This is a genomic window from Acidovorax sp. 22279 (assembly GCF_052045435.1).
Classification (GTDB): domain Bacteria; phylum Pseudomonadota; class Gammaproteobacteria; order Burkholderiales; family Burkholderiaceae_C; genus Acidovorax; species Acidovorax delafieldii.
In genome coordinates, this window is record NZ_JBQEOV010000005.1 from 221,783 (window position 1) to 276,901 (window position 55,119).

General features: G+C 63.1%; 57 protein-coding genes (2 of these 57 only partly in view). 31 read left to right on the forward strand and 26 right to left on the reverse strand.

All coding sequences use genetic code 11. The features are described from left to right. On the forward strand, positions 1-1,103 hold the 3' portion of the coding sequence (locus tag ACTJKQ_RS09040; RefSeq protein WP_192422099.1) for an aminotransferase-like domain-containing protein. 394 nt of this gene lie to the left of the window's left edge; 1,103 of the gene's 1,497 nt are visible here — the last part of the coding sequence; its start codon lies beyond the left edge, outside the window; its stop codon occupies positions 1,101-1,103. Positions 1,104-1,171: 68 nt separating this feature from the next. Here the strand turns inward: ACTJKQ_RS09040 and ACTJKQ_RS09045 are convergent, their stop codons facing one another. From ACTJKQ_RS09045 to ACTJKQ_RS09100, 12 genes are all read right to left on the reverse strand, one after another. Further along, positions 1,172-2,416 carry an HDOD domain-containing protein gene (locus tag ACTJKQ_RS09045; RefSeq protein WP_440596641.1) on the reverse strand — a complete coding sequence of 415 codons (1,245 nt, stop codon included), beginning with the start codon at positions 2,414-2,416 and terminating at the stop codon, positions 1,172-1,174. Between the two features lie 136 nt (positions 2,417-2,552). Next, the gene (gene flgL, locus ACTJKQ_RS09050) at positions 2,553-3,806 is read right to left on the reverse strand and encodes a flagellar hook-associated protein FlgL (protein ID WP_056065641.1); all 1,254 of its coding nucleotides are present in this window, start codon (positions 3,804-3,806) and stop codon (positions 2,553-2,555) included. Between the two features lie 28 nt (positions 3,807-3,834). After that, positions 3,835-5,811 (reverse strand): flagellar hook-associated protein FlgK, encoded by a 1,977-nt coding sequence (gene flgK, locus ACTJKQ_RS09055; protein ID WP_056748003.1) that lies wholly within the window; start codon positions 5,809-5,811, stop codon positions 3,835-3,837. Between the two features lie 25 nt (positions 5,812-5,836). Continuing rightward, entirely contained in the window at positions 5,837-6,754 is a 918-nt protein-coding gene (flgJ, locus tag ACTJKQ_RS09060) for a flagellar assembly peptidoglycan hydrolase FlgJ (protein ID WP_056065645.1), read from the reverse strand. Positions 6,755-6,805: 51 nt separating this feature from the next. Further along, positions 6,806-7,957 carry a flagellar basal body P-ring protein FlgI gene (locus ACTJKQ_RS09065; protein WP_369804281.1) on the reverse strand — a complete coding sequence of 384 codons (1,152 nt, stop codon included), beginning with the start codon at positions 7,955-7,957 and terminating at the stop codon, positions 6,806-6,808. 265 nt (positions 7,958-8,222) lie between these two features. Then, complete coding sequence (locus ACTJKQ_RS09070) at positions 8,223-8,945, reverse strand: flagellar basal body L-ring protein FlgH (RefSeq protein ID WP_440596642.1); 723 nt, start codon at positions 8,943-8,945, stop codon at positions 8,223-8,225. Positions 8,946-8,983: 38 nt separating this feature from the next. Beyond that, on the reverse strand, positions 8,984-9,766 hold the full coding sequence (gene flgG, locus ACTJKQ_RS09075; RefSeq protein ID WP_056648212.1) for a flagellar basal-body rod protein FlgG: 783 nt from the start codon (positions 9,764-9,766) through the stop codon (positions 8,984-8,986). Positions 9,767-9,809: 43 nt separating this feature from the next. Continuing rightward, complete coding sequence (gene flgF / locus ACTJKQ_RS09080; RefSeq protein ID WP_056065654.1) at positions 9,810-10,550, reverse strand: flagellar basal-body rod protein FlgF; 741 nt, start codon at positions 10,548-10,550, stop codon at positions 9,810-9,812. Positions 10,551-10,596: 46 nt separating this feature from the next. Continuing rightward, entirely contained in the window at positions 10,597-11,877 is a 1,281-nt protein-coding gene (flgE, locus tag ACTJKQ_RS09085) for a flagellar hook protein FlgE (protein WP_056065656.1), read from the reverse strand. Between the two features lie 38 nt (positions 11,878-11,915). Next, positions 11,916-12,569: a flagellar hook assembly protein FlgD gene (locus ACTJKQ_RS09090; protein ID WP_440596643.1), complete on the reverse strand. Its 654-nt coding sequence runs from the start codon at positions 12,567-12,569 to the stop codon at positions 11,916-11,918. 31 nt (positions 12,570-12,600) lie between these two features. Continuing rightward, a complete protein-coding gene (gene flgC / locus ACTJKQ_RS09095) occupies positions 12,601-13,005 on the reverse strand; it encodes a flagellar basal body rod protein FlgC (protein ID WP_056065662.1) in 405 nt (134 codons plus the stop codon). Between the two features lie 36 nt (positions 13,006-13,041). Next, the gene (locus ACTJKQ_RS09100; RefSeq protein WP_056065666.1) at positions 13,042-13,512 is read right to left on the reverse strand and encodes a flagellar basal body rod protein FlgB; all 471 of its coding nucleotides are present in this window, start codon (positions 13,510-13,512) and stop codon (positions 13,042-13,044) included. Positions 13,513-13,743: 231 nt separating this feature from the next. Between ACTJKQ_RS09100 and flgA the strand changes: the two genes are divergently transcribed. The 3 genes from flgA to ACTJKQ_RS09115 all read left to right on the forward strand — a co-directional run bounded on the left by flgA (position 13,744) and on the right by ACTJKQ_RS09115 (position 15,385). Further along, positions 13,744-14,556 carry a flagellar basal body P-ring formation chaperone FlgA gene (gene flgA / locus ACTJKQ_RS09105; protein ID WP_440596644.1) on the forward strand — a complete coding sequence of 271 codons (813 nt, stop codon included), beginning with the start codon at positions 13,744-13,746 and terminating at the stop codon, positions 14,554-14,556. Positions 14,557-14,650: 94 nt separating this feature from the next. After that, the gene (gene flgM, locus ACTJKQ_RS09110; protein ID WP_056065669.1) at positions 14,651-14,971 is read left to right on the forward strand and encodes a flagellar biosynthesis anti-sigma factor FlgM; all 321 of its coding nucleotides are present in this window, start codon (positions 14,651-14,653) and stop codon (positions 14,969-14,971) included. A 42-nt stretch (positions 14,972-15,013) separates the two neighbouring features. Further along, positions 15,014-15,385: a hypothetical protein gene (locus tag ACTJKQ_RS09115; protein WP_108498214.1), complete on the forward strand. Its 372-nt coding sequence runs from the start codon at positions 15,014-15,016 to the stop codon at positions 15,383-15,385. Between the two features lie 115 nt (positions 15,386-15,500). Here ACTJKQ_RS09115 and ACTJKQ_RS09120 read toward each other — a convergent pair whose 3' ends face one another. The 9 genes from ACTJKQ_RS09120 to motA form a co-directional block, all read right to left on the reverse strand. Then, positions 15,501-16,217 carry an RNA polymerase sigma factor FliA gene (locus tag ACTJKQ_RS09120; RefSeq protein WP_056065675.1) on the reverse strand — a complete coding sequence of 239 codons (717 nt, stop codon included), beginning with the start codon at positions 16,215-16,217 and terminating at the stop codon, positions 15,501-15,503. A gap of 166 nt (positions 16,218-16,383) precedes the next feature. Next, positions 16,384-17,181, reverse strand: coding sequence for a hypothetical protein (locus tag ACTJKQ_RS09125; RefSeq protein ID WP_056065678.1), 798 nt, complete (start codon positions 17,179-17,181; stop codon positions 16,384-16,386). After that, entirely contained in the window at positions 17,174-18,670 is a 1,497-nt protein-coding gene (flhF, locus tag ACTJKQ_RS09130; protein WP_440596645.1) for a flagellar biosynthesis protein FlhF, read from the reverse strand. The genes ACTJKQ_RS09125 and flhF overlap by 8 nt, the downstream gene beginning before the upstream one ends. After that, positions 18,667-20,748: a flagellar biosynthesis protein FlhA gene (flhA, locus tag ACTJKQ_RS09135; protein ID WP_056065684.1), complete on the reverse strand. Its 2,082-nt coding sequence runs from the start codon at positions 20,746-20,748 to the stop codon at positions 18,667-18,669. Before flhA ends, flhF begins: the two co-directional genes overlap by 4 nt. Further along, the gene (locus ACTJKQ_RS09140) at positions 20,745-21,899 is read right to left on the reverse strand and encodes an EscU/YscU/HrcU family type III secretion system export apparatus switch protein (protein WP_440596646.1); all 1,155 of its coding nucleotides are present in this window, start codon (positions 21,897-21,899) and stop codon (positions 20,745-20,747) included. Before ACTJKQ_RS09140 ends, flhA begins: the two co-directional genes overlap by 4 nt. Before the next feature lie 223 nt (positions 21,900-22,122). After that, on the reverse strand, positions 22,123-22,740 hold the full coding sequence (locus ACTJKQ_RS09145) for a protein phosphatase CheZ (RefSeq protein WP_056065691.1): 618 nt from the start codon (positions 22,738-22,740) through the stop codon (positions 22,123-22,125). A gap of 4 nt (positions 22,741-22,744) precedes the next feature. Next, the gene (cheY, locus tag ACTJKQ_RS09150; RefSeq protein WP_010466076.1) at positions 22,745-23,131 is read right to left on the reverse strand and encodes a chemotaxis response regulator CheY; all 387 of its coding nucleotides are present in this window, start codon (positions 23,129-23,131) and stop codon (positions 22,745-22,747) included. A 72-nt stretch (positions 23,132-23,203) separates the two neighbouring features. Continuing rightward, on the reverse strand, positions 23,204-24,136 hold the full coding sequence (gene motB, locus ACTJKQ_RS09155; RefSeq protein WP_056065694.1) for a flagellar motor protein MotB: 933 nt from the start codon (positions 24,134-24,136) through the stop codon (positions 23,204-23,206). A 44-nt stretch (positions 24,137-24,180) separates the two neighbouring features. Continuing rightward, on the reverse strand, positions 24,181-25,041 hold the full coding sequence (gene motA, locus ACTJKQ_RS09160; protein ID WP_056065696.1) for a flagellar motor stator protein MotA: 861 nt from the start codon (positions 25,039-25,041) through the stop codon (positions 24,181-24,183). A 467-nt stretch (positions 25,042-25,508) separates the two neighbouring features. On the opposite strand from motA, the gene rfbF reads away from it, so the two are divergent. The 7 genes from rfbF to ACTJKQ_RS09195 are packed head-to-tail and all read left to right on the forward strand — an operon-like array spanning position 25,509 to position 31,668. Then, positions 25,509-26,279, forward strand: coding sequence for a glucose-1-phosphate cytidylyltransferase (rfbF, locus tag ACTJKQ_RS09165; protein WP_440596647.1), 771 nt, complete (start codon positions 25,509-25,511; stop codon positions 26,277-26,279). A 6-nt stretch (positions 26,280-26,285) separates the two neighbouring features. Then, positions 26,286-27,353, forward strand: coding sequence for a CDP-glucose 4,6-dehydratase (rfbG, locus tag ACTJKQ_RS09170; protein WP_440596648.1), 1,068 nt, complete (start codon positions 26,286-26,288; stop codon positions 27,351-27,353). Beyond that, a complete protein-coding gene (locus ACTJKQ_RS09175) occupies positions 27,350-27,910 on the forward strand; it encodes a dTDP-4-dehydrorhamnose 3,5-epimerase family protein (protein ID WP_440596649.1) in 561 nt (186 codons plus the stop codon). Before rfbG ends, ACTJKQ_RS09175 begins: the two co-directional genes overlap by 4 nt. Then, positions 27,907-29,148 (forward strand): methyltransferase domain-containing protein, encoded by a 1,242-nt coding sequence (locus ACTJKQ_RS09180; protein WP_440596650.1) that lies wholly within the window; start codon positions 27,907-27,909, stop codon positions 29,146-29,148. Before ACTJKQ_RS09175 ends, ACTJKQ_RS09180 begins: the two co-directional genes overlap by 4 nt. A gap of 54 nt (positions 29,149-29,202) precedes the next feature. Further along, the gene (locus tag ACTJKQ_RS09185; protein WP_056748031.1) at positions 29,203-30,327 is read left to right on the forward strand and encodes a DegT/DnrJ/EryC1/StrS family aminotransferase; all 1,125 of its coding nucleotides are present in this window, start codon (positions 29,203-29,205) and stop codon (positions 30,325-30,327) included. A gap of 10 nt (positions 30,328-30,337) precedes the next feature. Beyond that, positions 30,338-30,988: a GNAT family N-acetyltransferase gene (locus tag ACTJKQ_RS09190; RefSeq protein ID WP_440596651.1), complete on the forward strand. Its 651-nt coding sequence runs from the start codon at positions 30,338-30,340 to the stop codon at positions 30,986-30,988. A gap of 32 nt (positions 30,989-31,020) precedes the next feature. Further along, positions 31,021-31,668 carry a hypothetical protein gene (locus ACTJKQ_RS09195; RefSeq protein WP_440596652.1) on the forward strand — a complete coding sequence of 216 codons (648 nt, stop codon included), beginning with the start codon at positions 31,021-31,023 and terminating at the stop codon, positions 31,666-31,668. Between the two features lie 9 nt (positions 31,669-31,677). On the opposite strand, the gene ACTJKQ_RS09200 is transcribed toward ACTJKQ_RS09195, so the two are convergent. Both ACTJKQ_RS09200 and ACTJKQ_RS09205 read right to left on the reverse strand, forming a co-directional pair. Continuing rightward, positions 31,678-33,876 (reverse strand): O-linked N-acetylglucosamine transferase, SPINDLY family protein, encoded by a 2,199-nt coding sequence (locus ACTJKQ_RS09200; RefSeq protein ID WP_440596653.1) that lies wholly within the window; start codon positions 33,874-33,876, stop codon positions 31,678-31,680. Positions 33,877-34,000: 124 nt separating this feature from the next. Then, entirely contained in the window at positions 34,001-35,485 is a 1,485-nt protein-coding gene (locus tag ACTJKQ_RS09205; protein WP_056065719.1) for a flagellin N-terminal helical domain-containing protein, read from the reverse strand. Between the two features lie 321 nt (positions 35,486-35,806). On the opposite strand from ACTJKQ_RS09205, the gene ACTJKQ_RS09210 reads away from it, so the two are divergent. The 4 genes from ACTJKQ_RS09210 (at position 35,807) to ACTJKQ_RS09225 (ending at position 39,759) form a co-directional block, all read left to right on the forward strand. Then, positions 35,807-37,303: a flagellin N-terminal helical domain-containing protein gene (locus tag ACTJKQ_RS09210; protein ID WP_056065722.1), complete on the forward strand. Its 1,497-nt coding sequence runs from the start codon at positions 35,807-35,809 to the stop codon at positions 37,301-37,303. 201 nt (positions 37,304-37,504) lie between these two features. Then, positions 37,505-38,938 carry a flagellar filament capping protein FliD gene (gene fliD / locus ACTJKQ_RS09215; protein ID WP_056065723.1) on the forward strand — a complete coding sequence of 478 codons (1,434 nt, stop codon included), beginning with the start codon at positions 37,505-37,507 and terminating at the stop codon, positions 38,936-38,938. Between the two features lie 69 nt (positions 38,939-39,007). After that, positions 39,008-39,457: a flagellar export chaperone FliS gene (gene fliS, locus ACTJKQ_RS09220; protein WP_056065726.1), complete on the forward strand. Its 450-nt coding sequence runs from the start codon at positions 39,008-39,010 to the stop codon at positions 39,455-39,457. Between the two features lie 2 nt (positions 39,458-39,459). Beyond that, entirely contained in the window at positions 39,460-39,759 is a 300-nt protein-coding gene (locus ACTJKQ_RS09225) for a flagellar protein FliT (protein WP_007860919.1), read from the forward strand. Between the two features lie 329 nt (positions 39,760-40,088). On the opposite strand, the gene fliE is transcribed toward ACTJKQ_RS09225, so the two are convergent. Beyond that, positions 40,089-40,400 carry a flagellar hook-basal body complex protein FliE gene (fliE, locus tag ACTJKQ_RS09230; RefSeq protein WP_056065729.1) on the reverse strand — a complete coding sequence of 104 codons (312 nt, stop codon included), beginning with the start codon at positions 40,398-40,400 and terminating at the stop codon, positions 40,089-40,091. 175 nt (positions 40,401-40,575) lie between these two features. Between fliE and fliF the strand changes: the two genes are divergently transcribed. The 13 genes from fliF to fliR all read left to right on the forward strand — a co-directional run bounded on the left by fliF (position 40,576) and on the right by fliR (position 51,786). Continuing rightward, positions 40,576-42,270: a flagellar basal-body MS-ring/collar protein FliF gene (gene fliF / locus ACTJKQ_RS09235; protein WP_440596654.1), complete on the forward strand. Its 1,695-nt coding sequence runs from the start codon at positions 40,576-40,578 to the stop codon at positions 42,268-42,270. Positions 42,271-42,300: 30 nt separating this feature from the next. Next, positions 42,301-43,296 (forward strand): flagellar motor switch protein FliG, encoded by a 996-nt coding sequence (fliG, locus tag ACTJKQ_RS09240; RefSeq protein ID WP_056065732.1) that lies wholly within the window; start codon positions 42,301-42,303, stop codon positions 43,294-43,296. After that, entirely contained in the window at positions 43,283-44,023 is a 741-nt protein-coding gene (locus ACTJKQ_RS09245; protein WP_146872149.1) for a flagellar assembly protein FliH, read from the forward strand. Before fliG ends, ACTJKQ_RS09245 begins: the two co-directional genes overlap by 14 nt. Next, the gene (fliI, locus tag ACTJKQ_RS09250) at positions 44,007-45,401 is read left to right on the forward strand and encodes a flagellar protein export ATPase FliI (RefSeq protein ID WP_440596655.1); all 1,395 of its coding nucleotides are present in this window, start codon (positions 44,007-44,009) and stop codon (positions 45,399-45,401) included. Before ACTJKQ_RS09245 ends, fliI begins: the two co-directional genes overlap by 17 nt. A gap of 21 nt (positions 45,402-45,422) precedes the next feature. Beyond that, positions 45,423-45,872, forward strand: coding sequence for a flagellar export protein FliJ (locus ACTJKQ_RS09255; RefSeq protein ID WP_121941106.1), 450 nt, complete (start codon positions 45,423-45,425; stop codon positions 45,870-45,872). Positions 45,873-46,729: 857 nt separating this feature from the next. After that, positions 46,730-47,203, forward strand: coding sequence for a flagellar hook-length control protein FliK (locus tag ACTJKQ_RS09260; protein WP_288852200.1), 474 nt, complete (start codon positions 46,730-46,732; stop codon positions 47,201-47,203). 195 nt (positions 47,204-47,398) lie between these two features. After that, a complete protein-coding gene (locus tag ACTJKQ_RS09265) occupies positions 47,399-47,995 on the forward strand; it encodes a flagellar basal body-associated FliL family protein (protein ID WP_440596656.1) in 597 nt (198 codons plus the stop codon). Between the two features lie 22 nt (positions 47,996-48,017). Beyond that, on the forward strand, positions 48,018-49,022 hold the full coding sequence (gene fliM / locus ACTJKQ_RS09270) for a flagellar motor switch protein FliM (RefSeq protein WP_056065744.1): 1,005 nt from the start codon (positions 48,018-48,020) through the stop codon (positions 49,020-49,022). Next, positions 49,012-49,452, forward strand: coding sequence for a flagellar motor switch protein FliN (gene fliN, locus ACTJKQ_RS09275; RefSeq protein ID WP_015015804.1), 441 nt, complete (start codon positions 49,012-49,014; stop codon positions 49,450-49,452). The genes fliM and fliN overlap by 11 nt, the downstream gene beginning before the upstream one ends. A gap of 7 nt (positions 49,453-49,459) precedes the next feature. Further along, entirely contained in the window at positions 49,460-49,825 is a 366-nt protein-coding gene (locus ACTJKQ_RS09280; RefSeq protein WP_440596657.1) for a FliO/MopB family protein, read from the forward strand. Further along, positions 49,818-50,609 (forward strand): flagellar type III secretion system pore protein FliP, encoded by a 792-nt coding sequence (gene fliP, locus ACTJKQ_RS09285; protein ID WP_440596658.1) that lies wholly within the window; start codon positions 49,818-49,820, stop codon positions 50,607-50,609. The genes ACTJKQ_RS09280 and fliP overlap by 8 nt, the downstream gene beginning before the upstream one ends. Before the next feature lie 11 nt (positions 50,610-50,620). Further along, entirely contained in the window at positions 50,621-50,890 is a 270-nt protein-coding gene (gene fliQ / locus ACTJKQ_RS09290) for a flagellar biosynthesis protein FliQ (RefSeq protein WP_015015801.1), read from the forward strand. 125 nt (positions 50,891-51,015) lie between these two features. Then, positions 51,016-51,786 carry a flagellar biosynthetic protein FliR gene (gene fliR / locus ACTJKQ_RS09295; RefSeq protein WP_056065753.1) on the forward strand — a complete coding sequence of 257 codons (771 nt, stop codon included), beginning with the start codon at positions 51,016-51,018 and terminating at the stop codon, positions 51,784-51,786. A 9-nt stretch (positions 51,787-51,795) separates the two neighbouring features. Here the strand turns inward: fliR and ACTJKQ_RS09300 are convergent, their stop codons facing one another. Together ACTJKQ_RS09300 and ACTJKQ_RS09305 are read right to left on the reverse strand one after the other, a co-directional pair. Continuing rightward, positions 51,796-52,425 carry a response regulator gene (locus ACTJKQ_RS09300; protein WP_056065755.1) on the reverse strand — a complete coding sequence of 210 codons (630 nt, stop codon included), beginning with the start codon at positions 52,423-52,425 and terminating at the stop codon, positions 51,796-51,798. Next, entirely contained in the window at positions 52,422-53,531 is a 1,110-nt protein-coding gene (locus tag ACTJKQ_RS09305; protein WP_440596659.1) for an ATP-binding protein, read from the reverse strand. The genes ACTJKQ_RS09300 and ACTJKQ_RS09305 overlap by 4 nt, the downstream gene beginning before the upstream one ends. Before the next feature lie 188 nt (positions 53,532-53,719). Between ACTJKQ_RS09305 and ACTJKQ_RS09310 the strand changes: the two genes are divergently transcribed. The 3 genes in view from ACTJKQ_RS09310 to ACTJKQ_RS09320 are tightly spaced (at most 49 nt apart) and all read left to right on the forward strand, a layout consistent with a single transcriptional unit that may run on beyond the window. Further along, complete coding sequence (locus tag ACTJKQ_RS09310) at positions 53,720-54,166, forward strand: hypothetical protein (RefSeq protein ID WP_056065760.1); 447 nt, start codon at positions 53,720-53,722, stop codon at positions 54,164-54,166. 49 nt (positions 54,167-54,215) lie between these two features. After that, positions 54,216-54,578 carry a response regulator gene (locus tag ACTJKQ_RS09315; RefSeq protein ID WP_015015796.1) on the forward strand — a complete coding sequence of 121 codons (363 nt, stop codon included), beginning with the start codon at positions 54,216-54,218 and terminating at the stop codon, positions 54,576-54,578. Positions 54,579-54,618: 40 nt separating this feature from the next. Further along, positions 54,619-55,119 carry the 5' portion of a chemotaxis protein CheA gene (locus tag ACTJKQ_RS09320; protein WP_440596660.1) on the forward strand. 1,644 nt of this gene lie beyond the right edge of the window, so only the first 501 of its 2,145 coding nucleotides appear in the window; its start codon is at positions 54,619-54,621; the stop codon falls past the right edge of the window.

Below are 55,119 nucleotides of genomic sequence, written 5' to 3' on the forward strand. Positions count from 1 at the left end.
TCCGGGGCATGTTCCACAAGATCAGCGACAAGCCCCAGCCCGGCATGGGGGTCTTTCCGCCCGACTGGCTGGAGTCCACCTTCATGCCCGCCGCCGTGCGCAAGGTCACCAACTCGCGCGCCCTGCAGGAGTTTTCGCTGCAGTATGGCGAGCCGTTGGGCGATGCAGGCCTACGGCGCGTGCTGGCCAAAAAGCTGTCCACGCTCAACGTGCACACGGTGCCTGAGAACATCATCACCACCGTGGGGGCCACGCATGCGCTGGACATCGTGAGCCGCACCCTGCTGCGCCCGGGCGACCCGGTCATGGTGGAGGAGCCCGGCTGGGCGGTGGAGTTTGCGCGGCTGGCCGCCTTGGGCATGCACATCCTGCCCGTGCCGCGCCGCGCCGATGGCCCGGATCTGGAAGTCATGGCGCGCTACTGCGAGGTGCACAAGCCCAAGCTCTACGTGAGCGTGAGCGTGTTTCACAACCCCACGGGCTACTGCCTTACGCCGGGCAGTGCCCACCGCGTGTTGCAGTTGGCCAACCAGCACAACTTCCATGTGGTGGAAGACGACACCTACAGCCACATAGCGCCGGAGCACGCCACGCGCCTCACGGCGCTGGATGGCCTGCAGCGCACCATCTATGTGAGCGGCTTTGCCAAGATCCTGGCGCCCAACTGGCGTATTGGCTTCATGGCCGCGCCGCCTGCGCTGGTGGAGCAATTGCTGGACACCAAGCTGCTGGCCACGCTGACCACACCGGCGCTGCTGGAGAAGGCCCTGGCACTGTGCATCGAGCAGGGCCAGCTGCGCCGCCACGCCGAACGCATCCGCACCCGGCTGGATGCCGCACGCGCGCGCAGCGTCAAGCTCGCCCTGGGGGCGGGCTGCACCTTTGCGGCCGAGCCGGTGGGCCTGTTTGGCTGGGTGGAGACCGGGGTGGACACCGATGCGCTGTCGCAGCGCATGCTGGACGAAGGCTATCTGCTGGCGCCCGGTGCGTTGTTCCATGCCGAGCGCAAACCCAGCACGCTCATGCGCATCAACTTTGCGACGACGCAGGACGCGGCGTTCTGGCGCATCTTTGAGCGTGTGCGGGCTGAGCAGGGGCGGTAAGCCGCAGACATTGCCCTGGGGTCGCGCAATCGCATGGTGGTGTCGCCCACACGAACCGGCGCAGGGGCCTACTTTCTTTCCACTTCCAGGTCAGACAACACCCGCAGCAGCGCGCGGTTGACCTCTTCCAGGTCCATCTCGAAGGTCTCGCACAGCTGGCGGATGGCGCTGGCGTCATCTGTCTCCAGTGCGCAGGCCATCTGCAGACCGCCGGTGTAGGGGCCAGTGCGCAACACGGTGGCGTCGTAGATGCGTTCGGACAGGGGCAGGCGCTTGAGGATGGTGCCCAGGGGCTCGCCCAGCAGCTCATCGAGCTGGGAGAGCAGGCCACACAGGTAGATCTCGCGGCGCAGGTCGTTCTCGATGCCCGCGTCCAGCAGCCGCGCGGTGAGCTGTGCGCGGATCACCATGGCTTCGCGCACCGGCTGCATGTTGGCCTCGGTGCTCGCATGGGGCAGCTGGTCGGACAGCCAGCGCTTGATGGAGCTGTAGCCCATCATCACCAGGCCCCGGCGCAGCGAATCAATTCCGGTGCGCAGGCCCAGGGCGGCCGAGTTGGTATAGACCATGAAGCGGTACGCGAGCAGCGGGTCCTCGCCCATGATGTCTTCAAAGGTTTCCAGCGACTGCTCGTCGTCGATGGCCTTCATGAGTTTGAAGATCACCGCGTGCGAGGGCTGCTGCGGGTGGTGGCGCAGGCTGTAGAGCACATCCTCCGTCGGCCACCCAGCCAGCGCCATCGCGCTGCCCTGGTCCAGACAGTGCTCCATCAGTGCCCGGCTGGCGATGTTTTCATACATCTGGCCAGCCAGCACCGGGCTGGGGGTGCGTTTGGCAACAGGTGCTGCTGCGGCGGCGGCACTGCCTGGGCGTGGGGGCGTGGCCTGCAGCGCAGCCACGGCGTCTTCCGGGCGCAAGGTCAGCAGGCTGTTGTCGAAGCAGCGGGCAATCTCGGGCTCGGGCAGCTTGTCCATGTCGCCCCGCCACACCATGCGCAGCCCGCGCTGGTGCGCGGCCTTCACGCGGTCATAGATGGCAGAGTCCGACAGCCACTCGCCGCGCACCTCGATCCACGGTGCAGCCCGTGGCGCGTTTTCGAGCAGGTCGCACAGCAGCTGGCGGGTCTGTGCCGAGATCAGCAGTGGCGGCGAGCTGGCCGACCACAGCTCCTGCAGCGTGCGCAGCAGGTGCCCGCCATCGACGGTTGCCGAGGCCTCGTTGTGGGCATACAGCTGGATGCCTGCAAGTTTGCGGGTGCGGTTCCACAAAGGGCGGTAGCCCAGGATCAGGCTACCTAGGACGGATTGGACCATGGGCTCTCAGGCAAAAAAACAGGGCCAGCCAGCGCTCGCGGGATGGGTGTCGCCACGGTGCACCAGCCGGTGCTGAAGCCTGCTGGCACAGGGTGCGATGGGCTCTGCGCCCGAACACCCTCTGCCGCACAGGCTCCTAGCCAATAAAGTTGAACAGCGACAACTTCTGAACCTGCGCATAGGACTTGAGTGCAGCCTCATAACCCACCTGCTGGTTCTGGAAGTCGGAAATGCCCTTGATCATATCGAGATCCTCTGCCCGCGAACGGTCGCCTTCCAGCTGGATGGAGCGCTTTTCCTGGTCGCCGGTGATGCGGTCTGCGCGATTGAGCAGCTCGCCGGCGTAACTGCGCATGTTGTGTACGCGCTCCAGTCCAATATCGATGTTGGCCAGTGCCTGCCCCACGGCCTGGATGGCGCCGTTGTTGTTGGGAGCGTTGCGGATGCCATTGATGGCACTGTCCATGGTGCTGAACATGCTCGCGCTGGGCTGCAGGGTGACGGTATCCCCGTTGGCCGGGTTGCCCTTGATGTCGAAGGAAAGCCCCGGAATGCCTGGAACGGAGATGGTGACCGGCTTGTCGGTCGGGTAGTCCGGCACCACCACCGGGGCGGAGACGGCGCCCGTGGTGGTATTGGTGATGGTGTACGTGGCTGTGCTGGTGCCCGTGGTGGCGCCTGGACCTACTGCGCTGAAGGTGACGGTGTAGTTGTCACCCGTCACCAAAGCTTTGTTGGTGGGCGTGATGGCCGTGGTGGTGAGCTGTCGGCCGACCGGGATGTTGCTGACTCCGGCGGTGTAGACACTGTCGCGGGTGGGGTCGAACATGAAGGCAGAGTCGCCGTCGAGGGCCCCCGGTACCGTCACGCCGTTGCTCGCCGTCTGACCCGGCAAGCCCTGGAAGCTGTAGTCGGGGGAGCTGCTCAAGGGGCCCAGGAACGGCGCCAGCGCGCTGCCCAATGCACTCAGCAAGGGGATGCCGTTGGTGTCTTTCCGGTTGGCGACTTCCAGCAGTTGCTCGCGCAGGCCTTGCAGCTGGTTGGCGACCGTGGCGCGGTCGTTCGGGGTCATGCTGGCATCGCCCGCACTGACCACTAGCTCCCGAAAGTTCTGGATCAGATTCACCGCGTCGCCCAGTGAGGATTCCCCCTGTGCAATCGCATTGCGCTGGGTCTCCAGCGCACGTTGTTCGGTCTGGATGCGCGACAGGCGGTTGAGGGCTCGCTCAGCCTGGGCTGCTGACACCGGGTCGTCGCTGGCGCGCACCACCCGTTTGCCTGACGTCAGGTTCTCTTGCAGCGTGGTCAGGCTGGTCTGGCGCGCGCCCAGGTTGCGCAGCGCGTTGTCATACATGTTGGCCGTGCCGACGCGGTAGATGTTTGTGCTCATGTCGAACTCCTCACGCCAGGGGCGGCATTCATCGGCCCAGGCCCTGGATCAGCGAATCAAAAATGTTCTGCGCAATCTGGATCATCTTGGCGGAGGCCTGGTACGCCTGCTGGTATTGGATCAGCTTGGCGGCCTCTTCGTCCAGGTTCACCCCCGACACTGCCGTGCGGTCGCGCTCCAGGTTGGCTGCGATGGTGGACGACAGCTGTTCCGCAAACTTGGCGCTCTGGGTGCGTGTGCCCACCTGGGCAATGGCGCCAGCGTAGCCGTCGGAGAGGGTGGACTCGTCAAACATTTTCACGTCACGCAGTCCCATCAGGGCATTCGCGTTGCCTGCGTTGCGGGTGTAGGCGTCTCCGTACTGCGGGTCCAGCGCATTGCCGATCACCACGGTGTCGCCCGTCTTGGGGGTGCCTTGCAGCGTGATCTGCCAGCCGTTGATCGAGATGGGCTGGCCCGAGGTGTAGGGCTGCGCAGTCGCCAGCGAGGTGGGTGGCGCGGTCCCGCGGTCGAGCACGTCGTAGGTCGTGGGCGGCCCGGCGGTGAACTGCAACTGGATACCCCCCAGGATGGGCGGAATGGCTGCTGGGTTGGCATTTGCCGGCAGCACCAGCCCCGGCGGGTTGGGCAGGCCCGTGGCCTTGAGGCTGCCCAGCTGCATGGTGCCGCCGTTGGCCGTGCCCATGGCGGCGTTGATGGGGTTGGCGGCTGCCAGGTCGCGCGGCGAATACACCAGCGCCTGGATGTTGTTGGCAGCCGTGCTGAACGGCTTGAACAGCATGCGCTCGCCAGGGTTGCCGGGCGTGGTCAGGTTGAAGTTGAGCCCATCGATCTGCAGCGTGGCCAGGTTGGCAGCGCTGGTAAACGGGGTTGATTGGCCGTCGGACAGGCGCACCACCTGCCCGGCCGTGCCCGTGGTGAAGCGAATCTCATAGTCGGACGCAGCAAACTGTGTGGGGCCGGTGAACGACACCGTGCCCACCCCTGCGCCGTTGGTGTGGCCCGGCATGCTGGCGGGCAGCGCGAACAGATCCTTGCCTGGCACGCCATCGAGCGTCAGGCCCAGGTTCTGCTGGTCGTTCATCGTCATGCCGATGGCCAGCGCCATGCGGCCCAGCAGATTGCGCCCTTCGCTCAGGTCCGTGTTCTGAAAGCGCAGCAGGCCCGAGACGCTGCCACCGCCCAGCACGTTCTCGTCCAGCTCCACCGGGGTGGCGCCGGGGCGGTTGAAAAACAGCTTGGACTGTCCGCTGCCCGGGAAAGTCGTTGCATCGTCGATCGACAGGCTGGCGGCCGTGCTGCCCAGCACCAGGGGCTGGCTGCCCGCCACGAACAGGCCCACGGTGCCGTCATCCGCCGGGATCTGGGTGGTCTGCACATACTGGTTGATGTCGCGGATGATCTGGTCGCGCTGGTCCAGCAGGTCGTTGGGGCTCTGGCCGTTGCCGGTGGCCCGGGCAATCTGCTCGTTGATGGCCGCCATCTGCGTGGCCAGGCTGTTGATGGCGGTCACGCTGCTCTGCAGCTGTTCCTTGACGGTGTACTCGATCTCGTTGATCCGGTCGCTAGCGGTGCGCATGCGTGCGGCCGTTTCGTCCAGCCGCGTAAGGACCACCGTGCGTGCCGTGATGTCGGTGGGGCTGCTGACCACGTCCGAGAACGCGTTCATCATGTCGTTGATGGCGGCGCCCAGGCCCTGGGTGCCGCCGCTGAACACTTCCTGCAACTGGCTCAGGCGCTGGGCGCGGATGGCGTCGGCCGCCTGGGTCGATCCAGCCGCGGCCGACTGGCGCGTGAGCAGCTCGCTCTGGTTGCGCAGAATGGTCTGCACATCCACGCCCTGGCCGATGTAGCCACCGCCCGTGAACTGGCCCTGCACGGTCTGCAGCACCACCGTCTGGCGCGAATAGCCGGGTGTGTTGACATTGGCAATGTTGTGGCCTGCCGTCTGCAGGGCCACCTGGTTGGCCAGCAGGGCGCGGGCGCCGACGTTGAGCAGACTCATGGCTTACCTCGGTTCTTCTCGTCCATCACGCCTGGGCGCGCTGTACACGCAGCGCGCTGTTGATAGCGCCGCTGAGCTTCTTGGCGTACTCTGGGTCGGTGGCGTAACCGGCCTTTTGCAGCTCGGCCGCGTAGGCCACGGCAGAGCCCGTCTTGGCGGTGGCCTGGGCTTTTTCGTAGCGCGGGTTGTCGGTGATCAGCTTGGCGTAGTCGCGGAAGGAATCCTCGTACGAATCGTACGCACGGAACTTGGCCACCACCTTGCGCGGTGTGCCGTTGATGTATTCGGTGGTCGTGATCTCGGCCACCTTGCCGGTCCAGCCCTTGCCCGCCTTGATGCCGAACAGGTTGAACGAGTTGCCACCGTTGGCGGTCTTGATCTCGCTCTTGCCCCAGCCGGTTTCGTGTCCAGCCTGGCCGAGCATGAAGCTGGCGGGGATGCCGCTTTCCTGCGCCACGCGCTCGGCGGTGCCGCTCAGGTGCTGCACAAAGCCTTCGCGGCCTTTGGGGACGGGCAGGGTGGTATCGACGGAAGACGTGGTGGCGGAGGTCGCAGACCGGTTCTGTGCCTGCGGCAGGCTCAGCGTGGACGGCACCGAGAAGTTGGTGTCCGCACCGCCCATCTGGCGCGAAAGCTGGCGGGCGATGGCTTCCGACAGGCCGCCCTGCAGGCCCGACATATTCACAGACAGCTGCTGGTCCAGCATGTCCTGGCCCAGGTTGGCCTGCTCGCCCTCCATCAGGCCGGACTTCATGGTGGCGTCGCGCATGCTCTTGATGAGTTCGCGCATGAACAGCGATTCAAACTGCTTGGCTGCCTCGCGCGTGACCTGTGCGCTGTTGCTCGTGCCCGCGTCGTATTTGAGGGAGTTGAGCGAGCGGATATCGACCGCCAGCGCGTTCGAGGGGCTGGAGGTGCTGGACGAGGGCAGGGTCAGGGCCATGGTCGCTCCCGGTGAATGATGCGCGCAGCGGCGGCAGCAGGGCGAGCCATGTCAGATCACCTCCAGCTCGGCGTTCAGCGCGCCGGCGGCCTTGATGGCCTGCAGGATGGCCAGCAGGTCGCCGGGTGTGGCGCCCAGCGTGTTGAGGGCCTTGACCACGTCGGCCAGCTGCGGCGACGCGGGCATCTGGATCACGTTGCCCGGTTCCTGGTTGATGGTGATGTCGCTCTTTTGCGTGACCACCGTCTGCCCCTGGGAGAACGCATTGGGCTGGCTGACCACGGGCGTGGAGCTGATGGTGATCGACAGGTTGCCGTGGGCGATGGCACAAGGCCCCAGCGTGACCGACTGGTTGAGCACCACCGAGCCCGTGCGGGCGTTGATGACCACCTTGGCAGAGGGCGTGGAGGATTCGAGCGGCAGCTCTTCCAGGTCGGCAATGAAGCCGACGCGGGCGCCGGGGTCGATGGGAGCGCGCACCTGCACCGTGCGACCGTCCAGCGCGGTGGCCAGGCCGTTGCCCAGCTTGGCGTTGATCACCTGCGCCACGCGGCGGGCGGTCTGGAAGTCCGAGGCGTTCAGGCCCAGGTTGATGGTGTCGCCTTCGTTGAGCGGGGTGGGCACGGCCCGTTCCACCTGCGCACCGAGCGGAATGCGGCCTGCGCTCAGGTGGTTGATCTGCACCTTGCTGCCACCGGACGACGCGCCAGCGCCGCCCACCACCATGTTGCCCTGGGCCAGTGCATAGATCTCGCCGTCAGCGCCGCGCAGCGGTGTGACGATGAGCGTGCCGCCCTTGAGCGACTTGGCATTGCCCATGGACGAGACGTTCACGTCGATCTGCTGGCCCGGCTGGGCAAAGGCGGGCAGTTGCGCCGTGACGATCACCGCCGCCACGTTCTTGAGCTGCAGCTGCGACGCCGTGCCGGGTGGCAGGCTGATGCCCATCTGCTGCAGGTAATTGGACATGGCCTGCGTGGTGTAGGGCATCTGCGTCGTCTGGTCGCCCGTGCCGTCCAGCCCTACCACCAGGCCGTAGCCGGTCAACTGGTTGCTGCGCACGCCCTGCACCGCCGCCACTTCCTTGATGCGCAAGGCCTGTGCAGGCGTTGCCAGCCCTGCGGCCACCAGGGCCAGCAGCAGCCACAGCACGCGCGCGGTGCGGGGCAAGAGGGAATGGGACGAGGCTTTCATGGCATCCATTGTGGTAGGCCATGGCCAGAACTAAAACCCAAAAAGAAGCGGGATCACCGGCTTATTGGCTGGGTCTGAAGCCGCGTTGGCAAGGTGCGCGCAGAAACGGCCCGTGGACGCTCTGGGCGGCGGTTTTTGAGTAAAAACGGCCAGAGGCGCTAGTGCTATATGCGCCAATAGCTATCAAATTTGTAGTGGTGAAAGGACGCACCCAGCCCTCCGTCGGATGCCGGAAGGACTGGGGACATGGGCGCTTTCGGTGCGCCCAGTGCGGTCAGAACGGCGTGACGGTGTTGAAGAACCGGCCCAGCCAGCCCATGGCCTGGGCTTCGTTCTGCGCGCCGCGTCCGCGCGATTCGACGCGCACATTGGCGACCTGGGTCGAGTTCACGATGCTGCCGGGTTGCAGTGCGCGTGGGTCCACCGTGCCCGAAAAGCGCAGTACATCCACGTTCTGGTTCACGCCGATCTGCTTTTCGCCAGTGATGACCAGGTGGCCATTGGGCAGCACATCCACCACCGTGGCGGTGATGGAGCCGGTGAAGGTGTTGGCGCTTTCGGTGCCGCCCTTGCCGGAGAACGCATTGCCCGAATTGGCGCCCACGCCCAGCTTGTCGGTGAAGGTCTTGCTGGTGAAGGGCAGGGCGGTCACGCCGGCAGAGACTTCGGAGGTGCGGTCCACCGTGGACGACGACTTCTGGCTGGCCGTCACGTTCTCCACGATCTGAATGGTCACGTTGTCGCCCACCAGGCGCGCGCGGCGGTCTTCAAAAGCGGGCCGGTAGCTGGCGTTGTGGAACAGTCCGCCCGTCACCGGGGATGGGGTGCGCGGTGCAGCGGCGAGCGGGGGTGGGGTGGTGGGCAGGATGTCCACCGGCGGCGGTGGCGACAGGGTGGCGCAGCCGGCGCACAGCAGTGCTGCGCCCAGCGCGGGGATGCCCGCACGCAGCGAGCCAAGTGCCTGCAGCAGGCGAAGAGGGCGTGTGAAAGTGCGCATGGCGAAGGTCCTGGGCAAAAGCGCGGGGGGCATTCCGGTCACAGCTGGGCGAGCTTGGCCAGCATCTGGTCCGAGGTCTGGATGGCCTTGGAATTCATCTCGTAGGCGCGCTGGGTCTGGATCATGGTGACCAGCTCTTCCACCACGTTGACGTTGGAGGCTTCCAGAAACCCTTGCTTGATGATGCCCAGGCCGTTCGTGCCGGGAGTGCCCTGCTGGGGCTGGCCGGAGGCGGCGGATTCCTTGAACAGGTTCTGCCCGATGGGCTCCAGGCCGGCCGGGTTGATGAAGCTGGCCATGGCCAGGTTGCCAACGGTCTGCGGCTGTGTGTTGCCCGGCACGGTGACTGCCACGGCGCCTTCGGCACTGATGCTGACGCTGGTGGCGTTGGCCGGAATGGTGATGCCATTGACCACGGGCAGCCCGCTGGACGTGACCATGCGGCCCTGGGCATCGACCTGGAAGGAGCCGTCGCGGGTGTAGCCCACGGTGCCATCGGGCATGGTCACTTCAAAGAAGCCGTTGCCGTTGATGGCGACATCCAGGTTGTTCTTGGACTCCTGCAGGCTGCCCTGCATGAAGTTGCGGCTGGTGGCCACCGTGCGCACGCCCAGGCCCAGGTGCAGGCCGGTGGGCAGCTGGTTTTGTTCGGTGGTGTTGGCACCCACCTGGCGCAGGTTCTGGTAGATCAGGTCTTCGAACACCGCGTTGTTGCGCTTGTAGCCCGTGGTGGAGACGTTGGCCAGGTTGTGCGAGATGACATCGAGCTGGGTCTGCTGGGCAGACATGCCGGTCTTGGCGATCCAGAGGGAGTTGATCATGGTGCTTCCTTAGGGCGGGTGCGTGCGGTGGTGGGCAGCGGCATCAGCCGTTCATGCTCAGCAGCTGGCTGGCGGTCTTGTCGTTGGTTTCGGCGGTCTGCAGCAGCTTCATCTGCTGCTCGAACTGGCGCGATGCAGCGATCATTCCGACCATGCATTCGACAGGGTTCACGTTCGAGCCTTCCAGCGCGCCCGACAGCATGCGCGCGTTGGCGTCGTTGGGCATGGGGTCGCCCGACGTGGTGCGAAACAGCCCGTCGTCGCCGCGCTTGAGCGGGTCTTCCGGCGTGGGTGTGCCCAGCTTGAGGCGGCCAATGGCCTGGGCGGGCTGGCCCGGGATCTTGGAGGTCACGGTACCGTCCGACCCGAGCGACACATCGGCACCGGGCGGCACGTCGATGGGCGCTCCGCCATCGGACAACACGGGCAGGCCGGTGGGGGTGAGCAGCTGGCCTGTGGCCGACACCTCAAAGCTGCCCGCACGGGTGTAGGCCTCGGTGCCATCCAGTCCCTGCACTGCAAACCAGGCGTTGCCGGCCGCCATGGCGTCGAGGTTGCGGCCGGTGCGTTGTACAGGGCCGGGGGTGTTGACGTAGCCCGAGGTGGCCTCCAGCGCAAACACGCGCGTCTTGGCGCCGTCGCCTTGCAGCGGCACCGAGCGGAAGGTGGACATCTCGGCGCGGAACCCGCCGGTGGACACGTTGGCGAGGTTGTTGGACAGCACCGCCTGCCGGTGGGCGGCGGCGTTGGCGCCTGTCATCGAGGTGTAGATGATGCGGTCCATGGGGGATCTCCGGTGTCCTGGACGGGTTCAGTGGGGGGGCAGCCGGTCAGCGCAGGTTCACCAGGGTGGACATCACCTGGTCTTGCGTCTTGATGGTCTGTGCATTCGCCTGGTAGGCGCGCTGGGCAGTCATCATGTTCACCAGCTCGGCCGTGAGGTCCACGTTGGAGTCTTCCAGGGCGCCCGAGCGCAGCGAGCCAAAGCTGCCATCCGTGGCGGTGCCGACGACGGGCTGGCCCGACTCGAACGTGGCCACCCAGTTGTTGCTGCCCACCGAGGCCAGACCCTGCGTATTGCGGAAGCTCGACAGCGCCAGCTGGCCCTCGGCACGCGTCACGCCGTTGGAATAACGGGTCATGATCATCCCGTTGTTCTCGATGTTGATGCCGGTCAGCTCGCCCGAGGTGTAGCCGTCCTGGCTCAGGTTGGACACCGCAAACTTCTTGCCGAACTGCGTCACCTTGTCCAGGCTCACGTCCACGGTATAGGTGGGCAGGTTATTGGGGTTGGGCGGCGTGGGGTTGATGGTGAGCGGCAGCGAAAAGCCCGTGGCGGGTGGCGTGGCCACCGGGCCGGTGATGGCGCCGTTGTTGTCGAACGTGATCTGGCCGATGGGCGTGGCCACCACGGGCGGCACAGCGGTGGGGTCGTCCAGGGCGTCGTATACGTCCCAGGTGTTGGCGGTGGCGGTTTTCTGAAAGTACAGGCTCACCGGTTTGGCCACGCCCTGGCTGTCGAACACGTTGATCGACGTGCCATAGGTGGCGCGCGGGGTGGCCGGGATGGGGGGCGTGGCTGCGGGGTTGCCCGCCGCGTCGGTGGCGCGGGCGTCCAGGTTGAAGGCCGCCGTGATCTTGGTGGTCTGCTTGGCGGGAATTGGCTCGGCGGTCGGGAACACCATGGGGATGGGGTCGGTGCCGGTGCGCAGACCCGTCACCGGGTCCACCGGGTAGCCCATCACCGACGCGTTGTCGTTGGTGATCATGTTGCCTTCCTTGTCCAGCTTGAAGTTGCCGGAGCGGGTGTAGGCGGCGGTGCCATCGGGCAGCGTGAGGGTGAAGAACCCATTGCCATTGATGGCCACGTCCAGGCTGTTGCCGGTGATGGTCAGGTTGCCCTGGGTGAATTGCTGCGCCACGGCGCCCACTTCCACGCCGATGCCTGCATTGGAGCCCCCTGCCGAGCCGATGGCAGAGGCCACCATCTCGGCAAACTCGGCCCGCGAGGCCTTGAACCCGACGGTGTTGGAGTTGGCAATGTTGTGCCCGATGACATCGAGGTTCTTGCTGGCGGCGTTCAAGCCGGACAGGCCTTGCTGAAAACTCATGGTGTTCTCCTGTTGACGCGATACGAAGCAGGCTGGTGTTACACCAAGGCCTTGATCTGGCTGTAGTTGATGGTTTTGCCGTTGGACAGGCTCAGCACCAGCTGTCCGTCCTCGGCGCCTGCGGCCGTCACCTTGGCAAGGTTCAGTGCGGTGGAGTCCAGCTTGGTGGAGCCATTGACGGCCGTCACGCGGAACTGCAGCCCTTCGGTGGAGCCGGTGTACTGGCTGGCGTCCCAGTCGAAGGTGTGGCGGCCCGCCGCCTTGGCACCCAGGTCGATGGTGTCCACCACCTGCCCGCCTGCGGTTGTGACCTCGACCTTCACGTTGGTGGCGGCCGAGCCCAGCTCGAAGCCGCCCTTGCCGGTCTTGTCCGCCACCGCCAGGCTGGAGCCCTCGGTCAGCACATTGCGGCCCACCAGGGCTGTGCCCTGCATGACCTGCAGCGAGTTGAACTGCGAAGCCATGCTCTGCATGGTCTGGTTCAGTTGCTGGATGCCGGTCACCGTGTTGATCTGCGCGATCTGCGAAGTCATCTGGGCGTTGTCCAGGGGGTTCATCGGGTCCTGGTTGTTCAGCTGCGCAACCAGCAGTTTCAAAAAGCGGTCTTGCGCGGCAGCCGGGTCGGTGGACGCGTTGGCCTTGGTGCTGGACGAGTCCGTCACCGTGGGGGCGTTGGTGGCACTGAGAATCATGGTGGTGTCCTTCTTGGAGCAGGCTCTTGCCTTACTGGCCCATCTGCAGGGTTTTGAGGAGCAGCGACTTGGCCGTGTTCATGACCTCGACGTTGTTCTGGTACGAGCGCGAGGCAGAGATCATGTTGACCATCTCTTCAACCGCGTTGACGTTGGAGTGCGTCACATACCCCTGCTCGTCGGCCGACGGGTGGCTGGGGTCGTGCACGCGGCGGCCCGGCACATTGCTTTCGCTGACACCGCTGACCTTGACGCCCGCAGAGCTGTCGGCCCCCATGGGCGCTGTCTGGAACACCACCTGGCGTGCCTTGTAAGCCTGACCATCGGGGCCTGCCACGGCGTCCACATTGGCCAGGTTGCTGGCCACCACGTTGAGCCGCTGCGACTGCGCACTGATGGCGCTGCCCGATACGTTGAAAATCGAAAACATGGACATGAGGTGGCTCGCTTTCTGCGCTGCGGGGCTGGCTGGTTATTGGCCCTGGATGGCGCTGAGCATGGTCTTGGCGTTGCCGTTGATGAACCGCAGCGTGGCTTCATAGCGCACGGCGTTGTCCACGAAGTTGGCGCGCTCGCGGTCCAGGTCCACCGAGTTGTTGTCCAGGCTCGGTTGCGTTTGCACCGCATAGCCCAGGGCGCCTTGCCGGTCGATGCTGGTGCTGGAATTCACGGTGGGCAGCGGAATATGGTGCGGATCGGTCGTGCCCGCAGTTCCGTACGAGCCTCCGGTTGCCAGCCGCGTGACCGCCGCGCCGGCAGTGCCCGTGGCGGAAGAAGTCATGCCCGTAGCCTCGCGCAGCGCGTCGCCGAACTTGAAGTCGCGTGCCACATAGCCAGGGGTGTCGGCGTTGGCAATGTTGCTGGCGATGGCGCGCTGACGTTCCCCACGCAGCACCAGGGCGTTGCCGTGAAAATTCAGCTGGTTGGTCATCTTGTCAAGCATGTGTGCCTCACACCGTCGGTTGCAAAGTCGCCGTCCCCGGGGGGCTTTTGGCGTGGTTCGATTATGGAAACCGCGCCCTTTTTCTAAAGCGCGAAGAAGTGGCAAATGGATGTGCAGTTCCGGGTTTTGCGTCCGGGTCATCTGCCTATAGTTCCAGGGGTGAAATGGCCCCTGCCTTCCGTAGCACCCCGTGCGCGGGCAGCCTGGCCAGCCGATGCCCTGGAGGCCCCCATGACCGCCCACTTCCTTTTCTCTGACACCAACACCGACGTCGCGCTGTGCGGCGCCACCCGGCAGTCGCTGGCTGTGCGTGCCGGCGCCTTGGTGCGTACGTTCTGCCTGGCGGGTGTATTGGCTGTGGCTGCGCTGGGCCCCCATGGTGTTGCGCACGCCCAGTCGGCGGCAGACCCCGCGGCGGACCTGGGGCCGCTTACCCAGCGCTGGCTGGACGATGCGTTGGCCCGCAACCCGTCCTCCGCGCTGCCATTGCGTATGGAAGTGAGTGTTGGCTCACTGGATTCGCGCCTGCGGCTGGCGCCCTGTGCGCGCGTTGAACCCTATCTGCCCGTAGGTGCCCGCCTGTGGGGCCGGACCCGTCTGGGGCTGCGCTGCGTGGAGGGAGCCACCGCATGGAACGTGTTTTTGCCCGTCACCATCAAGGCGTTTGGCCCGGCCTGGGTGTTGATCAACAATGTGGCGCCCGGTGCCGTGTTGACGGCCAATGACGCCACAGAGGCCGAAGTGGACTGGGCGGCCGATTCCTCTCCCGTCATGGCCAATCCCGACCTGTGGGTAGGGCAGACCGCGGCCCGCCAACTGGTGGCGGGGCAGGCGGTGCGCCAGGCCATGGTGCGTGCCCCCCTGCTGTTCAAGGCCGGTGCGCAGGTGAAAGTGGTGGCCCAGGGGCCGGGCTATGCGGTCAGCTCTGCGGGCCAGGCGTTGACCGCAGGCTCTGCCGGGCAGACTGTGCGCGTGCGCATGGAGAATGGCCGCATCGTAAGTGGAACTGTGAATGATTCTGGGACAGTGGATGTCACTCTGTGATGACGCCCCGGTGATAAATGGCTAAAGTCCGGGCCAAATGGGTCGAAAACATTGCTACTGATGCCCCACATCCAACGGGGTGGTGGAGAGAGCGATGAAGATAGGTCAAACACCGGAACTGCCGGGCGGGTTGCCGCCGACGGGGCTTGCCAAGCAAGCCAAGGCCCCAGCCAGCGCTGCTGAAGGAGCCACCAAGGACGCACTGATGGCGTCATCCGCCGGTGTGCCTGTCACTGTGTCCACCGCGGCCCGGGCGCTCAGCCCTGCCACCCGCAGCACGGCAGATTTTGACGCAGGCAAGGTCAAGGCAGTGCGCGCTGCCATCGAAAAGGGCGAATTCTCGGTCGACGCCGAAGCCATTGCCGACAAGCTGTTGTCCAACGCCCAGGAGATCCTGTCCCGCTCGCGGGGTTGACCGGCGTTTTGCTACCGGGCGCAATCCATCGCACAATGCGCCATGTCTCTGGAAGAATCTCTCTCGGCTGTTGAGCAGCTGATCGAACAAGTCTCCGCCGCACTTCTCGCGGCCGACCCCACCTCCCTGGAAAAAAACAGCACGGCCTTGCGTGATGCAGCGGCCGATTTCTCGCGTGCGCTGGAGCAGGCGGCCGCGCGGGGGTTGCCCTTGCCAGCGTCGCTGCAAAAGCGCGCGGATGCGATCCGCAGCATGCTGATCCTGCACCGTGAAAGCCTGGCCCGGCTTGCTGCCAGCACGGACCGCCAAGCCGCCGGCCTGTTGCCCCCCAATGCGGCGGCTACCTATGGCGATGGCCTGGGGGCGCGCGGAGCCGCGCCGGGTGTGGCGCGCATCTACCGCTCTGCAGGCTGAGCGGCATCCATTGTTCTGAAGGGGTTGTGGGCCCGGTCGCGAAAAGCGGCGGCCCGTCACCCTATGGCCCTGCGCAACGACCTGCGCGGCGCCTGGTGTCCGCCGGTGGGGGCGCTCAGTGCGCGCGCATCTTTGCCCGCAGCCGGGCAATGGACTGGCTGTGCAGCTGGCACACGCGCGACTCGGTAACGCCCAGCACGGCGGCAATTTCCTTGAGGTTCATGTCATGTTCGTAGTACATGCCCATGATGTGCTGCTCGCGCTCCGGCAGGGTCTTGATGGCGTTGACCAGTGACGTCTTGAGCCGTTGATCACGCAGCAGCTCCACCGGGTCAGCCGCACTGTCGGCAACGTGGCGGTCCAGAAACCCATCCTCGTCATCGTTGCCATGCGTCATGTCTTCGAGGTACACCAGCTGGGTGCCCCGGACCTTGCCCAGCAGATTCTGGTAGTCCGCCAGGCTCATGCCCATTTCGCTGGCTATTTCGGACTCCAGCGGGCTGCGTCCCAGCTTTTGCTCCAGCCGGTGCACAGCGTGTTCAATGTCTTTCTGGCTCTTGCGCGAGCTGCGGCTCATCCAGTCGCCCTCGCGCAGCTCGTCGAGCATGGCGCCCCGGATGCGTTGGGTGGCAAAGGTTTCAAACTGCACGCCCTGTGCCACTTCGTAGCGCGACAGAGCTTCGGCCAGCCCCATCATGCCGACCTGGATCAAGTCATCCAGCTCGACATTGGGAGGCAGCTTGGCGATCATGTGGTGCGCAATCCTCCGGACCAGCGGTACATGCTGGCGGATCATGGCATCGCGATCAAGCTGGCCTTTGGCGGTGTACATAGAGAGGGTGTTATGCACTGGTAGGGCGGGTATGCGATCTTGTTTTGGAGCCGCTTGGGGGTGCCATCACCCGATCTTTTTCCGCCGCCCGGGGCCAGCAACTTGCCAGACCGTGGGGAGCGTTTCGGGTCAACGTGCGTACGTAGAGGTGCATCACAGGCTCTGGTCAGTGGCTCCGGACAAAATGCGCAGGCATGCCTGTCAAGTTGCTGGGTGTCAGCGCAGCCAGCGCTCCGTTCATAGTGCCCGCATTTTCCAGCAGTTGCAAGGCCAGGCGCTGAAGCTCCTGGGGGTTCTGCGTGGCAATGGTGGTGGTTCGTATCGGGCCGCCCAGATGGCGCTCGGCACATGCCTGCAAGGTCATCAGCTGGGACTGGGCCTTGCGGCGTTCGGCGGCGGTGTTGCCGTGCAGCAAAGCGGCCACCATGCAGGGCAAGCCAGTGTGTAGCGCAATCTGCTTGAGGCTCTTGTAGCTGGTCATCACGCCCGCTGCGCCACTGCCCATGACCACCAGCGGCACCGTGGCCGTGTGGGTGAGCAGGGGCCCCAGGGTGGAGGCTGGCGCGTGAATCACCATGAGGCCGTAAGTCCTGAAGCAGGGCAGCAAGCTCTCCATGGGCGAGCGTGTGCTGCCGCTGGCTTTGCGGCTCAGGTGCTGCAGCCCCTTGGCCGCTGGAATCACGGCGAGGGAGGATGCGGTGGCGCCCAGGTTCAGGCTGGCGCCGTCATTCCACGTGGCATGTTGCAGCAGGTGCAGCAGCCCGGGGCTGTCGTCGGACTCCTGCGCCGTGCCGTCGAGCACCACCACCGGATAGCCCAGCCGCTGCAGGCTGGCGCAGATCTGCCATAGCGTTTCCAGGCCGCTCGCCGTGTTGCCCTGGCTGGCGACTGCCAGCAGCCGCAGCTCTGCCTGCGGGGTGAGGCTGTGCAGGCTGGCCGCCTGGTGAAAACCCAGATCAAGCATCGACCAGCCCCCCCTCCGTCACGGTGTCAGGAGAGTGCGAGAAGAAGAAGTTCAGGTCCGTGGCCTTGGGGTCGAAAGCCGACTTCGCCGGCGATCGCATGGAGGCGCTGATGAGCTGGTGGGCGTTGGCACGCTCCCAGTCCTCGGGCACGCGCTGGCCGTTGGTCACGCCGCGCAGCACCATCTGGTGGCGGATCAGTGCGTCGATCGCGGGGCCCAGCTTCACGGCCTCGTCCACCTTGGACAGGATGGCCTGTTGCGAGCCGTCGGTTTTGAAGGCGGTCAGCACGTCGTCCAGCGTATCGCCGTGGCAGCCGGCGTTGAGCACCAGCAGGCGGTTCACATGGGGCAGGTCCAGCACATCCAGCATGTCGCGCTTGCGGGGGTCCCTGGGGGCCACGCCGGTGGTGTCGATCAACACCATTTTCTTGCCGCTGAGCAGACCCAGCAGGTCTTGCAGCGCGGCGCGGTCGTGTGCCAGGTGGGCCACGATGCCCAGCATGCGCCCGTAAGTGCGCAGTTGTTCGTGCGCGCCCACACGGTAGGTGTCCAGTGTGATCAGCCCCACACTGCCGGGGCCGTGGATGCGGGCGCACATGGCAGCCAGCTTGGCGGTGGTGGTGGTCTTGCCCACACCCGTAGAGCCCACCATGGCGAAGATGCCGCCCTGTTCGTAAAGGGGGGGATCGGTCTGGTCGGTCTTGAGGTTGCGTTCCAGCACCTCCATCAGCCAGCGCACCGATTCGCCCGCCGACAGGTCTTCGGGCATGCGTTCGAGCACGGCGCGGGCCAGCGACGGGGAGTATCCGGCACGGATCATCTTCAGCATCAGGTTGGACTGGATCGGGTTCTGGCGCGCCTGCCCCAGCCAGGCCAGCGTGTTGAAGCGGTCTTCGATCAGCTCTTTCATCGCGTGCAGCTCGTTCATCACGCTCTGCTGGTTGTTCGACTGGATCAGGTGGGCGCTGGGAGCTTCCTGCCGGCGGCGCGGTGGCTCGGGCGGCATGTCCATCGGGATGGTGCGCAGCGGGTTGTGGCGCGCCACCGAGGGCGCGGGCATGCGTTCACGTTCTGGTTCCTGGTCGCGGCTGCGTTCAGACAGTGTCTGGGGTTCCGAGGGACCATTCAGTGCCTCGTGGCGGCGGCGCAGCATGCGTTCGCGCACATAGTCCTGGAACGACAGCGTGCTCATGGCCAGCTGTTCGGTGTCTTCCTCGACCGGGTTGCGGCCCAGGCCCGACGCTGCTGCCGATTGGCTGGCGCGCTGTGGGGTGCTGCGCGCAGTGCTGGGCGCCAGCAGGGGCGGATTGGACGAAGCGGTGGGCACACCACCGTCCAGAGCCGACAGCGTGTCCTCGGCCGTGGCCACCACTTCCACGCCGTTGGCCGTGGGGCGGTTGGACAGAATCAGCGTGCCGTCGCCAAAGGCCATGCGCGCCTTGGCCAGAGCCTCCCGGGAGGTGGGGGCGGTAAAGCGTTTGATGTTCATGCTGATGCACCTTTAAGGATCGGCCCAATACGGATGGTGTGGGTCTCTGGAATTTCACTGTGTGCCAGCACCTGCAGGCGGGGCGCTACGCGGCGCACCAGGCGGGAGATGGCATTGCGGATCTGGTCGGGAACCAGCAGGCAGGCGGGCAGGCCCATCTCTTCCTGCTTGAGAGCCACTTCGGCGGCCTTTTGTGTGAGGATGTCGGCCACGCCGGGGTCGAGCGCGGGGCCTGCCGTGTTGCCCAGGGCTTGCACCAGCAGGCGCTCCAGGCCGGGCTCGATGGCAATGACGTTGAGCTCGCGGGTGGGGCCGTAAATCTGCTGGACGATGGCGGGCGAGAGCGCAATGCGCACGCGGCGGGCCAGCTCGACGGGGTCCGAGACGCCGCCAGCATGCTCGGCCAGCGTTTCGATGATGGTGCGGATATCGCGGATGTGCACAGACTCTTCCAGCAGCAGCTGGAGGACTTTCTGGAACGTTGCGATGGAGACCATTTTCGGAACCACTTCTTCGATGAGCTTGGGGGCCAGCTTGGCCACGTGTTCCACCAGTTGCTGCGTTTCCGTGCGACTGAGGAGCTTGGCGGCTTGCACTTGCATCAAGTGTGACAAATGGGTGGCCATCACGGTTTCGGAATCAACGACGGTAAAACCGGCCATTTGTGCGGCTTCCTTTTGCCGATCGTCGATCCAGTGTGCTGGCAGGCCAAAGGCAGGGTCGGTGGTGGCCGTGCCGATCAGCGGCGTGGTGATGCCGCCGGGGTTGATGGCCAGGAACATGCCAGGGAAGGCTTCGCCCTCGCCCACCACCACGCCGCGCAGCGTGATGCGGTAGCCGCTGGGCTTGAGTTCGAGGTTGTCACGTACGTGCACGGCAGGGGGCAGGAAGCCGACTTCCTGTGCAAACTTGCGGCGCACGCCCTTGATGCGGGTGAGTAGGTCGCCCTGGCGGCTCTTGTCCACCAGGCTGATGAGGCGGTATCCCAGTTCCAGGCCCAGCAGGTCCACGGGCTGCAAGTCGTCCCAGGTGGCTTCGCCATCGGTAGCGGGTGGCGGTGGGGCTTCGACCACCGGGGGAACCTTCTGGCGCTCATACATCACCCAGGCGCCGTAACCCAGCAGGCTGCCCATGGTCAGGAACACCACATGTGGCATGCCGGGGATCAAACCCAGCAGGATCAGGATGCCTGCCGTCACACCCAGCACGCGGGGCGACATGAACAGCTGCTGAACGATCTGGCGGCCCATGTCGTGGTCCTTGCCCACGCGCGAGATCACCATGGCGGCTGCCACCGAAATCAGCAGGCCGGGAATCTGTGCCACCAGCGCATCGCCAATGGCCAGCAGGATGTAGCTGTCTGCGGCCTGCTTGGCCGACAGGTCGTGTTGCAACACACCAATGGCGAAGCCGCCAATGATGTTGATGAGCAGGATCAGGATGCCCGCCACGGCGTCGCCGCGCACGAACTTGGACGCGCCGTCCATGGAGCCGAAGAAGTTGGCTTCTTCCGCCACTTCGGCACGGCGACGCTTGGCTTCTTTTTCGTCGATCAGGCCGGCATTCAGGTCGGCATCCACCGCCATCTGCTTGCCGGGCATGGCGTCCAGGGTGAAGCGCGCCGACACTTCGGCAATGCGCTCGGCGCCCTTGGTAATCACCACGAAGTTGATCACCACGAGGATCGCAAAAACGATCAGGCCGACGGCGAAGTTGCCGCCGATCAGGAAGTGGCCGAAGGCCTCGATCACTGCACCCGCTGCGCCAGGGCCCTGGTGGCCTTCGAGCAGCACCACGCGCGTAGAGGCCACGTTCAGCGACAGGCGCATCAGTGTGGTCAGCAGCAGCACCGAAGGGAATGCCGCGAAGTCCAGCGGACGCAGCATGTACGCCGCCACCATCATCACCATCAGCGCGACGGCGATGTTGAGCGTGAAAAATGCATCCAGCAGCCACGGGGGGATGGGCAGCACCATCAGCGCCAGAATCGCCACCACCAGCAGTGGTGCCGACAGGCCCTGCAGGGCGCTGGCATTGGTGCCCGCCCATTGCTGCAAAGACTTTACGGAGGTGTTCATACGGCAGCACCTTGCACCGTGGTGCGGTTCAGCGGATCGAGTTCAGGCGGCACGAAAGGCTCCACCAGGCTGTCGGGCATACGGCCTTCGCCACGCAGGGCTGCCTTGAGGCGGTACACATAGGCCAGCACCTGGGCAACGGCGGTGTAGAGCGTCGCGGGGATGGCCTGGTCCAGCTCGGCATGGGCATACAGCGCACGGGCCAGCATGGGCGACTGCAGCACGGGCACGTTGTGCTCCTTGGCCACGTCGCGGATCTTCATGGCGATGAGGTCGGTGCCGCGCGAGATGACCTGGGGCGCACTCATGGTCTTCTCGTCGTATTTGAGGGCCACGGCGTAGTGGGTGGGGTTCATCACCACAAAGTCGGCCTTGGGGACCGCGCCTACGCTGGCCCGGTCGGCGATCTCGCGCTGCTTCTGGCGGATGCGGCCCTTGGTGTGGGGGTTGCCGTCCGACTCCTTGTGCTCCTGCTTGACTTCCTCGTGCGACATCTTCAGCCGCTCCTTGAAGAAGAACGCCTGCAAAGGCACATCCACCAAGGCAGCCAGAAACACGACCAGCAGCAACAGGCTCATGCCCGAGGTCAGCCAGTCTGCAATCTGGCGAAGGGCCAGCGGCGAGGGCTGCAGCACCAGCATGGCGACCGTTTCAAGGCTGTTGCCCAAGAACTTCCAGGCCACGTAGGTCAGGATGGCGGTCATCAGCACCATCTTGGCCACGTTGGCCATCTGCTGCTTGGAAAACAGGTTGGCCAGTCCGGAGATCGGGTTGAGTCGGTTGAACTGCGGTGTGATGGGCTTGGCACTGAGAATCCAGCCGCCCGCCCCGATGGCGCTGATCAGCCCCGCAGCGCTGGTGAGGGTGGCAAACACCGTGCTGGCCACCAAGCCCACGATGACCATGTCCTGCAGCCGCGAGAGCATGGTGCCTGGCGCCATCACCGTGGCCGCATTGAACGCCAGCTGCTGGCTCATGGCCCACTGCATGCGGTCCATCAGCTGCGGGGCCAGCAGCAGCATGCATGCGGCGCCCGCGCCCAGGATGGCCAGGTGCGACAGGTCGCGCGAGCGTGCCCCTTGGCCATCTTCGCGCGCTTTTTGCAGCTTGCGTTCTGACGCGGGGAGGCTTTTTTCTTGGCTGGATTCCATGGTGGCATGACGGCTGGTGTCATGCCATTGTCGTGAGCGACCCGGAAATCTAAAGGCTGATAAGGGGGCTGCAGCCCCCTCTTTTCGGTGGTGCCTGGGGTGTGTCTAGTGGCGGTTCTGTGTCTGACCCGCACCGTGGATTGCTGCCACTATTTTCAAAAAATGATAGCAATCAAGGCATATTGCACTAGCGCCCTAGGGCTGCCGGACTGAAAACGGAGCGTCAGAAGCCCAGACTGGCCAGCAGGTCGTCCACCTGGGACTGGTCGGTGACCACGTCGGGCGTGTTCTCCGGGTCCACCACCGGGCCCTGAAGATGCGCTGCGCGGGCGGGCTCGGCAGGCACCTGGGCGCTGGGCGGAGCCGTCTGGATGAGCAGTTGCACCAGCTGCTCTTCAATGGTGGCTGCCAGGTTCACCACGCGCGCAATCACCTGGCCGGTGAGGTCGTGAAAATCCTGCGCCATCATGATTTCGGTGAGGTGCGTGTCGGCTTCCTTGGTCACGCGCTCCACGTCGGTCAGAAAGTTGAAGATCTCGCCTTTGGCCACGGCCGCCACCGGGTCCGCCACCAGCGAGTTGACGACCCGGCGCGTTTCCGCCGCAATGTAGTCGTGCTGGGCCTTGGCCTGCTCGACGCGGTTGAGCACCTTCTCGGCCGCTTCCCCCGTCAGGCGGGCGATATAGGAAAGTCGGCTCTGTGCGTCGGGCAGCTCGCCCATGGAGCCGCGCAGCTTGTCGGCATAACCCAGCTCGTTGAGCGAATCGTGAAGCTGACGTGTCAGCAGGCCAATCTTGTGATGAACATCGGCAGGCTGGCTGTTGTCCGGTGTGTCGTCCATGGTGTCATAACCCCATCTTCTTCAGAATCAAGGTCACTTTCTCTTCCAGAGTTGCCTTGGTGAAGGGTTTGACGATGTAACCCGCAGCGCCTCCCTGGGCGGCGGCAACGATGTCTTCCTTGCGGGCTTCGGCGGTCACCATCAGGACGGGTAGGTGTTTGAGCTTGTCGTCCTTCTTGATCTCGGCCAGCAGCTGGAAGCCGTTCATGTTGGGCATGTTGATGTCGGTCACCACAAAGTCAAACTTGCTGTTGCGCAGCTTGTTGAGTGCGGCGACACCATCCTCGGCCTCGTCGGCGTCTGCAAACCCGCTCTCCTTGAGCAGGTTGCGAACGATGCGTCGCATGGTGGAGAAGTCGTCAACGATCAAAAAACGAAGGGCTGTGGTCACTTGGGACCCTTTCAGTCGAGATTTACTGTAAGCATTGTCATGGGTGGCAGGTTTGGTGACAAGTCGTAACTGTTACCTGCTTGGGGGGGGATTTTCCCGCTTTTCCGTCAACAGTTCTGTGGACGTGATTTCAGGAATCCCTTTGCCCATGAGCCGTTCTTCGGCCTCCCGGGTCAACACCGTGATGGTGATGCGCCGGTTGGAGGGGGAGCGTGGGTTCTTGGGGTCCAGCAGATCACTGGCGGCCAAGCCCACCACGCGGCCCAGTTTAGCGTCTGGCATGCCCGCAGAGACCAGTTCCCGTCGCGAGGCGTTGGCGCGATCTGCCGATAGCTCCCAGTTGCTGTACCCCTTTTCGCTGTTGCCATAAGGTACGGCGTCGGTGTGGCCTGCAAGGCTGATGCGGTTTTCAACGCCACCGAGGGCTGCGCCAATTTCGCGCAGGATGTCGCGCATGTAGGGTTTTACCAACGCGCTACCGCTGTCGAACATGGGGCGGTTCTGGTCGTCGATGATCTGGATCTGCAGCCCGTCGGGTGTGATGTCGATGCGGATCTGCGACTTGTACTCATTCAGGCGCGGGTTCTCGGTGATCAGCGCATCGATCTTGGCCTCCAGGGCCTTGATGCGCTCCTGGTCCTGCTTGGCCCGTTCTGCCCGCGCGGCATCGATGCTCATGCGGCGCTGCTTGGCTTCTTCCACATCGGAGCGGCGCACCTGGCCATGTACCTTGGCCAGATCGTTGCCGCCACCAGGGATGACGCTGGAGCTGTTGCCTGCACCGTCGCCTCCGGTCATCGCCACTTTGAGCGGCGAAGCGAAATACGCCGCAATGCCCTGCAGCTCACCCTTGGCCGTGGAGCCCAAAAGCCACATCAGCAAGAAGAACGCCATCATCGCCGTCACAAAGTCGGCATAAGCGATCTTCCAGGCGCCACCATGCACCGCGTGGCCGCCTTTCTTGACGCGCTTGATGATGATGGGCTGGAGTTTCTTTTCTGCCATGGTGGTGGTGGGGCGTTACGGCGCGGCTACCGCATTCGCGGCGGCTACTTCTTGCCCTTCACGTGTCCTTCCAGCTCCGAGAAGCTGGGGCGTACGTTGGAGAACAGCACCTTGCGGCCAAACTCAATGGCCGTGGCCGGGTTGTAGCCCTGCATGCTGGCGAGCAGGGTGGACTTGATGCACTGCAGCTCCTTGGCGGCGTCCTCGGTCTTTTGCTCGACGAGTCCACCCAGGGGCTCGACCACGCCGTAGGCCAGCAAAATGCCCAGGAACGTCCCCACCAGCGCCGAGCCGATCATCCCACCCAGTACAGAGGGCGGCTGCCCCACCGAGCCCATGGTGTTCACCACGCCCAGCACGGCGGCCACGATCCCGAAGGCGGGCAGGGCGCCGGCCAGGCGGGCCAGCGCGGCCACGGGGGCGTGGGCTTCCTGGTGGTGGGTATCGATCTCGCTGTCCATCAGCGCTTCGATCTCGTGGGAATTCAGGTTGCCCGACACCATCATGCGCAGGTAGTCGGTGGTGAACTCGATCACGTGGTGGTCGCTGCCCACCGTGGGGTATTTCTTGAAGATCTCGGACTCGTGGGGCGCTTCCACATCCTTCTCAATGGCCATCAGACCTTCCTTGCGGGCCTTTTGCAGGATGTCATAGAGCATCGCCATCAACTCCATGTAGCGCTCTTTGGTGTATTTGGAACCCTTGAGCGCCATCGGCAGTGCGGCCAAGGTGGCCTTGATCACCTTGGGCTGGTTGTTCACCACAAACGCGCCCAGTGCGCCGCCCAAAATGGTGATGATCTCAAACGGCAGTGCCTTGAGAATCACGCTGATATTGCCTCCGTGCATGATGTACACACCGAAGATGCAGCCGAGGCAGACGACGTAACCGATGATGACAAACATGCTTTAGACGTTTAGGGCGGCGGCAGGGGCACGACTGCGCTGGGGAGGGCTGCAGTCCACGGATTGACCGAAGGTTACTGCAAATGTATCGGATTGCAGAACGCGAAATGCCCCAAGAGGGCGGTCAACAGGCTGCTTCTCGGGCGAATGGACGCTGGCCGCTGCCACCGATGGGACGTTGGTGGTCTTGCGCGCGGGGATGGGAGTGTTCCGATGGCCCTCGGGTGCCCAGCAAGGGGTCTGGGCGGCCTCCCGGGGGCTGTGCATACCCAGGTTTTTGTCAAAGCGTGGCGATGCGCTGATGTTTATTGCCTATGTTGCTATCAATTTGATATTGATCGGAGTGAGCCCTTGCGCAGCGTGTCCGCCATCCGTGCGCCCACATCGCATGCAAACGCCTCATTTGGACGGTGTTTCTGCTGTGACTGGACCTTTTTGGCCGTGAGGGCCTGCACTATGCTGCGGGCATGAAAGCTGTACTGCTGGCAGGCGGGCTTGGTACCCGCATTTCGGAGGAGTCGCACCTGCGGCCCAAGCCCATGATCGAGATCGGTGGGCGGCCCATCCTCTGGCACATCATGAAGATGTACTCTGCCCACGGCGTCAATGACTTCATCATCTGCCTGGGCTACCGCGGCTACGTTATCAAGGAGTACTTCGCCAACTACTTCCTGCACATGTCCGACGTGACGTTTGACATGGCCAACAACCGCATGGAAGTGCATCATCGCCATGCCGAGCCCTGGCGGGTGACACTGGTGGACACCGGCGAAAGCACCATGACCGGCGGTCGCTTGCGCCGGGCGCAGGAATACCTGCCTGCAGGCGAGCCCTTCTGCTTTACCTATGGCGATGGCGTGGCCGACCTCGACATGACGGCCCAGTTTGCCTTCCACCGCGCCCATGGCCGCCAGGCCACGGTGACGGCCGTGCAGCCCCCGGGCCGTTATGGCGCCCTGGTGCGTGATGGCGACACCGTGGCCGGGTTCGAGGAAAAACCGCGGGGCGACGGTGGCTGGATCAATGGCGGCTTTTTTGTGCTGCAGCCTGAGGTGATCGAACTCATCGACGGCGACGCCACCAGTTGGGAGCTGGAGCCCATGGCCCGCCTGGCCACCAGCGGCCAGCTGCGCGCCTTTGAGCACACCGGCTTCTGGCAGCCCATGGACACGCTGCGCGAGAAGAATCTGCTCGAAGACCTGTGGCAATCGGGCCGCGCCCCCTGGAAGTGCTGGTAAACCACCATGCGCCCTGATCCCGACTTCTGGCGCGGCAAGCGCGTGTTGCTCACCGGCCACACCGGCTTTAAGGGCGCGTGGCTGGCCCTGTGGCTGCAACGCCTGGGCGCGCAGGTGACCGGCGTGGCGTTGCCCCCTGCTAGCGAGCCTAACCTGTTCAGCCTGGCCCAGTTGGGGCAGGGCGGCCCGGGCATGGAGAGCCATTTTTGCGACATCCGCAACGCCCCGGCCCTGGCCCTGCGCGTGCACGCCGCCCGGCCCGATGTGGTGCTGCACCTGGCCGCGCAGGCGCTGGTGCGGCCCGGCTATGCAGCGCCACTCGACACCTTTGCCACCAACGTCATGGGCACGGCGCATGTGCTGGACGCGCTGCGTGGGCTGGAGGGCGTGCGCGTGGCCGTGGTGGTCACCACCGACAAGGTCTACCGCAACCGTGAATGGGCCTACCCCTACCGCGAAGACGACCCGCTGGGCGGGCACGACCCCTACAGCGCCAGCAAGGCGGCGGCGGAGTTGGTAACCGCCAGCTACCGTGATTCCTTTCTTGCAGCCCAGGGCGTGGCTGTGGCCACCGCCCGCGCGGGCAATGTGATTGGCGGCGGCGACTGGGCGCAAGACCGCTTGCTGCCCGACGCCGTGCGCGCCTGGGAGAAGGGTGAGACCCTGCGCATCCGCCGCCCCCAGGCAACGCGTCCCTGGCAGCACGTGCTGGAGCCGCTGGCCGCCTACCTGCGCCTGGCCCAATGCTTGTGGGAATCGCCCGCACTGGCCGGTTCCTACAACTTTGGCCCACTGCCGCACGAGGCCGCTACGGTCAAAAATGTCATCGAATTAGCCTCCAGCGCATATCCTTCCGGCGCAACAAGCTATGAAAATGAGAGTGATGGTCCCCACGAAGCCGGCTGGCTCGCGCTGGAGACTGCCCACGCCCGCCAGGTGCTGGGCGTCGCCCCGCATTGGGCGCTGAACACCGCCGTGGCCCGCACCATGAACTGGTACCGACAGCACCATGGCGGCGCCGATGCGCGCGCGCTGTGCCTGGCCGACATCGACGCGTGGGAGGCCCGCCCATGAGCCGGCTGGCCCTGGCGCCGCTGCCCTTGGCGGGGTTGTTCCGTGTGCAACGCCAGCCGTTGGTGGACGAGCGCGGCTTTTTTGCGCGCTTGTTCTGCGCCGATGAACTGGCGGGCGCAGGCTGGGCGGGCCCGATCGCCCAAGTCAACCAGAGCTATACAGCCCTCCAAGGCACCGTGCGTGGCATGCACTACCAAAAGCCGCCATACGCCGAAATGAAACTGGTGACCTGCCTGCGTGGCGAGGTCTGGGACGTGGCCGTGGACCTGCGCCAGGGCTCTCCCACCTTTTTGCAGTGGCATGCCGAGCATTTATCCGCAGACAACGGCAACGCGCTGCTCATCCCGCCCGGTTTTGCCCACGGCTTCCAGACGCTGACCGACCATGCCGAGCTGCTGTATTGCCACTCTGCAGCCTATGCGCCCGCCGCCGAGGCGGGGCTGCACCCGCTCGACCCGCGTCTGACCATTGCCTGGCCGCTGCCGGTGGGGCAAATGTCGCCCCGCGACGCAGGCCAGCCCGGGATGACCGAAGAATTCGAAGGAGTGCGCCTGTGAAGTGCCGACACTGCGGCAGCCCGCTGCAATTGCCGTTTCTGGACCTGGGCAGTGCGCCCCCGTCCAACGCCTACCTGCGCGAGGCCGCCCTGCGCGCGCCCGAAACCTGGTTTCCGCTGCGCCTGTTGGTGTGCGAGACCTGCTGGCTGGTGCAGACCGAAGACCACGCCGGGCGCGAGGCGCTGTTCACCGACGACTACGCGTACTTCAGCTCGTTCTCATCGTCGTGGCTGGCCCACGCCCAAGCCTATGTCGAGGCGATGCGCGAGCGCCTGGGCCTGACCGCTGACAGCCGCGTGGTCGAGGTCGCATCGAACGACGGCTACTTGTTGCAGTACGTGCAGGCGGCCGGCATCCCCTGCTACGGCGTGGAGCCCACGGCCAGCACCGCAGCCGCGGCCCGTGCCAAGGGCATTGAGGTGGTGGAGCGCTTCTTTGGCGTGGCGCTGGCCGACGAGTTGGCCGCCGCCGACCGCCAGGCCGACCTGATCGCCGCCAACAACGTGCTGGCCCATGTGCCCGACATCAACGACTTTGTGGGCGGCTTCATGCGGCTGCTCAAGCCCCACGGCGTGGCCACCTTCGAGTTTCCGCACCTGCTGCGCATGGTGGAGGGTTGTCAGTTCGATACGGCGTACCACGAGCACTATTCGTATCTGTCGCTCACGGCGGTTCAGCGCATCTTCGTGGCCAACGGCCTGGTGGTGATCGATGTGCAGGAACTGCCCACCCACGGCGGCAGCCTGCGCGTGTTTGCCGCCCGTGCCGACACCGTGGGCCACCCCCAGGCCACGCCTGAAGGTGCTGCCCGCGTGCAGCAACTGCTGGCCACCGAGGCTGCAGCCGGCATGCTGGGGGCAGGTTTCTATTGCGATTTTCAGACCCAGGCCATACGGGTCAAGCGCGAACTGCTCACATTTTTGCTTCAATGCCAGGCCGACGGCATCATCGTGGGTGCCTATGGCGCTGCGGCCAAGGGCAACACCTTGCTCAACTTTGCGGGCGTGCGGCCCGACCTGCTGCCCTACGTGGTGGACAAGAACCCCGCCAAGCAAGGCCAATTCCTGCCGGGCAGCCACATCCCCGTGGTAAGCGAGGCGCACCTGCTCGCCCACAAGCCGCAACGTATCCTCATCCTGCCGTGGAACCTGCGGAGCGAAATCAGCTTGCAGCTGAGCGAAATACGTGAATGGGGAGGCCAGTTTGTCACGGCCATTCCTCGCCTAGAAGTCTGGTAGCCGAATACCTAGCGCTACGCCCATTTGAACCGTACACAACCGAAGGAGACCACCATGATCCCAATGTTCAAGCCCTTGATCGAACAAGAAGAAATCGATGCCAGCCGAGAGTCGCTGGAGCTGGGATGGCTCGGTATGGGCAGCTATGTGTCGGGGTTCGAGAAAAAGGTGAAAGAGATCCTGCAGGCCCCGGACCGCCATGTGGCAGCGGTGAGCACCGGCACGGCAGGCTTGCACATCGCGCTGCTGCTCGCGGGCGTGGGACCGGGGGACGAGGTGATCGTGTCGGCATTCAACTGCTCGGCCGACTACCAGGCCATCACCTGGGTGGGGGCGGACATCGTGTTCTGCGACTGCAACGACGACACGCTCGAGCTGGACCTTGTCAAGGCCGAGTCCTTGGTGGGCCCACGCACCAAGGCCATCATCGTGATGGACTACGACTGCATCATCAGCAACCATGAAGACATTGCAGCGTTCGCAGAGCGCCACAAGCTGCGCGTAATCCATGACGCGGCGCATTCATTTGGTTCCAGCTACAAAGGGCGGATGGTCGGCAGCTTTTCTGACATCTGCGTTTTCAGCCATGACCCGGTGAAAACAGTGACCTGTCTCGATGGCGGCACGATTGTTGTGCGTACGGAAGAGGAGTTGCGTCGTGTGCACGAGCTGCGTTTGCTGGGCATGCAGCAGCCTGCGGAGGTGATGTACCAGAACAAGCGTGCCTGGACTTTTGATGTCGAGCGGGTGGGATTTCGCTACCACATGCTCAACATGCACGCCGCGATCGGATTGGCGCAGCTGGGCAAGCTCGATGTGATCAAGTCGAGCCGCCAGGCAGCATCGCGCCGCTACAACGAAAAGCTGCAAGGCATTGCGCAGGTGCGCACTCCCCGTACCGATTTTGCCGAGGTCAACCCGTTTCTGTACTACATACGGGTGCCAGCAGAGCACCGCGATGCGCTGCGAGACTTCCTGAAGGAGAACGGCGTGGACACCGGCATCCACTGGCAGCCTGGGCACTGGTTCTCGCTCTGGAAGGACTGCAGGGCAGGGGACCTGTCGGTGACCGACAGCGTGGGCAAGGGCATTCTCTCGCTGCCGTTGCACTCGCGCATGCCGCTGGAAAGCGTGGACACCGTGGCTGCGCAGGTGCGCCGCTACTTTGCCCAACTCTGAAGAGGCCGCCATGAGTGCATCCACCCCTGGGCAGCAGCTTTTTGCTGCCATCAAACAGACGGCCCGTGCTGGCGAGCCTGGCCTGTTGTTGCCGGTGGGGCAGCCGCTGGCAGCGGTCGTTCGACCCATAGCCACCGTGCCTGGACACACCGATGCTGTTGATGTGCGGCTTTTGACGGAGTGGCGCAACCGCCATGTCAAATCTTTCCTGACCGAGTTTGTATCCACCCCTGAGCGTACTGCCGCCTGGCTGGCTGGAGCGGTTCACGAGAACCCCGGCAAGATGTTGTTCATGGTGGAGACCTTGGACGGCGAGCGTGTGGGGCACGTGGGCCTGGGCTTCATTGATTGGCAGCGTGGTTATGGCGAGGCCGATGCCATCGTCAGTGGAGGTTCATCCCCTCCGGGGTTGATGAAGGCCTCGTTGCTGGCGCTGATGCACTGGGCGCGCGATGCCCTCGGGCTGCAGACGCTGGCCGTGCGGGTGCGATCGGACAATCCGGCGGTCGACTTTTACCGCAAGGTGGGTTTTCAGGAGTACCAGCGAGTGCCCATCGTGGCCAGCACAGTCCCTGGCGGGGTGGACTGGAAGGAGGACCCTCATGCAGTAGGGGCCCGTGCCAGCTTGGTGTACATGCAACTGCACTTACCCCGGTTCTGAACAGGCCCTGAGGTCGTTGAAGGAGGCTGGGCATGGAAATTTTGCGAATGGACCGTGATCGGTTGCTGCGCTACGTGGTGCAGCAACTGCACTACACGCTGCCCGACGATTTCGATCCCCGCATGGACATTGATGCGTGCCTGGACGAAGCGCTTTCTCGCCTGCAGGGGTGCATCAATGCCGTCCGGCCCTGGCGGCAGGACTGCTTTGATCCGCTGCATTCCACGCAGTACTGCAGTTTTCTGTACTTTCTGGCCAATACCATCTGGCGCCGCACTGCCAGTACGGAAACTCCCACACGCCTGTTCTTGCTGAACAAGGCCTTGAACGGTATCGACCTCTTTTACGAAATTGAGATGCCGCCGGTTTTCTTCATCGGACATTCCGTCGGGATCGTCTTCGCCAAGGCAAGCTACGGCAACTATCTGGTGATCTACCAGAATTCCACCGTCGGCAAGAACCATGGGGTGGCCCCCGTGCTTGGAGAGGGCGTCATCATGTACGCGGGCACCGCCATCATTGGGGACTGTCAGGTGGGCGACGGCACGGTGTTGTCTCAAGGGGTCAGCCTGGTCAACACCCACTCACCCGGGCAGTGCACCATTTACCGTGGCGACGCCGGCAGGGTGGTTTTCAAGCCCACCCGGCGCAATGCGCTGCTCGACATTTTCCGGATCTGACATGCAGCATCAGGAGCCAGGGATGTCCATCCCCATGGCTTGCGTCGCATATTGAAGGTAAGTCACCGCGAATTCGGTGTGCCCGTGTGCATGCTCCACTTCGGCAAGGCACGCCAGAGCGACGGGATCGTGTGGGACGGCGTTGAGCACTTTTTCGGCCAGTTCGGTCACGGCAATCCAGTGGCGATCCGTGATCAAGGGGGCTGATTCGCCGATTCGCCGGGGCGGAGAGGAGGTCCGTGCTTTTTCAACCAGGTTCTGCAGGCTTTGGTGGGCTGCGTGCAGGCTGACCCGCTGGCCGGGTTTCAAGCCGACGCCCAGGACTGGGGGTTGCTCCCACTCTTGCGGGAACTGCGGTAACCAGCTCTGCATGGCCTGCTCCTGCGCCTGAGGATCGTCGGGATGCTCCATTTGAGCCAACCATTTCAGCCACATCACCCGCAGGCCTTCGCCAAAGTGCCGGCAGTAGAGGTCTTCGCGCATGAGCGCAGAGTTTTCCACTTCGCTACGCAGGTTGAGCCGAAGCGCATTGAGCGCCTGGGTATCTGCTGCCAGGCCCGCAGCAATGCGCACATAGTCGTCCGGGCTCTCTGCCAGCCACTCCTTTCGCCCCAGGTAGCTGAGCATGCCGACGCCCATGCGGCTCTTGAAACTTTCGCCCATCATGGAGACGATGGGGACCGCCATCCACAACACATCGAAGGTGGTCGTGCCGCCGGTGAGTGGAAATGGGTCCAGCGCAATATCGATGCGGTGGTAGGTCAGGTATTGGTTGTCTTGGTTGAGCGGCACCAGCTCCAGCCGCGAAGGCGGGAGCCCCAGTCCCTCGCAGCGATCGCGGTAGGCCTGCGCGAACTCGGGGCGATCGAAATTCTTGCCCTCGATCAGCAAGCGTGAATGAGGCACGGCTTCCAGGACACGCCCCCACAGTGCCAGCACTTCATCCGTCAGCTTGCCCAGGTTGTTGCAGGAGCCGAAGGTGATGAACCCGTTATCTATCGCGGGCGAGGGGCGCACCTGATAGCGGGGCTGGTAACGCCACAGGGGATTGCGGCTCATGGGCCGGTAACAGGCGAACAGCGTAGGCAACCGGTACAACTGTTCCGTGTACTGGTCATCGACGCCTGGCGGGTCGGTGATTTCGTCCGTGAACTTGTAGTCCACGGCGGTGAGCCCGGTGGTGGCCGGAAACCCCAGCCACGATACCTGCACTGGTGCAGCCTTGTGCGCCAGGATGAGCAGGCCGTTGTTGCCCGTGTGGCCCGCCAAGTCGACCAGGATGTCTATGCCTTGGGCGCGGATGGCATCGGCCTGATGCTCGGGGCTGAAGCCTGCCAGGCGCACGAAGTGGTCAACATGGCATTCCACCCGTTCTGTGACATGGTCGCCTTTGGGGAACAGGTAGAACGCATACACCTCGAATTGCCGCCGGTCCAGCTGGGCCAGCAGCCCCTCCACCGAGTACATGACGGCGTGCATGCGGAAGTCTGGTGACAGAAACCCAATCTTCAGGCGGCGCCAGGGCGAGCCCCGATGGGCCTCAAAGCTGGGCCAGTTGGGGCGCAGTGGGGGCTCAAAGACGCTGCCAAACTGGCGGGCGGCTGCAGACAGCTGCGCAGCGTTCACCTGCGGGTCCGCCAGCATGAAAAGCAGCCTGTTGGTGTAGTTTCCAGGGTCGCCGGGGCTGAGCGCGATGGCTTTCTCGCAATCCTGTACAGCCTCGCGCACCTGGCCCAACTCGCGGCGGTGAATGGCGCTTTGCATCAGGGCGCCCACTGTCAGCGGCATGGAGTCAGCCAGCCCGAGGGCTTTCTGGCTCGCATCAAATCCCTTGCTGTGCAAATTGATCAAATAGCAACACTCGGCGAGTTTGATCCATGCAACGGCTTGCTGGGGGCGCAGCTCGCAGACCTTTTCGAGATGCGGAAGTGCGTCGTAGTTGCGTGCTTGCTCAATCAGGATGTTGGCGTAGTTGATGAGCAGCTCGGCATCGCCTGGCCAGTACGCATAGGCTTGCTTGTAGGCCTTGAGAGCTGCGTCGAACTCGCGCTGCTTGTGGAGCGAGAAGCCCAGCAGGCGATGGGCGCCCAGGTGGCGGCCATTCTTGCGCAGAATTTGGCGGCACAACCGAGTCAGCGTGGGCCAGTCGGCGGCTGCGAGTGCCGCATGGAGGCGGGGATCGTCCTGGGCGGTGTTTTTGGATTGCACGTGGCTGCCGATCTACAAGCTAAGAAGCGGGGGGCGCCGCACAGTGTGCCATGTGAAAAGGGGCCCATTGGGGCCCCTTGTCGTTGCGTTGCAATTCCACTGCGCGGCGTGTGGGCTGGGTCAATTACTTGAGCAGCGACAGCACGCCTTGCGGGATTTGGTTGGCTTGAGCCACCATCGCCGTGCCGGCCTGTTGCAGGATCTGAGCCCGCGACAAGTTGGCGGTTTCTGCCGCGAAGTCGGCATCCTGGATGCGCGAGCGCGAGGCAGAGAGGTTTTCCGATGTGATCTGCAGGCTGGAAATGCTGGTTTCAAAGCGCGACTGCAAGGCGCCGAGCTTGGCGCGTTCGCCATTGATGAAGGCCAGGGCCGAGTCCACGGTCTTGAGCGCATCGGTGGCGCTGGTGAAGGTGGTCACGTCCAGGTTGGCCACGGTGTGCAGTGACGATCCACCGCTGTCCAGCTGGTTGCTGGCAGAGGTCAGGGCAAACGATTTCTCAGAGTCGAGTGTGATGTAGCCGCCGGTGGCAACGTTGTCGACCGTGGCATCGGCTGCCAAGGTCTGCGCAGTGCCGTTGCTGGCGCCTGCCGCGTCGTAGCCGGTCACGCTCACGGCGGCTGCATTGGCATTGGTGGTATCTCCCACCACGATGTTGTTGCCAGTGGCGTTGGTCAGGATGATCTGGGTGCCGTCCGAGCTCAGCGAGGCGTTGATGCCGGTTTTTGCAGATTGTTCATTGATCGCCGATACGGCAGGCGAAAGGCGGTCTGTGCCGGTGGCGGATGTCAAGGTGAACGAGATCGTGCGGGATGCGCCTACGTTGTCGCCTTCCAGCGTCAGCGAATAGGACCCGGCCGAGGCCATGCCTCCCAGGCGTACTTCGGTGCGGGCGGTTGCGGTCACGCCCGTGGTGGCTTGCAGGGAATTGATCTGATCGGCGGTGGCTTTGGCGGTGGCATTCGAATTTACCGTCATGGTGCCTGTGCCCAGGTAGCCGCTGATGGAGACCGAACCCGCTGTCACACCGTTGGATGTGGCGCCAGTCGCAGGGGCCTGTGCACCAATACCCGAGCCGTTGGAGGCGATGTTCTGGTTGTTGCCGTACACGTTGGTGCGCAGGTTGGCGGTCGCTGCCACGATGGTCTGGTTGGCATTGGCGCCCACCTGGAACTGTTGCGTACCAAAGGTGCCGTCCAGCAATTTCTGGCCGTTGAACTCGGTGGTTTGCGAAATCCGGTCCAGTTCCGCCACCAACTGGCCGACTTCCTGCTGCAGGGCCTGACGGTCGCCGGCGCTGTTGGAAGCGTTGGCCGATTGCACGGCCAGTTCGCGCACCCGCTGTAGGATGTTGCCGGCGGAGCCCATCGCACCTTCTGCCACCTGGGCCAGCGAAATTCCGTCGTTCGCATTGCGAACCGCCTGGTTCAGGCCGCGAATCTGGCTGGTGAAACGCTCGGAAATCGCCAAACCGGCTGCGTCGTCCTTGGCGCTGTTGATGCGCAGGCCCGACGACAGGCGCTGGATGGCTGAGTTGAGCGACATCTGGCTGGTGCCCAAATTTCGCTGCGCGGTGAGCGAGCTGATGTTGGTATTGATGGTTGCTGCCATGGCGAAACTCCTTAACGTCGCAAGACGGATCTGTTTGCCGGTTCAAGCGCACCCGTCCGGCTGTCAATGAGGGAACGATGGATGAATTGTGGAGATGCCGCTTTTTGGCGTTGGGGAGATAAGCGGCAAAAAAGTCGTACAACTTGCGCGTTTGACCCTCAAGTTTTCCGGCGGTGACCCGAAAACACTTACAACGGACCGTAAGCGGCCCGCCGTTCACCAGAGGCTAAAGAGCACTGGCGAACCCAGGAAGCCAGCGTGGTGCTGGCGCCCCGGCTGGCGGCAACGCCATATTCAGTCAGTTCTTTCTGGAGATTTGCAATGGCTTCCACCATCAATACCAACATCAGCTCGCTCACCGCACAGCGCAACCTGGGCATGAGCCAGACCTCGCTGAACACGTCCATCCAGCGCTTGTCGTCGGGCCTGCGCATCAACAGCGCCAAGGACGACGCAGCCGGTTTGGCGATTTCCGAGCGTTTCACCAGCCAGATTCGTGGCCTGAACCAGGCGGTTCGCAATGCCAATGACGGTATCTCCCTGGCGCAAACCGCTGAAGGTGCATTGAAGGCTTCCGGCGACATCCTGCAGCGGGTGCGTGAGCTGGCCGTGCAATCGGCCAACGCTTCCAACAGCGCCGGCGACCGTCAGGCCCTGCAACAGGAAGTCGGCCAGCTGGTGTCTGAGTTGGACCGCATTTCGCAAACCACCGAATTCAACGGTCAGAAGCTGCTGGACGGCACCTTTGGTACGCAACAGTTCCAGGTGGGCGCCAACGCCAACCAGACCATCGTGGCGGCAACGGGCAATCTGCGCACCACGGTGTACGGCAACAACCAAAACGTGGCATCGAACGGCTCGGGCATCGGTGCTCAGGCCACCGTGGCAGCGGGCGCGACGTCCAACGGCGTAGCTGCTGGCACCATTGCCATCAGCGGCTACCTGGGTACTAACAGCATTGCGGCAGGGTCGAACGCGACGGCCAAGGCAACAGCCGATCAGATCAATGGTATGAAGGCCACCACCGGTGTGACTGCCACTGCCCGCACCGAAGTGCGTTTGGGTGGCATGGCCTCGGCTGGTTCCTATTCGCTGACCTTGCAGGGCGACAATGTTGGGTCTGCTGCCGCCGTCACGGTGTCGTTCACGCTGACCTCTGCCACCGGCACCGACCGCCTGTCGGCTGCAGTGTCCGCCATCAACGACCAGGCTGCCAAGACCGGCATCAACGCTGCTCTGAGCTCGGACGGCACGCAAGTGATTCTGACCAACGCTACCGGCAACGACATCGTGGTGGGTGACACAGCCAATGCCAATGCTGCCAATGTGACCGTTACCGGCTACGATGCGGCTGGCGCCAGCAACGGTACGGCCCAGACGCTGACGGCCAACTCTGCCGCAGAAATGGTGAATACGGGCGGCTACATCGTCCTGGATTCGGAAAAGTCGTTCGCTGTGGACTCTACTAGTGCGACCCAACTGGATGACGGTGGCTCTGCATTGCAGGCTGTGGCCAACCTGGACGTGACCACGTTCAGCAACGCGACCAATGCGCTCAAGACCGTGGACTCTGCCCTGGCCTTCATCAACGGCGAGCGTGCCAAGCTCGGTGCCCTGCAGTCGCGCTTTGAAACGTCGATCAGCAACCTGCAAGTGACGTCGGAAAACCTGTCCTCCTCGCGTTCGCGTATCCTGGACGCCGACTTTGCCGCAGAAACCGCCAACCTGTCGCGCGCTCAGATCCTGCAACAGGCCGGTACGGCGATGGTGGCTCAGGCCAACCAGCTGCCGCAAGGTGTGTTGGCCCTGCTGCGTTAATAGGCAGAGGGCATGGCAGTCGGGGCGTTGCAGCGCCCTGAAGTGGCCCAGGCGGCGGCAGATTTCTGTCGCCGCCCTTTGGCTTTTTGGGACAGCGGGTGCCAGGACCGCTGGATAAGACGGGTTTCCTGGCGTGTTTACGGACGTTCTTGATCGCCGTTCGGCGCCATAATTTCCGTTGGACCAGCTCAGGAGGTTTGTATGGCAACCATTTCATCCCCAGGTGTCGGCACGAATGGACTTGATGTCAAAAACATCATCTCTCAGCTCGTCGCTCTGGAAAAAAAGCCCCTGGACACGCTCAAGCTGCAAGCGGCCACGGTCAATACCAAGATTTCCGCCTTTGGGCAGATCAAGTCGCTGGTCTCCACGCTACAGGACGCTGCTGGCAAGCTGACCAGCGTGACCGGGTGGAATGGTGTGGCCACCACGTCATCCGACTCCAAATATGTTTCCGCCACTGCCGTTGGGGGCACGCTGCCCACAACGTTCAGTGTGGAAGTCCAAAGCCTTGCCAAGGCACAGGCCACAGCGTCGGCCGCTTTGCTGCCCGTAGGTGGTGCGCTCGGGGCGGGTACGCTGCGCCTTGAATTGGGCAAGTGGAGTGTGGCGCCCGCATCGTTTACGCCTGGCAGTGGCCAGCCCGTGGACATCAGCATCAGCGCCAGCGACAAACTGTCGGATGTGGCCAGCAAGATCAACGGCGCCAATGCAGGGGTCACTGCGTCGATTCTCAGCGACGCTTCGGGCGAGCGTTTGCTGCTGCGCAGCAAGAGCACTGGTGAGGAATTCGGATTTCGACTGAGCGTGATGGAAGGTGGTGATACGGATCCCCAGAGTGCCGGCAACACCGATGCCACGGGTTTGTCCCGCCTCGTCAATGGCGCCACGGTCACACAGGCTGCCGCCAATGCCAAGGCCACGGTCAACGGGATCGCGGTGTCTTCGGCCACCAATACGTTTGCGTCCACGATTTCGGGTGTAACTTTCAAGGCCGAGCAAGTGACGACGGCTCCCATTGATATCACCGTGAGCAAGGACAACTCTGCCATCCAGTCCAACATTGATGGATTCGTGAAGGCCTACAACGCCATCAACGAATTGCTCCAAGATGCGACCAAATACGACGCAAAGACCCGTTCGGCGGGGCTTTTGCAAGGGGATTCGACCGCTGTGGCACTGCAGAACTCTCTGCGCAACGCGATCCAGTCGATCTCGACGGGTGGCGGGGCCTTCCAGCGTCTGGCAGATGTCGGCATCACGCAGCAGCTGGGCGGGAATCTGGCCGTCGACTCCACCAAGCTGAACAAGGCCCTGACTGAGAAGCCTGACGACGTGAAGAACCTGTTCCGCAACACCGGAGGCGGATCGGCCGATGGCATTGCGGTGCAACTGAAGGCGCTGACCACCAATCTGCTGGCCAACGATGGTTTCTTCAAATCCAAGGACGACACCCTGCAGCTGAGTCTCAAGCGCAATTCTCAGGACCAAACGCGCGTGAACGAAAAGGTTGACGCATTTGAAAAACGCATCACGCGGCGCTATAACGCGCTGGACAGCCAGTTGAGCAGCCTGAATGGCCTGAACGCCTATATCTCGCAGCAGGTGGCGGCCTGGAATAAATCGACGGGCTGAATAAACAGAGGCTTCAGTTTTCTTGGCGCACGCCGATAACTTAAGTAATACCTCGGAAGGATTGTCAGCATGTTCAGCGCCTACAGCCCCCGTGCAGCCAACGCTTACCAGCGCATCAACGTAGAGACCAGCATGCACACGATCGACCAGCACCAGCTGGTCAGCTTGCTGTATGAAGGTGTTCTCAACTCCATTGCCACGGCCCGAGGCGCCATGGCGCGCGGTGATGTGCTCGGCAAGGTCAATGCCATTTCCAAGGCCATCCGAATTCTGGAAGAGGGGTTGAGCACTTCGCTCGACAAGGTGGATGGCGGTGAACTGGCGGAGAACCTGGGTGCGCTTTATGACTACTGCATCCATCGCCTTACGCTGGCCAATGCCCGTAACGACGACGCCATGATGCAAGAAGTCATGCGCCTGATCGAGCCCGTGGCAACCGGGTGGAATGAAATCAAGAAATCGGGTGCCGGTGCTTCCGAAACGCCCGCCTCGGGCCAGCCGGTGCTGGTGGAGGCCTGACCATGTCTCACATGCTGATTGACTATTACAAGGCGATTGAGGACAGCAGCGCCAAGATGCTGGAGGCTGCCAAGCTCAAGGATTGGGATGGTGTGGTGCGCTATGAAGGCGCCTGTGCAGTGCTGATCGAGCAACTGCGCTTCAAGTCGCAAGAGCACGAATTGCTGCCTGAGCACCGCCGTGAGAAGACCCGCATCATGCAGCGCATCCTGCGCAACGATGCGCAGATCCGCTGCCTGGCAGAGCCCTGGCTTGCGCAGTTCGAGCATCTGTTCGAGGGGCAGCCCCAGATGATGCACTGAGTGCGGGCCGCGCAACACGCCCGGGGCTGCTGTGTGCGGCAGCGGCCTAGCGGTCAAAGATGGTTGCTTGTCAGGGCTGGGATTGCCGGATTAGCGGAGCACCCGGGTGAGGGGGGTGTCGTCCAGTGGGATGCCAAAGTGCGCGGTGCTGAACCTGTCGCTACTTCGACCGCCAAGCGTCTCTGGGTCAAAAAGATGCACTAAACGTGCCTGAGGCGCTAGTGCAGCATGTCTTTGCTGCTATCAAAAATATAGTTTCTTGTGTTGGCACAGCGCAGTGCCACACGGCTGCCCCGTTGAGAACGGGGCCTTCATACTTCGCCAGCAGCTCACACCTGCATGTTCATGATGTCGGTGTACGCCTGCACCATGCGATTGCGCACGTGCAGTGTGGCTTGAAAGCCGATTTGCGCCTTCTGGATAGCCACCATGGTCTCTTCCAGACTCACGGAGGGGTTTTCCATTTGCACCTCCTTTTGCATCTCGGAAGATTTGTTCTGTGCGGCACTCACTGACTGCAATGCGCCCTTGAGCGCGCCGGAGAAGCCGACTTCATTGCCCGTGGTTTGCGGCGCTGCAGCACGGCGCGCGACGCCAGCGCCCGTCAGCGGGGCGGTTGAGCTGGAGATGCGAAGGTCCATGGCGGTATCCGTAGGGGAATGGCGGTATGCTGCGTATCCTAGCTACCGGCCCACGATGCATCGCTCTGAATAGATGGCCAAACGGACGGCTTATCCAGCGAACATTTTGGGGGCGTGACCGAATAATCGACCCCACGCTAGGTCTGTTGCAGGGCCTGCTTTAATGGAAAGCAAGATGTCTGCTGTTGCTGAAGTCCCTCTCAATCCGCTCCCGACGCCGGCCAGTCCCAACTGGCTGCAGCGGCTGTCCGCCCTCGACCGGGCGCAGCGCATGCGGCTGGGTGCGGGCGTGGCGCTGCTGGTGGCTGCTGCCGTTGCGGCCGTCGTGATGGGGCGCCAACCCGACTACCGGGTACTGTTTTCCAATCTGGGCGACAAGGATGGCGGAGCCGTGGTGGCGCAGCTCTCCCAAATGAATGTGCCCTACAAGTATTCCGAGGGTGGCGGCGCCATCCTGATCCCAGCGGAGCGCGTGCATGACGTGCGTCTGCGACTGGCCACTCAGGGCCTGCCCAAGGGCTCCGTCGCAGGTTTTGAGCTGATGGAGTCCAACAAATTCGGGATGACGCAGTTTCAGGAGCGCCTGAACTTCCAGCGCGGGCTGGAGGGGGAGCTCACCCGGTCCATTCAAGCCTTGTCGTCCGTGCAAAGTGCCCGTGTGCACCTGGCCTTGCCCAACCAGAACGGATTTTTCCGTGAGCAGCAAAAGCCGTCGGCCTCGGTACTGGTGAGCCTGCACCCCGGCCGCATTCTGGACCGTGCCCAACTCGCGGGCATCGTGCATCTGGTGGCTTCCAGCGTGCCGGAACTGGCGCCGTCGGCCGTGAGTGTGCTGGATGACACGGGCAAGCTGCTGTCCCAATCTCCCGACAGCACGGCCGGTGCTGAAATCAATGCCCAGCAGCTCTTGTATGTGCAGCAGCTGGAGCAGCAGTATTCGCGCCGCATCATGGGCATTCTGGAGCCCGTGGTCGGCCGTGACAACGTCAAGGCACAGGTGACGGCTGAGGTGGACTTCTCCCAGACCGAGTCCACCTCCGAGCAATTCCGCCCCAACCAGACGCCAGACTCCAGCGCCGTACGCAGCCAGCAGGTGCTGGAAAGCCGTGGCAGCGCGACGAAGACCGCCACGGGTGTGCCCGGTGCGGTTGCCAATCAGCCTCCCGCTCCGTCTGCAGCGCCCATCAATGGCGCCAACCCTGCGCCCAACGCGGGCGGCCAACAGGGGACTGAGGAGCAGTCCAACAAGCGCGAGTCCACCACCAACTATGAAGTGGACAAGACGGTGAAAGTGGTCCGTGGCAGTACAGGCGCAGTCAAGCGGCTGAGTGCTGCGGTCGTGGTCAACTACCAGTCGGCCGAGGACAAGGGCAAGACCGTGACCAAGGCGCTGACGCCCGAGCAGATCGAGCAGATGACGGCGCTGGTGCGTGAAACCATTGGCTTCAATCGCGAACGCGGTGATTCGGTGAATCTGATGAATACGCCGTTCCAGGTGACTGCAGTGCCCACCACAGACACCCCGCTTTGGAAGCAGCCTGAGGTGGTTGATCTGGCCAAGACCTTTGCCTGGCCCGTAGGTGCGGTTCTGTTTGCTGCCCTGGTGCTGATGGGACTGGTGCGTCCTGCGCTCAAGGGCCCAGCGCCGGCCAAGGCCGGTGCCGCCAAGCCGGTGGCAGGTGGACAGCTGGACGCGCTGGAGGCAGAAACACCCGAGCGCCCGGCATTGGCAGCGCCCGCCCGCAAGGACGAAGTGTTGCCCGCGACCCCCGAGCAGCTGCGCCTGGAAGATGCGCGTACGCTGGCCAAGGAGAATCCGGTCGCGGTCGCCAATATTCTCAAGACCTGGCTGAACGGCGAGCCCGTTTAGTCGCCGCTACCGATTGCACGGACCACGACCATGGACGACCAAGGACTCCACGATGCCGCCATCATGCTGATGTCCCTCGGCGAGGAAGAGGCGGCCGAGGTGTTCAAGCATTTCTCGCCCAAAGAGGTGCAGAAGCTGGGCGAGACCATCGCGCGCATGCGCTCGGTGTCGCGCGAAAAGGTGGACGAGGTCATCAACAAATTCTCCAACGCGGCCGCAGCGCAAAGCCTGTTGGTATCCGACACCGGCAATTACGTGCGCGCTGTGCTCAAGCGCGCGCTCGGCGATGACAAGGCGGGACTGCTGATCGACCGGATCTTGCAGGGCGGAGATGTCTCGGGCATTGAGAGTCTCAAGTGGATGGATCCGCTGTCAGTGGCTGAACTGCTGCGTAACGAGCACCCGCAGATCGTTGCTGCCATCCTGGTACATCTGGACAGCGACCAGGCCTCGGGCATCCTGATGCACCTGACGGATCGCCAGCGTAGCGAAATTCTGTTGCGTGTGGCCACGCTCGAAGGTATCCAGCCGACAGCCCTCAAGGACCTGAACGAAGTGCTTTTCAAGGTGCTGGCGGGCGGGGACAAGATCCGCAAGAGTTCGCTGGGCGGCGTCAAGGCTGCCGCAGAGATCATCAACTTGCTGGGCGGCAACATGGACGCCGTGGTGCTCGAATCCATCCGGGGCTACGACCCTGACCTGGCGCAGAAGATCATGGACAAGATGTTCGTGTTCGAGGATGTTCTCAAGCTGGACGACAAGGCCATTCAAACGGTACTCAAGGAAGTGGCATCCGAAACCCTCATCGTGGCTCTCAAGGGCGCAGTGCCCGAACTGCGCGAAAAATTCCTTTCCAACATGTCTTCGCGTGCAGCCGACGCGCTGCGCGAAGACCTCGAATCGCGCGGCCCGATGCGGCTGTCCGAGGTCGAGGCGCAGCAGAAGGAAATCCTCAAGACGGTGCGTCGCCTGTCTGACGAAGGCCAGATCGTGATCGGAGGCGGTGGTGATGATGCCTTCGTCTAACCAGCGGTCCTATTCGCGGTTCATTCCCAGCGAGGAAGTCGGCGACTTCAAGCAGTGGAAGTTTGCCGCCGTAGACGGCTCCGATCTGGTCGAGCCAGAGCCCGAGCCGGAACCTGTGGCGGAGCTGCCCGTCGAGCTGGATGAAGCGGCACAGCAGGCGCTTGTCCAGCAGGCTTGCGACGATGCGTATGCAGAGGGCTTTGCCCAAGGGCAGGCGCAGACGGCGCTCGAGTGGCAGCGCCGCATGGATGAATACATTGCCCAGCAGGGACAAGAGGCGGCACAGCGCATGCAAAGCGTGCTGCAGACACTGGAAGCCAGCCTGATCGACATGCAGCAGCACATGGCGCAGCAGGTGCTGGAGCTGGCGTGTGACATCGCGCGCCAGGTGGTGCGCCAGGAACTGTCGGTCAATCCCAATGCCTTGTTGCCGGTGGTGCGGGAGGCCGTGGGCATGCTGGTCACGGAAGGGCGGCCAGCCACCGTCCGGCTCAATCCGGAGGATATGGAGGCCATGGCCCAGCCTCTGCGCGAAGAGATCAACGCGCCTGGCGTGCAGTGGATGGCGGATGCCGCTGTGCCTGCTGGCGGCTGCATGGTGGAGTCGGCGGGCACGGTCGTTGATGGCAGCATCGACAAACGGTGGCAGCGTGCCATTGCGTCGCTGGGGCTGCAGTCACCCTGGGACGACGAGACGCTTGGGGATGGCGATGACCGTCGACCTTGACTCTGCCTGGACCCGCTTCATGGACGACGCGCGCGAGCGCGTGGCCGAAGGCGCGCCGTTGGAGACGCGGGGTACGCTGACCCGACTGACGGGACTGGTGCTGGAGGCGGTGGGGATCCGCGTGCCTGTGGGGTCGCAGTGCATGGTGCAAATGCCAGGGCACGCGCCGGTGTTGGCTGAGGTCGTCGGGTTTTCTGCCGACCGTGCGTTTTTGATGCCGGCGGGCGATATCCATGGGCTGTCCAGTGGCGCGAGTGTGGTGCCGGCTGCGCCATATATCCCCACGCCCAGCTTGGGCGAGCCTCCACGGCCCGTACAACGCGCCGGGGTGCTTCGTTTGCCCATGGGCGACGGCTTGTTGGGTCGCGTGGTGGATGCGCAAGGCCTGCCCCTCGACCATGGTGGACCGGTGCAGGATGTCGTGTCGGAGCCCATGGGGCGGCGGCAGATCAATGCCATGGATCGGGATCCGGTGCGTGAGCCCTTGGATACTGGCGTGCGCGCCATCAATGCCTTGCTGACCGTGGGGCGGGGTCAGCGTCTGGGGCTGTTTGCAGGCTCCGGGGTGGGTAAGAGTGTGCTGCTGGGCATGATGGCACGCTACACCCAGGCCGATGTGATTGTGGTGGGGCTCATTGGGGAGCGGGGGCGCGAAGTCAAGGAGTTTGTCGAAGACATCCTGGGCGAGGAAGGCCGCGCACGGTCCGTGGTGGTGGCTGCACCTGCCGACGCGCCGCCGTTGTTGCGCATGCAGGGGGCGGCCTACGCGACTGCGGTGGCGGAGCATTTTCGCGACAAAGGGCAGCATGTGCTGCTGCTCATGGATTCACTGACCCGCTATGCAATGGCGCAGCGGGAAATTGCCCTGGCCATCGGCGAGCCGCCAGCAACCAAAGGGTATCCGCCGTCCTGTTTTGCAAAGCTGCCGCAGCTGGTCGAGCGCAGCGGCAACGGCCTGCATGGTGTCGGCTCAATCACAGCGTTTTATACGGTGCTATCGGAAGGTGATGACCAGCAGGACCCGATCGCGGATGCTGCCCGTGCCATTCTGGATGGGCACATTGTGTTGTCGCGTGCCCTGGCTGAGACCGGGCATTTCCCGGCCATCGACATTGAGCAATCGGCATCGCGGGTGATGCACAACGTGGTGTCTCGCGGGCATTTTGACTTGGCGCGGCGGTTTCGTGCGGTGTATTCGCGTTACCAGAAGAGCCGGGATCTGGTGCAGGTGGGGGCCTATATGAGCGGCTCCGACCCAGCATTGGATGAGGCTATCCGCCTGCAGCCACAGATGGCGGGTTTTCTGCAGCAGGACATGTACGAGGCGGCCTCCATGGACCACAGCGTAGCCGCCATGGCGGCGGTGCTGGACCATTGACGGCGGACAAGGGAAGCCATCATGTCCAACCTTAGCGCCCTCTCTGTCGCCGTCGAAGTGGCCTCTCGCAAGCGGGACGATGCCCGCAAGGTGCTGCAGGACACGCTGGCTGCCGAGCAGGCAGCACGTGCCCAGCTCGATCAGCTGGAAGACTACGCCCGTGAAACCGAGTCACGCTGGGGCATGAAGGCAGATACGGCCATGCAGCCCGAAGTGATGTACCACCACTACCACTTCATGGACAGGCTGGGTCATGCGGCCAGCATCCAGACCAGTGTGGTGGGTGACCAGTCTGCGCGGGTGCAAGCTGCCCAGCGTGCTCTGTTAGATGCAGAGCTGCGTTTGGCCAGTCTGCGTAAGGTGGTAGACAAGCGACGCAACGACCTCGCTCTGCAGCAACAGCGCAGAGACCAAAAACAGACCGATGAACGCGCCGCGCTGCAGTATCGCAACGCGGGCCAGGAGAATTGAACATGGAACCGACCAAAGTAGCCTCCTCGCAGGGCACCCAGCCCGCCCACACGACTCGCGCCAAATCATCGGCCCAGCCTGCTGTCGCAGACGCTAGCGATCCTGCGGCTGGTGGTGGTTTTTTGGCTTTGCTGGCGGCGTTGGGGGGCGAGGTGGAGGAGGGGGGCGTACTGGGCTCGGCAGGATCGGCTGTTCTCTCTGCGGACGGCCTTCCTGGCGTCGGATCCACGGCTGTAGACGCCTCTGCGGTGGCTGCATGGCAAGGGTTATTGGGCATGGCTTCGGCCAATGTCGCTCCTCCGGCCTCCACAGGCACTGACGGTGGTTCGCGCCTCGCTACCGCTTTGGGTGCGGGGGGGGCGTCTCCAGTAGGTTTTGGGGGCGAGTGGACGCCATTTGGCCGTACCCAAGGCTTGGTGGCAGAGACGGCGATGTTGGACTCTGCTGCAGACATTAAGGATGCGCAACCTTTGGGCGCGACGTCCATGGCTGGTCGTACATTCTCTCGGTTGCAGAACGTCGCGGCGCTCCGCACTGGGCTTTCAGGTTCGGGGGACGTCAGTTTGGGGCAAGGCACGGTTGGCGAGTTGAAACCTCATTCAATGGGACACACTCCGGCGGCCGCTGCGCTTTCACAGGCGATGACTGAGCGCTCTGCCCAGGCCGCATCGACTGGGGCTCAATCTTCTGAGCGCGTGGGCGGGCTGTCATCCGCAGCTACTGGCTTCGAAGGAGTCACGCATCTTGCCGATGGTCTGTTGACAGCCGGCGCTTCTGCACGGACGCCCGAATTCGCTGCTGGTGGGCACTCTGCCGGTGAGAACCCGGGAAATGGGGGGGCATGGTCTGAGAGCGCATTGGGCGCATCTCCTGTGGAGTCCAGTAACTTCACCGATGCAACGGTCTTTGCAGACCCTAACGCCTTGGGTGCAGAAGAGCAGGTGGCCGAACAGGTGGCCTACTGGGTGAACCAGAAGACCCAGAACGCGGAGTTGACGCTGCAGCGTGATGGTCAGCCGGTGGAGGTGTCGGTGTCTCTGTCGGGCAACGAAGCGCACGTTTCATTCCGCAGCGACCAGCAGCAGACGCGGGAGCTGCTGGACCAGAGCATGGCGCAGTTGAGTGATCTGTTGCGCAGTGAGGGTTTGGTGTTGTCTGGCATGTCGGTGGGCACATCGGCACGCGACAGTGCCGGTGGTGGCGAGGCGGGGCAACAGCGACCTCGCGACGGGGCACGCCAGGCGCAGGTGGTATCTGCCGTGCCTGCTGGCACAGCCTCGCTGGCGCGTGGTGGTGGGGCGACAGACCGGGCCGTGGACGTCTTCGTCTGATTCTGCGGGGTGATGTGGGCGGTCGGTAGTTCTGCTCCCGTCTCCGCAGTCTAGGCGAGCGCGGTGAATGCCATGGTTTTGGGCTTTTATTCTGGCTATTATTGGTTACACCCCCGACCCATAATGGGCTAACAGTTTGTGCTTTCACTTTGATAGCGTCTGTTCTGCCTGTTCCCTATCGCAAGGAATTCCATTGTGTCAGCCAATACTCCCGCAGCAGCCGCACCCGCCAAAAGCAAGAAGATGCTGTTGATCATCATCGGCGTGGTGGTGGCTGTGCTAGTGATCGGAGGGGGCGCAGCAGCATGGTACATCTCCAGTCGGTCGCATGCCGCTGAGGACGAAGAGGGCGGCGGTGCACCTGCGGCTCACAAGGAGGCGCCCAAGGTAGCCCCCACCTTCCTGCCCCTGGAAAACATGGTGGTCAATCTGGCTGATCCTGGCGGTGATCGCTTTGCGCAGATCGGCATTACGTTGGAGCTGGAGGATGCAAAGACTGCAGAACAGGTCAAGCAGTACCTGCCGTCGATCCGCAGTGGAATCCTGATGCTGGTGTCGCAACGCACGTCCACAGAGCTGCTGCAGCGCGAGGGCAAGGAAAAGCTCGCTACCGACGTCTTGCGCGAAGTCTCGCGCCCTCTGGGCTACTCGGTGCCGTCAGAGCGTGAGCGTGCAAAGGCTGCCGCCGCCGCTGAGCAGGACGGAGATGCAGAGGAACGCCCCGCCGCGCGCAAGCGCACAGAGCGCAATCCTGTGCGCAAGGTGCTCTTTTCGAGCTTCATCATCCAATGAGCCAGCCGGGTAAGGACCAGCCATGAGTGATTCATTTCTTTCGCAGGAAGAGGTTGATGCCCTTCTGGAAGGGGTCACTGGCGAGAGCCAGAAGTCCGTTGAGGAAGTGGCTGAGGCGGGGTCGGTACGCAATTACGACATCTCCAGCCAGGAGCGCATTGTCCGTGGCCGCATGCCGACGATGGAAATCGTCAACGAGCGGTTTGCACGCAACTTCCGCATCGGACTCTTCAACTTCATCCGCCGCAGTCCTGAAATTTCGGTGGGGACCGTGTCGGTGCAACGCTACAGTGCTTTCCTGCGAGAGCTGGCGGTGCCGACGAACTTCAACATCGTGGCGATCCGCCCCCTGCGAGGCAGCGGACTCATCGTCTGTGAGCCTTCGCTGGTCTTCGGCATCATTGACACCCTCTATGGTGGGGTCGGTAAGTTCCAGACCCGCATTGAGGGGCGTGATTTTTCGCCTACCGAGCAGCGTGTCATCAACCGGCTCGTAGATGTGATCTGCGCGGAGTACAAGAAGGCGTGGCAGGGGATCTATCCGCTGGAGCTGGAATACCAGCGCTCGGAAATGCAACCCCAGTTCGCCAACATTGCTACGCCCAGCGAGATCGTGGTGTCCACGGCCTTTCAGCTGGAAATTGGCGACCTGTCGGGCGCCATCCATATATGCATGCCTTATGCAACGCTGGAGCCGATCCGCGATGTACTGTATTCGTCCACGCAGGGCGATTCCATTGAGGTGGACCGCCGCTGGGTGAATGTGCTCAAGCGTGAAATCCAATCCGCAGAGGTTACGCTGGTGGCGGAGCTGGCGAAGGCCGATGCCACCGTAGAGCAACTGCTGGCCATGAAGCCGGGTGACTTCATCGAACTGGACCGCGAGCCCCGTATCCGTGCATCGATCGGAGGGGTTCCTATTTTTGAATGCCAGTATGGAACCCACAATTCCAAGTACGCCATCCGCATTGAAGAGTGCCTGCGCACTTCGGACATGAGTTGGCTGGGAGAGAAAAATGGCAACTGAAGAAGATAACAAGGACGCAGGCGCGGACGACCCGTTTGCGGGTTGGGCCGAGGCGCTCGAAGAGCAGAAGCGGACGGACGAAAAACCGGCGGACGCAGAGCAGGGAGGGCCACTTTCCGGCGAGCCCGTGCGACCATTTTCCGGTGCTGCGGGCGGTGATACCGTCAACGACATCAACATGGTGCTGGACATTCCGGTGCAGCTGTCGGTGGAGTTGGGGCGCACCAAAGTGCCCATCAAGTACATCCTTCAACTGGCACAAGGTTCGGTGGTGGAGCTGGATGCACTGGCAGGCGAGCCCATGGACGTGCTGGTCAATGGCTACCTTATCGCCCAAGGCGAAGTGGTGGTGGTCAATGACAAGTTTGGTATCCGCCTGACCGATGTGGTCACGCCGTCAGAACGTTTGCGGCGGGTGAGCCGTGGATAGTGGGAGCATGACCCAGACGCTGCTGGTCGTGGTGCTTTTTGTGGGCGCCATGGCTTTGCTTCCCTGGGCTGTGCGCCGGCTGCAGCAGCGCCAGTCCTCGGGGACGCTGGCTGCCGGGGTGGCGTCACGCGTGGTGTCTGCAGTGGCCGTCGGCCCTCAACAGCGGGTAGTGACGGTGGAAGTCGGCCCTGAACATGCGCGTACTTGGCTGGTGCTGGGCGTCACCGCTCAACAGGTCAGTTGCCTCCACGTGCTACCAGTGGCGGCCAAGGGGGCTGGGGACGCCGTGAACGTTTCACTCCCGACAGAACCATCGTTTGCTCACGAGATGCGAGCTGCGTCCGCTGATTCTGGAAAGCCCGCGCATGTCTGAGCACACATCCTTGCTTCCAAGGCGCGTAGCGCGGACAGCTGGGCGTGCTTTGCCTTGGGCCGTCGCTGTTGCCAGCGTGGTGGCGCATGGCTCCGCTTGGGCTCAAAGTCCGGGCGCATTGCCACTGGTTGTTGGCAGTGGGCCATCTGGCGCCAGCTACTCGGTACCCATTCAGACACTGCTGTTTTTCACGGCGTTGTCTTTTTTGCCCGCTGTGCTGCTGATGATGACGGGCTTTACACGGATTGTGATTGTGCTGTCCTTGCTGCGTCAGGCCTTGGGGACGCAATCGGCTCCTCCCAATCAGGTCATCATCGGGCTGTCACTGTTCCTGACTTTTTTTGTCATGGGCCCGACGCTGGACCGTGTGTACCAGGACGCTTACGTTCCCTATACCAACAACACCATCAGCTTCGAACAGGCGCTGGACAGGGCAGAGGCGCCGATGCGCAGCTTCATGCTCAAGCAGACGCGGCAATCTGACTTTGCGCTGTTTTCCAGGCTGGCACGTCTTGATCCCAAAGTGACTGCTGAGACGGCGCCCATCCGTGTGCTGGTGCCGGCCTTTGTGACCAGCGAGCTCAAATCGGCGTTTCAGATCGGGTTCATGATTTTCATCCCGTTTCTTGTCATCGACATGGTGGTGTCCAGCATCCTCATGTCCCTGGGCATGATGATGTTGTCCCCGGTGTTGGTGGCATTGCCGTTCAAGCTGATGCTGTTTGTGCTGGCAGACGGCTGGAACCTGCTGATCGGCTCATTGGCCGCCAGCTTCGTCACCTAGAGGATTCCGCCATGACTTCACAAATGGTGCTGACCATTGGGCGTGACGCCCTCACCCTGCTGCTGATGATTTCCATGCCAGTGCTGGGGGTGGTCATGGCGGTGGGCTTGTTGGTCAGTATTTTTCAGGCTGTCACGCAGATCCATGAAGCAACGCTGGCGTTTGTGCCCAAGCTGATTGCGGCCATGGTCGTTTTTGCGATTGCTGGGCCTTGGATGCTCAGTACCCTGGTGGACTTCATCCGCCGGACAATCGAATCGATCCCGTCGATGATTGGATAGCACATGCCAATCTGGGCACTTGGCGGCCTCAGGACAATGCTGGGCTGCTGGAGTCAGCGACGAGCACTGGGGGCGGCCGTGCCTTGGCCGTCAATGCACCCAGGCCTCGCCGGTGGAGGAGGGGCGTGATCACCTTCTCCGAAGCTCAGATCATGGCGTGGCTGTCTCCCATTCTGTGGCCCTTTTTGCGCGTGCTGGCATTGTTTTCCGTGGCCCCAGTGTTCTCCATGCGGGTCGTGCCCATGCGCGTAAAAATCGGTCTCGCTTTCCTTGTGGCTTTGTGTGCGCAAGGTGTTCTGGGCGAGCAGCCTGTCATCAGCGTGAACGGCCGTGAGGCGCTGGGCACGGTGGCGCAGCAGGTGGCTGTGGGGCTGGCGATCGGCTTTTCGGTTCGCCTGGTGTTCACAGCCGTTGAGCTGGCTGGTGAAATCATTGGCCTGCAGATGGGGCTCAACTTTGCATCGTTCTTTGACCCCACGTCCAACGGTCAGATCAGCGCCGTGGCCCGGTTTTTTGGCCACATGTCCATGCTGCTCTTCATTGTCATCAATGGCCATTTGTTGATATTGATGGCGGTGGTCAAAAGTTTTGACCGCTTTCCAGTCGATGGAAATTTTCTGCAGGCGTTGGGACAGATGCGGTTGTATGAGTTGGGTGCTTCGCTCTTTTCCAGTGCGCTCTGGATTGCCATGCCCATGATTGCGCTGCTGCTCTTCGTCAACCTGACCATGGGCATCATCTCGCGTGTGGCGCCGCAAATGAATATCTATGCGGTGGGTTTCCCGGTCACGCTCACGGTGGGGATGCTGGGCATAGCAGCAACGTTGCCGATGCTGGAGCAACCGGTGTTGGCTTTGATGCAACAAGCCGTAGATCTGTTCTCTGTTGGCAGGTAGGGCCGTTAGTTACACCAGCTGATTGCGGATGGCGTAAACGGTCAGTTCAGCATTGTTCGAAAGCTTCAATTTTTCGAGAACCCGTGAGCGGTACACACTCACGGTTTTAGGACTCAGCATCAATTCATCGGCAATGTCAGACAGGCGCCGCCCCGATGCAATCTTGACCAGGGTTTGCAGCTCTCGTTCGGAAAGCGCCGCATGGGGCACCTCCGGCGTGGGTTGAGCCAGGCTGTCCGCAAGCATCTGGGCCACTTCGGCAGTGAGGTACTTTCGCCCCTGCATCACCGTGCGCACTGCCGCAATCAGCTCCACCGGATCGCCAGCCTTGTTGGCGTAGCCTTGGGCTCCCGCCTTGAGGCAGCGCAGCGCGTATTGATCCTCCGGGTACATCGAAACCACCAGCACCCGGATGGTCGAGTGGGTCTCGCGCAGGCTGGCCAGTACTTCCAGGCCGCTGCGTCCGGGCATGTTCAGGTCCAGCAGCAGCACATCACAGGCAGCCGTGCGCAGAACTTCACGCAGCTCAGAATACCCGCCCGCTTCGCCGGTCACCTGAATGTCCGGTGCTTCGGCGAGTGTGTCGCGAATGCCGCGCCGCAATACGGCATGGTCGTCGCACAAGACGACATGGATCACTGGGCATCTCCTGGAGCGGATGTGGAAGGAGATGGTAACGGGACGGACAGAATGACCGACGTGCCCTTGCCCGGCCGACTGCTGATGTCCAGCCATCCCCCTACGGTGCGTGCACGCTCTTGAAGTCCCTTGAGGCCGAAGGCTTTTGGTTTGTCGCGAACTGTGGAATCCATGCCACGGCCATTGTCCGCGACCTCCAGGGTCAGTACCCCTTCCTTGTCAGACAGTTCAATGTCCACCTTGCTGGGCTGCGCATGCTTGGAGATATTGGTCAATGCTTCTTGGGCAGTACGGTAGGCCACCAATTGGATGTCGGTGGGTGTATCGATGGTTTCGCTGCTGCTTTGCATCCTTGTGGGGATGCCCGTCCTGCGCTCAAAGCCCGCGGCCAGCCATTGGACAGCCGCCACCAGCCCTTGTTCCAGGATGGGGGGGCGCAGGTTCATCATGATGCGCTGGCTGGCGCCAATCGCGTGTTGCAGCATGTCCACCGCAGAGGTGGCATGCTCTTGCATGGCGGGATCGGTACTGTGGCGCCCTATCCAGGCTACGTCAAAGCGTACGGCGGTCAGTGCGCCACCAATGTCATCGTGGATCTCGCGAGCGATGGCGGCCCGCTCATTCTCGATCGAGGTCTGCAGATGCTCGGCCAACTCGGCCAAGCGGCGTTGCGACGTGCCCAGCTCGGCAATAGCCTGCTCGCGCGCGTTGCGTGCTTCGTGCACTTCCAGGGTCCGGGCAATTACATGCGGGAGGCGCTGGATATCGTCCTTGAGCAGATAGTCCGCTACCCCGAGCCGCATGGCGTCTACTGCTGCAGGCTCGCCAATGGCACCTGAAAGCAGCACAAAAGGTGGGTGATGCGGTTTTTGCGCCACATGGGCCCAGGCATCCAATGCGGTGAAGCCTGGCAGGCGGTAATCTGCCAGGATGATGTCAAAGTGGCCGCTGTCTGTCAGTCTTTGGAATTCAGAAAGGGTGTCAACCCGCTGCAGGTGGCAACGGAGCCCTGATCGGCGCAACGCACGCGCTGCCAATTCGTGATCGGCCGGTGAATCTTCAAGATGGAGGATCTCAAGGGTCTGGTCTGGTGTTGCAGGGACCATAGGAGCGCTATCATAGGATACAAATTGGAACAAACAAGGGTGTTTGTCCGGTTGGGATGGTTTGTGCGTCAGCGTCCAATGGGCGTGGATGCTCCGGTTTGCTCGGGGGCCTTGGCAGGTTACTGATGCAAGTATCGTAGTCCTGTGTATTTGCGTGTTTTGCTGCTACGTGCTGCGATGGAGAAACGATGCAATCTACGCTAACAACGCCTGGAGGACCTGCTGTCCAGGTTCCCGTCATGGTGGCGGCAGAGCTGCAGGACTCTTTGTTGGTCGTGATGCACGACTTGCACCGCCTGGAAGGCTTGCTGAACCACGCCACCGACAACCTGCTGGAGCGGTTTGGAGAGGCAAACGCCATGTTGACGGATGCTGTAGTGGCGGACTCCCCGGAGTTGGTGGCCGCGCGTACGGCGTTGCGCAGCGCAGTGACTGAGCTGCAGTTCCAAGACATGGCATCCCAACTGATATGGCACACCACCAAGGTGCTGCAGGGCTGTGCCTTCCGGCTGGCCTCGGAAGCCATGGGGCATGAGGAAGGTGAAGATGCCGCGCCCTTTGCGGAGATGGCGCCCGACAGGCCGAACCCTGTCACCCAAAGCGAGATGGATGCAGGTTCTGTGGACCTGTTTTGACGTTCACATCACTGGTTACCTTATATATTCAAGTCAGTTGGAGCCATACATGCAATCGATCCTTGCCGTTGATGATTCACCTTCCATGCGCAAAATGGTGTCGTTCACCCTCACTGGTGCCGGCTATCACGTCGTGGAGGCAGTGGATGGGCAAGATGCCCTCGAAAAGGCTGAGACGCACAACATTGACCTGGTGCTGGCAGATCAGAACATGCCACGTCTTGATGGCATTGGCCTGACCCGCAAACTGCGCGAGCATCCCAAATTCAAGACCATTCCCATCCTGATCCTGACGACAGAGTCGAGCGATCAAATGAAGCAGGCGGGCCGCACAGCGGGTGCCACGGGATGGCTGGTAAAACCTTTTGATCCGAATCGCCTGATCGAAGTCATCCAGAAAGTGATCCGCTGAGCCGGGTTGACTGAGATCATTTAGTACACAGGAGCCCACCATGGCGGAAACCTACCAAGAAGGATCAGGTGCAGGCGCTGACTTCGACCTCAGCCAGTTCTATCAGATCTTTTTCGAGGAAGCGGGTGAGAACCTCGACCAGATGGAGCAGATGCTCCTGAATCTGGACCTGAGCAGTGCCAACGACGAAGAGCTCAACGGCATCTTCCGCTGCGCTCACTCGATCAAGGGAGGTTCTGCCACCTTCGGGTTTTCTGACGTGGCCGAGCTGACCCATCAGATGGAGTCCCTGCTTGATCGTCTGCGCCGCCATGAGCTGCAGCCCATCCCTCAGATGGTGGACGTTCTCCTGGAGTCTGCGGATGCTTCGCGCAGCCTGCTGGCACGGCATCAGGCGGGTGGACAAGGTGAGGCGGTTTCCACCACCTCCCTGGTTCGCCGAATCAGCGACCTGGCGGCGGGCTTGGTGCCCGGCGATGCTTCACCTGTGGTCGCAGCGCCGCCTCCTCCTGCACCCGCGCCGGTGGCAGCAGCCCCGGCT

Coding starts and splice junctions, on each gene's coding strand:
- ACTJKQ_RS09315 (WP_015015796.1), top strand. CDS start 54,216: ATGCAATCGATCCTTGCCGTTGATGATTCACCTTCCATGCGCAAAATG.
- ACTJKQ_RS09070 (WP_440596642.1), bottom strand. CDS start 8,945: ATGCGCACTTTCACACGCCCTCTTCGCCTGCTGCAGGCACTTGGCTCG.
- ACTJKQ_RS09280 (WP_440596657.1), top strand. CDS start 49,460: ATGACCCAGACGCTGCTGGTCGTGGTGCTTTTTGTGGGCGCCATGGCT.
- ACTJKQ_RS09175 (WP_440596649.1), top strand. CDS start 27,350: ATGAGCCGGCTGGCCCTGGCGCCGCTGCCCTTGGCGGGGTTGTTCCGT.
- flgF (WP_056065654.1), bottom strand. CDS start 10,550: ATGGACCGCATCATCTACACCTCGATGACAGGCGCCAACGCCGCCGCC.
- ACTJKQ_RS09120 (WP_056065675.1), bottom strand. CDS start 16,217: ATGTACACCGCCAAAGGCCAGCTTGATCGCGATGCCATGATCCGCCAG.
- motA (WP_056065696.1), bottom strand. CDS start 25,041: ATGTTTGTCATCATCGGTTACGTCGTCTGCCTCGGCTGCATCTTCGGT.
- ACTJKQ_RS09245 (WP_146872149.1), top strand. CDS start 43,283: ATGCCTTCGTCTAACCAGCGGTCCTATTCGCGGTTCATTCCCAGCGAG.
- fliG (WP_056065732.1), top strand. CDS start 42,301: ATGGACGACCAAGGACTCCACGATGCCGCCATCATGCTGATGTCCCTC.
- fliP (WP_440596658.1), top strand. CDS start 49,818: ATGTCTGAGCACACATCCTTGCTTCCAAGGCGCGTAGCGCGGACAGCT.
- flhA (WP_056065684.1), bottom strand. CDS start 20,748: ATGAACACCTCCGTAAAGTCTTTGCAGCAATGGGCGGGCACCAATGCC.
- ACTJKQ_RS09125 (WP_056065678.1), bottom strand. CDS start 17,181: ATGCTTGATCTGGGTTTTCACCAGGCGGCCAGCCTGCACAGCCTCACC.
- ACTJKQ_RS09115 (WP_108498214.1), top strand. CDS start 15,014: ATGTCTCTGGAAGAATCTCTCTCGGCTGTTGAGCAGCTGATCGAACAA.
- flgJ (WP_056065645.1), bottom strand. CDS start 6,754: ATGGCCCTGACCCTGCCCTCGTCCAGCACCTCCAGCCCCTCGAACGCG.
- fliF (WP_440596654.1), top strand. CDS start 40,576: ATGTCTGCTGTTGCTGAAGTCCCTCTCAATCCGCTCCCGACGCCGGCC.
- flgM (WP_056065669.1), top strand. CDS start 14,651: ATGAAGATAGGTCAAACACCGGAACTGCCGGGCGGGTTGCCGCCGACG.
- motB (WP_056065694.1), bottom strand. CDS start 24,136: ATGGCAGAAAAGAAACTCCAGCCCATCATCATCAAGCGCGTCAAGAAA.
- ACTJKQ_RS09090 (WP_440596643.1), bottom strand. CDS start 12,569: ATGATTCTCAGTGCCACCAACGCCCCCACGGTGACGGACTCGTCCAGC.
- ACTJKQ_RS09145 (WP_056065691.1), bottom strand. CDS start 22,740: ATGGACGACACACCGGACAACAGCCAGCCTGCCGATGTTCATCACAAG.
- ACTJKQ_RS09065 (WP_369804281.1), bottom strand. CDS start 7,957: ATGGATGCCATGAAAGCCTCGTCCCATTCCCTCTTGCCCCGCACCGCG.
- ACTJKQ_RS09225 (WP_007860919.1), top strand. CDS start 39,460: ATGTCTCACATGCTGATTGACTATTACAAGGCGATTGAGGACAGCAGC.
- rfbF (WP_440596647.1), top strand. CDS start 25,509: ATGAAAGCTGTACTGCTGGCAGGCGGGCTTGGTACCCGCATTTCGGAG.
- flgC (WP_056065662.1), bottom strand. CDS start 13,005: ATGTCCATGTTTTCGATTTTCAACGTATCGGGCAGCGCCATCAGTGCG.
- ACTJKQ_RS09310 (WP_056065760.1), top strand. CDS start 53,720: ATGCAATCTACGCTAACAACGCCTGGAGGACCTGCTGTCCAGGTTCCC.
- fliD (WP_056065723.1), top strand. CDS start 37,505: ATGGCAACCATTTCATCCCCAGGTGTCGGCACGAATGGACTTGATGTC.
- fliE (WP_056065729.1), bottom strand. CDS start 40,400: ATGGACCTTCGCATCTCCAGCTCAACCGCCCCGCTGACGGGCGCTGGC.
- flgA (WP_440596644.1), top strand. CDS start 13,744: ATGACCGCCCACTTCCTTTTCTCTGACACCAACACCGACGTCGCGCTG.
- flgE (WP_056065656.1), bottom strand. CDS start 11,877: ATGAGTTTTCAGCAAGGCCTGTCCGGCTTGAACGCCGCCAGCAAGAAC.
- ACTJKQ_RS09205 (WP_056065719.1), bottom strand. CDS start 35,485: ATGGCAGCAACCATCAATACCAACATCAGCTCGCTCACCGCGCAGCGA.
- ACTJKQ_RS09210 (WP_056065722.1), top strand. CDS start 35,807: ATGGCTTCCACCATCAATACCAACATCAGCTCGCTCACCGCACAGCGC.
- fliI (WP_440596655.1), top strand. CDS start 44,007: ATGACCGTCGACCTTGACTCTGCCTGGACCCGCTTCATGGACGACGCG.
- fliQ (WP_015015801.1), top strand. CDS start 50,621: ATGACTTCACAAATGGTGCTGACCATTGGGCGTGACGCCCTCACCCTG.
- flgL (WP_056065641.1), bottom strand. CDS start 3,806: ATGAGCACAAACATCTACCGCGTCGGCACGGCCAACATGTATGACAAC.
- ACTJKQ_RS09305 (WP_440596659.1), bottom strand. CDS start 53,531: ATGGTCCCTGCAACACCAGACCAGACCCTTGAGATCCTCCATCTTGAA.
- ACTJKQ_RS09185 (WP_056748031.1), top strand. CDS start 29,203: ATGATCCCAATGTTCAAGCCCTTGATCGAACAAGAAGAAATCGATGCC.
- flhF (WP_440596645.1), bottom strand. CDS start 18,670: ATGAACATCAAACGCTTTACCGCCCCCACCTCCCGGGAGGCTCTGGCC.
- ACTJKQ_RS09190 (WP_440596651.1), top strand. CDS start 30,338: ATGAGTGCATCCACCCCTGGGCAGCAGCTTTTTGCTGCCATCAAACAG.
- flgK (WP_056748003.1), bottom strand. CDS start 5,811: ATGAGTCTGCTCAACGTCGGCGCCCGCGCCCTGCTGGCCAACCAGGTG.
- rfbG (WP_440596648.1), top strand. CDS start 26,286: ATGCGCCCTGATCCCGACTTCTGGCGCGGCAAGCGCGTGTTGCTCACC.
- flgG (WP_056648212.1), bottom strand. CDS start 9,766: ATGATCAACTCCCTCTGGATCGCCAAGACCGGCATGTCTGCCCAGCAG.
- ACTJKQ_RS09195 (WP_440596652.1), top strand. CDS start 31,021: ATGGAAATTTTGCGAATGGACCGTGATCGGTTGCTGCGCTACGTGGTG.
- ACTJKQ_RS09100 (WP_056065666.1), bottom strand. CDS start 13,512: ATGCTTGACAAGATGACCAACCAGCTGAATTTTCACGGCAACGCCCTG.
- ACTJKQ_RS09045 (WP_440596641.1), bottom strand. CDS start 2,416: ATGGTCCAATCCGTCCTAGGTAGCCTGATCCTGGGCTACCGCCCTTTG.
- ACTJKQ_RS09140 (WP_440596646.1), bottom strand. CDS start 21,899: ATGGAATCCAGCCAAGAAAAAAGCCTCCCCGCGTCAGAACGCAAGCTG.
- fliS (WP_056065726.1), top strand. CDS start 39,008: ATGTTCAGCGCCTACAGCCCCCGTGCAGCCAACGCTTACCAGCGCATC.
- fliN (WP_015015804.1), top strand. CDS start 49,012: ATGGCAACTGAAGAAGATAACAAGGACGCAGGCGCGGACGACCCGTTT.
- fliM (WP_056065744.1), top strand. CDS start 48,018: ATGAGTGATTCATTTCTTTCGCAGGAAGAGGTTGATGCCCTTCTGGAA.
- ACTJKQ_RS09255 (WP_121941106.1), top strand. CDS start 45,423: ATGTCCAACCTTAGCGCCCTCTCTGTCGCCGTCGAAGTGGCCTCTCGC.